The sequence below is a fragment of the Paenibacillus sp. SEL3 genome, assembly GCF_054602585.1.
Genome location: NZ_CM137725.1, coordinates 5662501 through 5720171 on the forward strand (window position 1 = coordinate 5662501; position 57671 = coordinate 5720171).

Consider the following 57671-nt stretch of genomic DNA (forward strand, 5'->3'; position numbering starts at 1 on the left):
GGGTTTCGCTTCGGAGAAGCGAATTGCACCTTGAAAACTGGATACCGAAACGAAATTGCGTTTTAGAATATTCCTTTAAGCTGATCTTGTGTAAACAAGTGAAACAAAGGTAGCTGCCTTGAATTTCATTCACACGTAAGTGTTGAACCGAAATTCAAAGCAAATCGTATTTACGATGTAAATACTAGGTTAAGCTACAAAGAGCACACGGAGGATGCCTAGGCGCCAGGAGCCGACGAAGGACGTGGCGAACAACGATAAAGCCTCGGGGAGCTGTAAGCAAGCTTTGATCCGGGGATGTCCGAATGGGGAAACCCGGCTGTCTTCATCGACAGTCACTTTCTGCTGAATACATAGGCAGAATAGAGGCAGACCAGGGGAACTGAAACATCTAAGTACCCTGAGGAAGAGAAAACAATAGTGATTCCGTCAGTAGCGGCGAGCGAACGCGGATTAGCCCAAACCAAGGAGCTTGCTCCTTGGGGTTGTGGGACGTCTCACATGGAGTTACAAAGGAACCGGTTAGATGAAGAGGTCTGGAAAGGCCCGCCAGAGAAGGTAAAAGCCCTGTAGTTCAAAACTGGTTCTCTCCGAGACGGATCCCGAGTAGTGCGGGGCACGTGAAACCCCGTATGAATCCGGCAGGACCATCTGCCAAGGCTAAATACTCCCTGGCGACCGATAGTGAAGCAGTACCGTGAGGGAAAGGTGAAAAGCACCCCGGAAGGGGAGTGAAATAGATCCTGAAACCGTGTGCTTACAAGAAGTCAGAGCCCGATCTAGGGGTGATGGCGTGCCTTTTGTAGAATGAACCGGCGAGTTACGTTCCCGTGCAAGGTTAAGGTGAAGAGCTGAAGCCGCAGCGAAAGCGAGTCTGAATAGGGCGATCTTTAGTACGTGGACGTAGACCCGAAACCGGGTGATCTACCCCTGTCCAGGGTGAAGGTGCGGTAACACGCACTGGAGGCCCGAACCCACGCATGTTGAAAAATGCGGGGATGAGGTGGGGGTAGCGGAGAAATTCCAATCGAACCCGGAGATAGCTGGTTCTCCCCGAAATAGCTTTAGGGCTAGCCTCGGAAAGAAGAATCGTGGAGGTAGAGCACTGATTGGGTGCGGGGCCCGCAAGGGTTACCAAGCTCAGTCAAACTCCGAATGCCATAGATTTAGTTCCGGGAGTCAGACAGTGAGTGCTAAGATCCATTGTCGAAAGGGAAACAGCCCAGACCATCAGCTAAGGTCCCCAAGTGTGTATTAAGTGGGAAAGGATGTGGAGTTGCACAGACAACCAGGATGTTGGCTTAGAAGCAGCCACCATTGAAAGAGTGCGTAATAGCTCACTGGTCGAGTGACTCTGCGCCGAAAATGTAACGGGGCTAAACACACCACCGAAGCTATGGCTTGATGCTTTACATCAGGGGTAGGGGAGCGTTGAATGCGGGTTGAAGGTGTACCGTAAGGAGCGCTGGACTGCATTCAAGTGAGAATGCCGGTATGAGTAACGAAAAGATCTGTGAGAATCAGATCCGCCGAAAGCCTAAGGGTTCCTGAGGAAGGTTCGTCCGCTCAGGGTAAGTCGGGACCTAAGGCGAGGCCGATAGGCGTAGTCGAAGGACAACAGGTCGAAATTCCTGTACCACCGTAATCCGTTATGAGCGATGGGGTGACGCAGTAGGGTAGTGACGCGGACGGATGGATGTCCGTCTAAGCAGTGAGGCTGATGTGTAGGCAAATCCGCATATCGTTAAGGCTGGGCTGTGATGGGGAGCGAAAATTGTAGTAGCGAAGGTCATGATCTCAGACTGCCAAGAAAAGCCTCTAGCCAGGAGAAGGTGCCCGTACCGCAAACCGACACAGGTAGGCGAGAAGAGAATTCTAAGGCGCGCGGAAGAACTCTCGTTAAGGAACTCGGCAAAATGACCCCGTAACTTCGGGAGAAGGGGTGCCTCGGTAGGGTGAATAGCCCGAGGGGGCCGCAGTGAAAAGGCCCAAGCGACTGTTTAGCAAAAACACAGGTCTGTGCGAAGCCGCAAGGCGAAGTATACGGGCTGACGCCTGCCCGGTGCTGGAAGGTTAAGGGGAGTGGTAAGCCTTCGGGCGAAGCTATGAACCGAAGCCCCAGTAAACGGCGGCCGTAACTATAACGGTCCTAAGGTAGCGAAATTCCTTGTCAGGTAAATTCTGACCCGCACGAATGGCGTAACGACTTGGGCGCTGTCTCAACGAGAGATCCGGTGAAATTTTAATACCTGTGAAGATGCAGGTTACCCGCGACAAGACGGAAAGACCCCATGGAGCTTTACTGCAGCTTGATATTGAATTTGGGTACGATCTGTACAGGATAGGTGGGAGCCGTAGAACTTTGAGCGCCAGCTTGAAGGGAGGCATCCTTGGGATACCACCCTGATCGTATCTAGGTTCTAACTTGGTACCGTGAACCGGTGCGAGGACAGTGTCAGGTGGGCAGTTTGACTGGGGCGGTCGCCTCCTAAAGAGTAACGGAGGCGCCCCAAGGTTCCCTCAGAATGGTTGGAAATCATTCGAAGAGTGCAAAGGCAGAAGGGAGCTTGACTGCGAGACCTACAAGTCGAGCAGGGACGAAAGTCGGGCTTAGTGATCCGGTGGTACCGCATGGAAGGGCCATCGCTCAACGGATAAAAGCTACCCTGGGGATAACAGGCTTATCTCCCCCAAGAGTCCACATCGACGGGGAGGTTTGGCACCTCGATGTCGGCTCATCGCATCCTGGGGCTGAAGTAGGTCCCAAGGGTTGGGCTGTTCGCCCATTAAAGCGGTACGCGAGCTGGGTTCAGAACGTCGTGAGACAGTTCGGTCCCTATCTGTCGTGGGCGTAGGAAATTTGAGAGGAGCTGTCCTTAGTACGAGAGGACCGGGATGGACGTACCGCTGGTGTACCAGTTGTTCCGCCAGGAGCACCGCTGGGTAGCTATGTACGGAAGGGATAAGCGCTGAAAGCATCTAAGCGTGAAGCCCCCCTCAAGATGAGATTTCCCAGTATGTAAGACCCCTTGAAGACGACGAGGTAGATAGGTTGGGGGTGGAAGTGCAGTAATGCATGGAGCTGACCAATACTAATCGGTCGAGGGCTTATCCTAAGAATAAAACGCAAATGAGTTTCGGATCCAGTTTTCAAGGTGTAACCTTGAAGGTATGTACAAGATACATACGAAATACGCATTGAAATTCATTCACACAGCTGTGATGAACCGAGTTTCAATACGGAAGAATTTGCGTAGCAAATTCATGTTTGGTGGCGATAGCGGAGGGGTTCCACACGTACCCATCCCGAACACGACCGTTAAGCCCTCCAGCGCCGATGGTACTTGGACCGCAGGGTCCTGGGAGAGTAGGACGTCGCCAAGCACGATAAAAAGAGCACAGCCTTAATGGGCTGTGCTCTCAGATTGTCGAGAAACCCCGTCATTTTGAGACGTGGGTTTCCTTTTTACATCATAATGCTCTGGTCTCTGGAGAAGCAGGGGGGGTTACCCCTGTTTCTCCAGGCGATCTAGGTGGATCGCCATCTTCTTCATGTTCTGCACGGCTGCCGTCATAAGGGCTTGTTCCCTGACGTTTGGAAGACCGCGCAAACGGCAATAGCGAAACCCATGGAGCTCTTTGGCATCCGCGAAGCTTCGCTCAATCGTCTCTTTTCGTTTGCGGTACAGCTTTTTACCAGATGGGCTCAGCCGGTTGCTCCGTACCCACTCTTTGCTGTCTTCCCAGACATGCCGAGTCACCACTTTGCGGTGGTTTCGAGACTGGGTACACTGACTTAGCAGTGGGCAATGCTGGCACTGAGCTGGGTCAGAGGCATACTGCCGGTATCCCTTACGGTCCGTCGTTCGGTAGGGCAGTTCCTGTTGGGCTGGGCATCTATACGCATTGCGTTTGGCATCGTATTCAAACTTCCATTTCGGAAACAGTCCTTGTCTGGGATGGAATCTTCGGTGAGCAATCACGGCAAAAATCTTTCGGTTCTGCAAACCTTGGCAAATCGGCGTTGTTAAATAACCTGAATCTAGTGCAACAGCTTCTACTTGAAAACCAAAACGTTCTCTTTGGCGATCCAAACGGGACAAATAGGGGACAGAATCATGTACATTCCCTGGTGTCACATGCACGTCCGTAATCAGATTGTACTTCATATCCACCGTGCGGTGGTCCAGATAGAAGAAGCCTTCGGGCTTGCCATCACGGATCATATAGCCGCTGTCCGGGTCTGTTTTGCTCACTTTCATTTCTTTTTCTTCGTTCACTTCCTCTCGGGATTTTAAGGCTTTTTTCCGTGGTTTCTCCGGTCATCCTTCACCGCTTCGTTCAGCTCGTCCATATAGTCTTTAGTATTCTGCAACACTTGTTCTTTGGTGTACTGGTGCCTGTTAGCATTGGCTTTGACGTGTGTGGAATCGGTGACGAGAACACGCCCACCCACCATTCGGTGAGAGATCGCCTGCAGCACAATTTCATCGAAGATATCTTGAAAGATCGTGGTGTCTTTAAAGCGAGTACGACGATTCCAGCTAATCGTCGTATGGTCCGGAACTTTATCCGTTAAGCCCAACCTCAGAAACCAACGATAAGCTAGGTTCGTCTGAATTTCTCGCTCGAGTTGCCGTTCTGAGCGAATGCCATAGAAATAACCGAGAAAGATCATTTTAAACAATACGGTAGGATCAATGGCAGGACGCCCGTTGTCTGCACAATACAGTGGTCGAACTTTATCATCGATAAACGAAAAATCGATATACTTATCTACTTTGCGGAGCAAGTGATCTTGAGGAACCAGATCTTCGATGGAAACAAATTCGTAGGATTGTTGTTTTTCGCGGTTGGAGCGTAGCATATCAACACCATCCGTTCTACAATAGTTACCTATATTATACAACATTAACGCGGTGTCGTCTTAAACAAAATTAACATAAAATAGGCTGTCGAGACTTTCTCGACAGCCTGAGAGCACAGCCTTAATGGGCTGTGCTCTTTTTGTATACCATAAGGCTTTCGCATTTTGGAAATTATATATACATGAACCCATACATATACTCCATTCCACTAAATTAATAAGATTGGGGGATAACTACAATAAAGCTTACAACACTCTGCATATCGACCGATAGTGAAGTCAAACATAATGAAATTTATAAAGCAGCAAGTCTCCAACAACGGGGAGCCTTGCTGTTTGCCGTTACTGTTTTTTGAGAGGGTGAAAGATTAAAAGTAAGGCTATAAATTTCTAGAGAACAGGTACTTTTGAAGCGAGATAGAAACGTTTTTATTAGAGTTTGAAAAGAAAATTCATAGATTTAGGAGAGAAAAATTCAATTCGAACTGGATTTTTTAGACGAAGAGTCAGAAAAAAATATGAAAAAAATGGTCCTTTATGACTATGGAATAACAATATTTATTACAAAAATAAAGAGTTATTAATTTTGTCTTATGTGAGCTTGATACAAATCCAATCCAATATTTAGGTGATTGAAGAGAGTTGCGGAAAAAGTCGGAATTTGTCGGATGATATCAGGTTGAATTTGTTACATTTATGTTAATGGCAAGTAAAGATAAAATTGTTGTAGGATAAGGGGTTGGACCTCAATGTAAATCAAAATGAGTTCAGTTTTACAAAATTCGTGAAAACCTGAAATCTTGTTTTAAACTAAATTAACAGATCATGATTGACAGATAACTCATACAAAAAGTGAAATTGTTGCTTTTGAAGTTTGGAAACAAATAACATAATATGGATTTTATTTTATTTTTATGAGCTCTATCAATTTAGCCCTTTTGTCCCATGCCAAGTGGTTTTAAAGTTTGTATATTTAAAAACAGTTAGAAAGTGTTGGAAGAAAAAAAGAGATATAAGGATTTACTGTAAAATTATGAACTGCATAGAGGATGGAGGAATTCTTATGACAACTCGATCACAATCTTGGTTCGCGAAAACAGAGGTCCAACCGACTACGAAGCTCCAACTATTTTGCTTTCCCTACGCCGGTGGTGGTGCTTATATATTTAACTCTTGGAAGTCCAGGTTTGCGCCTGACATTACCGTGTTGCCTATACAACTTCCAGGACGTGAAAGCCGCTCAACAGAAGCTCCAATGGATACTCTTCAAGACATCGTTCAATCGTTGGTTCCAGCTATGGCTCCATACATACATAAGCCGTTCGCTTTTTTTGGACACAGTATGGGGGCACTGATTGCATTTGAAACAGCACGGCAATTGTACAGCAAAACTGGAAAGCTACCTGAGCATATCATCATATCCGGTAAATCCGCACCACATATTCCATATTCCAAAAAACGACTCCATGATTTAGCAGACGATTCTTTCACCGAAGAGCTTCGTTTGATGCAGGGAACACCTGAAGAGGTGCTGCAAAATGCAGAATTGATGCAAATTATTATGCCTCGTCTGCGTGCAGATTTTAAGGTATGTGAAACTTATGTTTATCAGCCGGGAAATCCATTGATATGTCCGATGACTGTTTTAGGCGGAATGAAGGATTTTGAGGTTAGCACAGATTCACTGCATGCCTGGCAACAGCATACGACATCACCTATGGATGTTCGAATGTTCGAAGGTAATCACTTTTTCATCCATGAACAAGAACAAGAGGTTATGAGCACAGTCGAGAACATTCTTTCTACATCCTCGCCGATGGCCCACGCGGCGGGAGCTCATACAGCTTACAACACAAGCACCCTACAACCACGATTCAGACAGAGTTAAATGTCCCACACATCACGATACACTTCGTTATTACCATCTCAGCAACAATCAACAACCAACCCACACCAAGATGTAAATTCCAGCATAGTTCAAAATCGCATTTTATTCTGTACGGATACTCATGCATCCAAACCCAGAGTTTATCTCAACGACGTCCACAGCCAATATAAAAAGTTCGCACTGAAAAAGTGTGGGCAGCGAAAAGAGGGATGCCCTTGTTTCGATTAAATTCTGCTTTTCGGAGACTCGCACGTTATGTAAGGCCGTATAATCTATGGGTTTTCATAACGGTGATCACCTCCTTGTGTTTGGCAGCTATTGACATTATTTTGGGTAAGGCCATTGAGCAAATGGCACAGGGGACATTCTCCTCTACCCAGAACATGATCTATCTGGTTGTTGGTATGACGCTAATTGGAATGCCCTGTAAGTTTGTGATGAGGTACGCTTCAGCGCGATTTAGTGTTAGTGCTCTGCGCGACTTGAGAGGCGATCTCGTACATAAGTTTTGCGATTTACCGGTTTCCAGCGTGGAAAGGAAATTTACCGGAGATTTGGTATCCCGTCTAACCAATAATACGGCAGTATTACAGAACTTTTTTATCCAGCAGTTTGCCAATCTGTTCTATTTACCGCTCGTGTTTACGGCATCACTCATATTGCTTTTACTGACAAGCTGGAAACTGATATTGGCAAGTCTTGCGCTCATGCCAATAGGAATGATCATAACATCACTAATGAGCAAGCCAATTGAAAAATACTCCGCGGATCTTCAGGAGAAAATTGCTCATTTGAACGCTGTGGGGCAAGATGCAATCGGAGGAATCCCTATCGTCAAGGCATTCAATATGCAAGCTGTGCTGTTGAAGAAGTATATGGTGATTATGGAGGGGGTCGTCAAGCGCGGCTTACGGCTAGAAAAGCGCTATGCAGCCATTACTCCGGTAGGTGTGATGATGCTAGCAACACCGATTATTTTGGTCATTGTATACGGAGGATACCTGATACAACATGGAGAGTTGAATGCTGGAGGCATTGTACTTTTTTTATACCTGATTTCGTTCATATTGCAGCCGATTGCCATGCTGCCGACGATCATTTCGCAAATGAAGGAAGCGGGTGGAGCCGCAAAGCATTTGTTTGAGGTGCTGGATTGGCAGAATGAACGTCAGGACGGCGAAATGACCTTGGTAGATCAGAAGCGAGAGAATAGGGCGCCTCATTTGAAAGACGATGCAGATGGGGAAGCCAACCGAATGAGTGAAGGCGGAGCAGAAAGTGATGATGACGTTGATAGTGTTGCTGTAGTCAGCTTTGAGCATTTGACCTTTGGCTACGATGAAGGGAACACAGTGCTGAAGGATATCAGCTTCCAGGCAGGGCAAGGGGATATGGTCGCGATTGTCGGTGCCAGCGGTGGGGGTAAAAGCACGATTTTCAAGCTGCTTTGCGGATTTAATGAACCTGGAGAGCATGCTGGAACCATTCAACTATTTGGAAAGAGTTTGACAGATTGGAATTTAACAAGCCTGCGCAGTCATATTTCGATGGTATCTCAGGAGCCGTCGCTTTTTCCGGCCACCATTGCAGAAAATATCGGATATGGACGTTTGGAGGCGACTCGAGAAGAAATTGTCGAGGCGGCGAAAGCGGCACATGCGCATGATTTTATTGTTCAACTTCCCGAGGGCTATGAAACCCTGTTGAGCGAGCGGGGAGGCGGATTGTCTGGCGGTCAAAAACAGCGTATTTCCATAGCAAGAGCATTATTGAAAAATGCTCCGCTACTTCTATTGGACGAGCCGACTTCAGCACTCGATAGTCAGTCGGAGGCTCAGGTGCAGAATGCGATGAATGCGGTAATGCAAAACCGGACGGTACTGGTCATTGCTCATCGACTGTCAACCGTACGTCAGGCGAACCGCATTATTGTACTCGATCAGGGGAGCATTGTGGAATCGGGTTCTCATGAGGAATTACTGGGTCGTGATGGTGTGTACCGAAAGCTGTATTTGAAAAATTTTGAAGAAGAACAGCATACGACGGAAAACGGTAATTCGTTGCCTGAGGAAAGGGGTGAGCGTCGTGACCTTCAAGCAGGGGTTTTATGAATTTAAGCAGTTGATGTCCCTGATGAAGCCGCACCAAAAATGGTATTTTACCGGGCTGGTTGGCAATAGTCTGACCAATGCCAGCATCACGATTTTACTTTCTTTTGTGGTGCATTATTTGCTGAATTTCGCGGTTAATGGCAATGTACAGGAGCTATACCGAGCGGTCTATTTGGTCAGTGGTACATTTTTGGCATTAAGTCTTATCTCCCCCCTGTGCAGCTATATGTATAAACGGTGTGTAAAGCTGGCGATTGCTGATGTACGAATGAAACTATTTGGCCACATTGTCAAGCTATCGTACGAAAAAGCCGAAAAACACCATTCGGGTGATCTTGTATCCCGTATGACGAACGATGTACAGGCGCTAGAGCAGGCTTACACCGTTCATATTCGCTCGATTATACTGGAAATTTCGCTTTTCTTGGGCTCGTTGGTCATTTTGATGGCTTTGGATTGGCGATTTGGGATTATGGCGGTTGTACTTGGGCTGGCTTCAGCCTGGATAAATGCTCATTTCGCGAAGAAAATGCGAAAGACGAGTGAAGAGTTACAGGGACGGATGAGCAGGTTCACGGAACGATTGAGTGATTTGCTTTCCGGTTTGCAGACGGTGAAGTTGTTTGGGTTGAGGACAAAGGTAGGTGGACTATGTAACGATGCAAGCGAGGACATCAATCGCATCAGCATCCGGCAGGGACGTCATATGGGCTTGCAGGATATGTGCAATTTTGTCATAGAGTTCATTACGCTGGGCGGTGTGCTTGTCGCCGGATTGATTCTGGTATCGCAGAAGCAAATGGAACTGGGAGTATTGGGACAGATTGTACAACTGCAAACCGGTATTTCAACGGTATTTTTGGAGCTAGGGGCGGCTGTAACACTGTTACAAAACTCCTTGGCAGGCTTGGCGCGTATCCGCGAAATTCTGGATGAGTCGAAGGAAGAGGAACAGTTCCCCGCGGCTAAAAAGAAGGGACCGCTGACTAGGCTTAGCGATCCCGAGACGGCAGCTTTATCAGCCCGTGAATCTGGGGAATTCTATGGCGATGTTGAAACCTTACGTTCAGACCACGCCATTGAACAGACTCCGGCTGCGCTGGAGCTGCACGACATCACCTTTGGCTATCAGCCTGACCATCCAACGCTGCAAAGGTTAAACTTGGTCGTGCCGGAAGGGCAGGTCACTGCACTTGTCGGTCCGAGTGGTGGTGGCAAAAGCACAGTCATGAAGTTGTTGCTGGGATTTTACCCACCGGATGAAGGTGTGCTGCGGGTTCGTGGTCGTTTGGCAGAAGAATTTCCGTTGGATGAGGTCAGGGATTTGATGGCCTATGTACCACAGGAGGCTACGCTGTTCCACGGTACAGTAGCGGATAATATCCGTTTTGGCTCACCGACTGCCACGGATGAGGAAGTGGAGGCTGCAGCCAAAACAGCCTATGCCAGCGGCTTCATAGCCGAGTTGCCAGAGGGGTACGACACGATTGTCGGTGAACGCGGAGCCAATTTGTCCGGCGGTCAAAGACAGCGGATTGCAATTGCCCGTGCTTTGCTCAAAAATGCACCGATTTTGCTATTGGATGAAGCGACCTCAGCTTTGGATGCAGAATCGGAATATGAAGTCCAGCAGGGCTTAAATGAGTTGATGAAGGATCGTACGACATTAGTTATTGCCCATCGATTGTCTACGATTGAACGGGCGGATACGATCTGTGTCCTTGCCGATGGCGAACTGAAAGAGCAAGGTACCCATGATCAGCTCCTTGCCGAGGGCGGCCATTATGCAGAGCTGTATGAGCTTCAATTTCGAAAGCATCCCGAGGAACAAACCGCATGAATATGCGAATTTCCTTTTTACCAAATATCTATTTTGTGAGGAGAGAGACGGATGACACAGCAAGATGTTCAATTGTTTTCCTTAAGCCAGCCACAGCAACGTATTTGGTATACGGAGCTTTTGTATCCTCATCGGAACACTTCAACAATTATTGCTACTGTAAAGATCAGGGGAACTGTTCGCATAGATGCCTTGCAGCAAGCAATGAATCGGGTAATTGCCCAAAATGATTCTTTTCGTATCAAAATTACTGCTCAGGATGGGATTCCATATCAATATGTAGAGCCGTTTACGGCAGAAAGTATAGAAACGATCCAAGTTACCCCGGAAGAAGCGAATGTATGGTTAAAGCGTCATAATCCACAGCCGTTCTCATTGTTGGATTCGCAGCTGTACCGATTTGTTATCTTGCAGCTCGGAACAGAAGAAACATGGTTTAATTTTAAAATGCATCATATTATTTCAGACGGCGTGTCCATGAATCAGGCCATTAATGAAATCACAGGACATTATATGGATATTGTGCATGGTACAGGCCAAGATGCGCCGACCAAAAGCAATCCCTATCTGGATTTTATCCAGGTAGAGCAAAGTTATGAGCAATCAGACCGTTATCAAAAGGACAAAACGTACTGGACGGAAAAGTTTGCCGATTTGCCTGAGACTACAGGTTTGAAATCATATAACCCGCTGACACTGAGTACAGCTGCACGCCGGGAGAGCTTTATACTGGAACATGAGTTGTATCGTGGTGTTACGGCTTTTTGCGAAGAGCATAAAATTAGTATTTTCACGTTCTTCCTGGCGGCTCTGTATATTTATTTGCATAAAGTGACGGGGGAGCAGGACTTAACCGTGGGGACACTCTATGCCAACCGTACGTCTAAGAAGGAAAAGGATACCATCGGTATGTTCGTCAGCACCGTGGCTACGCGTCTGTTGGTCGAACCAGAATCCGAACTGCTGACCTTTCTGCAAGGTGTAGGGAAGGAGCAGGCGTCCATTTTGCGGCATCAGCGTTACCCGTACAACAAAATTATTCAGGATTTGCGTGAACAGCAAAGCAGCCTGGACATTCAGCGTCTGTTTGGTGCTTCCATTCAGTACCGTACCTTGAGTTTCTCCCGGTTTGATGAAGCGATTCAGCAGGTGGATAACGATTTCTGCGGAGATACGGTGAACGACTTCGATATTCACATGGTTGAAATGCTGGATGATGATAGACTCGTGCTGTATCTGGATTATCGTACCGAGCTGTTTAGTGAACAGGAAATTGCTCGAATTATTCGGCAATTTTTGAGTGTGGCGGAGCATATGGTGCAGGGCCCACACAAGCGGATACAGGAATTGTCGCTGATCAGTGAGGAAGAACGGGCGCAAATCGTCGACGTATTCAATGCTACAGCGGTGGAATATCCACACGAAGCAGGCATTCATGAGTTGTTTGAGGAACAGGCTGAACATACACCGAATCAGACAGCAGTTGTGTTTGGAAATGCCCGTTTAACTTATGGCGAACTGAATGTAAAAGCAAATCAACTGGCTCACACGTTGCGCGGACACGGTGTTACCGCCGAGCAAACTGTAGGTATCGTTGCTGAGCGTTCCACGGATATGATCGTCGGCATGTTGGCGATTCTCAAAGCGGGCGGTGCATATGTACCCATTGACCCTGATTATCCGGCTGAACGTGTACGTTACCTGTTGGAAGATTCGGGAGCGAAGTTGTTGCTGGTGCAGCGTGCAGAACAGCAACCGGAGGAATACACCGGAATCGTACTGGATCTGAGCGATGCTAAGGTGTACGCGGCAGAGGATGACCAAGGCTTGAATACCGTACATGGGGAGCAAAACGAGGCTTATCATGTGGATTATGCCGATTATAAAAATCCGAAAAATGAGATTTTAAATGAGATTTTAAAGGAATCGTCCTCGTCTGTCGTAGACAGCACTGCTGGGACACAAGAACGGAAATTTGGAAACCGACTAGCTTATTTGATGTATACTTCGGGCACGACCGGACAGCCCAAAGGGGTTATGGTAGAACATCGCAATGTCGTGCGCTTGGTAAAGCATACAAACTATGCGCAACTGGGTGCTGACACGCGCATTTTGCAAACTGGCGCCGTTGTCTTTGACGCGTCCACCTTCGAAATTTGGGGTGCACTATTGAATGGTGGACAGCTCGTGCTGGTGAGTCAGGATGTTATTTTGGACGCTCCCAAGCTCAAGGAAGCCGTGCGCAACCATGGTATCACGACAATGTGGCTGACTGCGCCGCTCTTTAACCAGCTATCTCAGCAGGACTTGGAGCTGTTCGAGGGGGTAGAAGAACTGCTGGTCGGTGGTGATGTGCTGTCCGTACCGCATATTAACCGGGTGCTGGAGGCTTATCCGTCTCTGCGGATTATTAACGGCTATGGTCCGACGGAAAATACAACTTTTTCTACAACTCATGCGATTGCTGGAGTGCAATCAGAAGCGGTGCGGATTGGGCGTCCGATCCACAACTCCACAGCGTATGTCGTAGACCGTTCCATGCAGCTTCAGCCTGTTGGAGCATGGGGTGAGCTGATCGTCGGCGGCGACGGGGTGGCACGTGGCTACCGGAACCGTCCTGATTTAACGGCTGAAAAATTCGTAGATAGTCCGTTCCGTAGCGGAGAGCGCTGCTACCGTACAGGCGATTTGGTTCGCTGGAATGAGGATGGAACGCTGGAATACAAAGGACGGATCGACGCACAGGTGAAAATCCGGGGCTACCGGATTGAGCTGGGCGAGGTGGAAGCGCAGCTCTTGAAGCTAGATGCGGTACAAGAAGCTGTCGTCATTGCACGTGAGGATGAGCAGGGACAGAAACAACTCTGCGCATATGTAGTCACCCTTGTGGATATCGCGGCTAGTGAGTTGCGAAGCACCTTGAGCCAAGAATTGCCGGGTTATATGGTGCCGTCGTATTTTGTGCAGATGGATCAATTGCCGTTAACACCAAATGGCAAAGTGGATCGTCGGGCGTTGCCGCAACCGGAGGGAAGCGTGGATTCCGGCGAGGATTATGTAGCAGCCCGTAATGAGGTAGAGCGGACATTGGTATCGGTATGGCAATCTGTACTGGGAATCGAACAGATTGGTGTTCTGGATAACTTTTTCCATTTGGGCGGCGACTCGATCAAGGCCATCCAAGTGTCTTCAAGACTGCTGCAAAATGGTTACAAGCTGGAAATGAGGGAGTTGTTCCAGTATCCGACGATTGCTGAGCTGAATGGACGGGTGCAGCGGGTGACCCGCGTTTCCGATCAAGGAGAAGTTAGTGGAACCGTGGCATTGACACCGATTCAACACTGGTTCATTGAACAGCAGCCATCCAATCCTGAGCACTATAACCAGGCTCTGATGCTGCATCGTGAGGATCGACTGGACGAAACGGCGCTTCGTCAGGCACTGCAAAGCATTGTCGAGCATCATGATGCTTTGCGCATCGTATTCCGCCAGAATGCAGACGGTGGGTATGAAGCATGGAACCGAGGCGTGCAAGAAGGAGAGCTGTATAGCCTCGAAGTGGTGGATTACACAAGGGAGTCTGACTTTGCTCATTTGCTGGAGAACAAAGCCAACGAAATCCAAAGCAGCATCCGTCTAGATGAAGGACCGCTGGTAAAGCTGGGTCTGTTCCGTTGCAACGATGGAGACCATTTGTTGGTAGCAATCCATCATTTGGTGGTTGACGGTGTGTCTTGGCGTATTTTGTTGGAGGATTTGGCAACCGGCTATGAACAGGCTTTACGGGGCGAGTCTGTCCGTTTGCCGAATAAAACGGATTCCTTCCGCCTTTGGGCTAATCAGCTGTCAGTTTATGCGAACAGCACAGCATTGGAGAAGGAGCGTGCGTATTGGGAGCAAATTGAGGAAGCAGGGAAAAGCCAGGCATCCTTGCCTAAGGATTACACTCGTAAATCTCAGGCCAAGCCACAGCTTCGCGATGATCGAACGCTGACCGTAGCGTGGACGGTAGAAGAAACAGAACAATTCTTGAAACAAGCTCATCGGGCCTACAATACGGAAGCGAACGACCTCTTACTGACAGCTCTGGGCACTGCAATTCAGGAGTGGGCGGGCATCCGTCAGGTGCTTGTAAATCTGGAGGGTCATGGACGGGAAGCCATTTTGCCGGATATGGATATTACGCGCACAGTCGGTTGGTTTACCAGTCAATTCCCGGTTGTACTCAATATGGGCGAGGATCGGAATGTAGGACGGCGTGTCAAGAACGTCAAAGAAGGGCTGCACCGTTTGCCGCATAAAGGGATTGGATACGGGATTTTGAGATATCTTGCTAGCGGTGAAGGAGAAGCAGCTTTTGTTGCCGAGCCAGAAATCAGCTTTAACTATCTCGGACAATTCGATCAGGATTTAAAGAATAATGCCTTCCGCATGTCTCCTTATTCCATCGGAGCTTCCATGAGTGACACGTTGACCAAGCGGTATGCTCTGGATATCAACGGCATGATCACGGACGGTGCACTGGAACTGACGATCAGCTACAGCAACAAAATGTTTATGAAAAAATCAATCAAAAAGCTGGCTGATCTGTTGCAGGAGGGCTTACGTGAGGTATTGGCTCACTGTGTGGGTAAAGAGTTGCCGGAGCTGACACCAAGCGACTTGTCCTTCCAAGGACTGACGGCTGGAGAGCTGGATCATATTGTAGAGCAGACGGCTAATGCGGGAGAACTGGAAAACATTTATTCGCTCACACCCATGCAAAAAGGCATTCTGTTCCACGGCTTAATGGAGCCGCAATCCGGGGCGTACTTTGAGCAGGCGACATTTGATCTGCAAGGCAGCTTTCAAGTGGAGGCTTTTGCCGAAAGCCTAAATCAGCTGGTGGATCGCCATCAAATATTCAGAACGAATTTTTATAGCGGATGGAATGAGCAGCCTTTACAGGTGGTGTACCGTCACAAGCACGCCGGGTTCCGTTTTGAAGATGTACGTTCGATGGAACAAGGTGAGCAGGACGCATACATTACTGATTTTGCTGAACGCGACAAAGCCGAAGGCTTTCATTTCAGCTCAGGCGAGCTGATGCGGGTGTCTATTTTACGTACAGGCGAGGAGTCGTATCGTTTTGTGTGGAGCTTCCATCATATTTTGATGGACGGTTGGTGCTTGTTCCTTGTTGTAGGGGAAGCATTTAATACGTACTTTGCCATACTCGAAGACCGCAAGCTGGAGCTCGCCCCGGTAACACCATACAGCGAATACATTGAATGGCTGGATCGGCAGGACAACGTGGAGGCTGAACGGTTCTGGAGTGATTATTTTGCTGGCTTTGAGCAGCAGACCGTATTACCGCAGGTAAAACAGCTGGACGGTCACGCCAAGGGATATGAAGGGGATAAGCTTTCGTTTACACTGGGCCACGAAGTGACGGAACGGATGAACAAGCTGGTTAAGCAGAAGCAAGTAACGGTCAATACCCTTCTGCAAGCAGCGTGGGGCGTTGTGCTGCAACGGTATAACAACAGTCGGGATGTTGTATTTGGCAGTGTCGTATCCGGCAGATCAGCGGATATTCCGGGCATCGATAAAATGATTGGTTTGTTCATTAATACGGTTCCTGTACGAGTTCACAGTGAGAAAGATATGACGTTTGCTGCGTTAATGAAGCAGATACAGGAGCAGGCACTGGCTTCCCGTGCCTATGAAACCTATCCGTTGTATGAAATTCAGGCCCTAACAGAGCAGAAACAGGACCTGGTGAACCATATTATGGTGTTTGAAAACTACCCGGTGGAACAGCGCATGGAGCAAATGGGCAGTCGTGGCACGAATGGCTTTACGATTGCAAATGCTTCCGTGTCGGAGCAAACGAACTATGATTTCAACATTACGGTTGTGCCGGGCGATGAAATTCATGTCCATTTGGAGTACAATGCGCGAGTATTGGAACGCACAGCTGTAGAGCAAATCCGCGAGCATTTGCTGCATATGATTGAAGAAGCGATTAACAGACCAGATGCGCTGGTAGATGAACTTGAGCTGGTGACTGCTGCGGAAAAAGCAAAAATCATCGACGGTTTTGGATCCGTGGGCGTATCTGCATGGAGTGATGAAAAGCAATCAGAAGGGTTGTTCCACGTCTATGTGGAAGAACAAGCGCAGCTTGTGCCGGATCATGTGGCAGTGGTATACGAGGAGCGGCAGCTTACGTACCGCGAGCTGAACGAGCGTGGGAATCAACTTGCTCGTAGATTGCGAAAGGAAGGCATTGGGCGTGAATCCATTGTTGGTATTTTGAGCGAGCGATCGGTGGACATGATGGTCGGCGTACTGGCGGTGTGGAAGGCCGGCGGTGCATACGTGCCACTGGATGCAGATTATCCTTCAGAACGTATCCGCTTTATGCTCGAGGACAGCGGCGCTACGGTGCTGCTTACGCAAACAGGTTTGCAGGAACGCGCGCAAGCATGGCTGGAGGAGAGCCGACAGGTCTTGGCCGGTGGGCAGTCTGAGGGCGAGTTGGAAATAGCGGCTGGCGCTGAAACGATGGAAAGAGGCAGCCTGAGTGAAGGCGTAAGTTTTAAATTAGATTCGAGTTCTGACAACGAAGAAGCATCCGAACCGGCAACAGGGCTGCGTCTGCGTACTGTATTGGCGCTGGACGATGAGTCGTTGTACACCGGAGATGCCACGGATGTGGAACATATCAACGAGCCGCAGGATCTGGCATATGTGATCTACACCTCCGGTACAACGGGACGTCCGAAGGGTGTCATGATCGAGCATCACAGTTTGGTAAACACAGCTGTGGCATACCGACGGGATTACCGTTTGAACCAGTTCCCGGTACGGCTGCTGCAACTGGCAAGCTTCTCCTTCGACGTGTTCGTCGGCGATATCGCGCGGGCGCTCTATAACGGTGGCACGATGGTCATCTGCCCGAAAGACGACCGCATTGATCCAAGCCGTCTGTATGGCTGGATTCACGATTATCAGATTACGGTGTTCGAATCCACACCGGCTTTAATCGTACCGTTTATGCAGCATGTGCATGAACAGGGCCTTTACATGAGCAGTCTGGAACTGCTGATCACCAGCTCGGATAGCTGCAGCGTGACGGATTATCGGGTGCTGCAAGAACGGTTTGGCGCAGATATTCGCATTATGAACAGCTATGGCGTCACGGAAGCGGCGATTGACTCCAGCTTCTACGACGAAGAACTGTCAAAACTGCCAAGTAGCGGCAGTGTGCCGATTGGTCAGGCATGGCTGAACGCACGCTTCTACATCGTGGACAGCCAGCTGAATCCGGTGCCGATCGGCGTACTGGGCGAGCTGTGCATTGGCGGTGCTGGAGTGGCACGTGGATACCTGAACCGCCCAGACCTGACGGCCGAGAAATTCGTGGCGAATCCGTATGTAGCCGGTGAACGATTGTACCGCACAGGTGACCTGGCGCGGTGGATGCCAGACGGCAATGTGGACTTTATCGGCCGGATGGACTACCAGGTCAAAATCCGGGGCTACCGGATTGAGCTGGGCGAGATTGAAACGGCGATCCAGCGGGTACCGGGTGTGCGTCAAGCCGTAGTCATCGACCGGACGGATGAGCGTGGACACAAGTACTTGTGCGGGTACATCACGGGAGAAGCTGAGCTGCGGATCGAGGAAGTACAAGCAGAACTGGAATCCGGGTTACCAGCGCATATGGTGCCAGCACGCTTGATGCGACTGGAGACGATTCCGCTGACCAGCAACGGCAAAATCGATCGCAAGGCCTTGCCGGAACCGGAGGGAAGCATCCATACGGGTGCAGCCTATGTGGCACCACGTACTACGGTGGAGCAAGTACTGGCTGCAGTGTGGGCCGGAGTACTCGGCGTGGAAGCGGTAGGCACGCAGGATAACTTCTTTGAACTGGGCGGCGATTCGATCAAAGCACTGCAAGTATCGTCCCGCTTGCTGCAAGCAGGCTATCGATTGAACATGAAGGATCTCTTCAGCAATCCGACGGTAGCGGCGCTCAGTCCTTTGCTTCGTACAGATGGTAAGATGGCCAGTCAGGAAGAAGCAGTAGGCAAGGTAGATCTGACACCCATTCAGCGATGGTTCTTCGAGCAGCAGCCTGCTGATCTGCACCACAGCAATCAGGCGATGATGCTGTACCGAGCTGGGCGCTTTGACGTCAACGCGCTACGCCGTACAATGGACCGTATGGTCCAGCATCATGACGCATTGCGCACGGTATTCCGTGAGACGGAGCAAGGCTATGCAGCTTGGAACCGCAGTGTAGAGGAAGGCGAGCTATACACGCTGGACATTGTAGATTTTAGTGGAGTTGAAGACGAATCCACCGCTGTAGAAGCTAAGGCGAGTGAAATTCAAGCGAGCATTCATTTGAGCGAGGGGCCGCTGGTGAAGCTCGGTCTGTTCCACTGCGCTGAGGGCGACCATTTGCTAATCGTCATTCATCATTTGGTTGTGGACGGTGTATCGTGGCGTATTTTGCTGGAGGATTTGGCATCCGGTTATGAGCAGGCTATTGCAGGCAAAACAGGCACAGCTATCCGACTACCGCATAAAACAGATTCGTTCCAGACTTGGGCCGAGCAGCTGTCGGCCTATGCGAATAGCGCGACGATGGAGCGGGAGCTTGCTTACTGGCAGCATATCGAACAAGCAGAAGCCAGTCTTGCGAAGCCTTTGCCAAAGGATTTTGCGAATGACAATGCACTGCTTGGGGACAGTGAGGTTGTGACGGTCCGCTGGACGAAGCAGGAAACCGAGCAGTTGCTCAAACAAGCTCATCGCGCATACAACACGGAAATGAATGACCTGCTGCTGGCTGCGCTCGGAAAAGCCGTATATGACTGGTCTGGTTCTGAACGGGTGCTGGTCAACCTGGAGGGCCATGGACGGGAAGCTATTGTACCGGATGTGGATATTACGCGGACAGTCGGTTGGTTTACGAGCCAGTTCCCGGTTGTACTGGATGGAAGTCTGGGACAAGGGGGGAATACGGCTCGTCTGATCAAACGGGTCAAGGAAGGGCTGCGTCATATTCCGCAGAAAGGCATCGGCTATGGTATTTTACGATACCTGTCGGATACGAATGTTCTGGAGAAAGCAGGCGTGCAGTTAAAGGCTCAGCCTGAGATCAGTTTTAACTATTTGGGACAATTCGATCAGGATTATAAAGGCAATGATCTGGAGCCTTCCTCCTATTCCATCGGTGTGCCTGTCAGCACGAATGCGGCTATGGATTTTGCACTGGATATCAATGGAGTCATCGAGGATGGAGAACTGATTTTCACGATTCGCTACGGTACAACGCAATTCCGTCATGAGACGATTGCACGACTTGGAGAGCTGCTGGCATCCGGCTTGCGTGAGGTGATTCATCATTGTGTCGCCCAAGAAAGAACGGTGTTGACCCCAAGTGATGTCCTGTTAAACCATGTAACGCTGGACGAGCTGGAGCAATTGGTGGAGGATACACAAGATCTGGGCGAACTGGAAAATGTGTATGCTTTGACACCGATGCAAAAGGGCATGCTCTTCTTCAGCCTGATGGATGAGAATTCGGCGGCGTATTTTGAGCAGGCCACCTTTGAATTGAACGGGCGTTTTGATGTGGTTACTTTCGGCAAGAGCTTGGATCTGCTCGTACAGCGTCATGAGGCATTGCGGACGAACTTTATCAGTTCATGGAAGGATGAGCCTGTACAGGTCGTTTTCCACAACCGCAGCGGAGAGTTGTACTATGAAGACCTGCGCGGACTGAAAAAAGAAGAACGTAAAGCGCGTGTGGAGGCATTTACCCTTGCTGATAAAGCGAAAGGATTCCGTCTGGCGGAGGACGCACTCCTTCGTATCTCGATTCTACAAACCGGGGATGAAACGTATCACTTTATTTGGAGCTTCCATCACATTTTGATGGATGGCTGGTGTTTGTCCTTTATGACACAGGAGGTATTTGGTAGCTATCTCGCACTGCGCGCGGGTCATGAGCCAGCACTGGAGCCTGTCACGCCGTTCAGTCGATTTATTGAATGGCTGGAACGTCAAGACCGTGAGGCAGCCTTGCAATACTGGCGTGGGTATCTGGCGGACTATGAGCAGCAAATTACGCTTCCCCAGCAAAAAACACAGCCTAAATCGATGCACACCGGGGAATATATCGCTGAAGATCTGGATTGCGAATTCCAACCAGAGCTGGTTGCCCAGATCGAACAAGTGGCGAAGCAAAATCAGGTGACGATCAATACGCTGATTCAAACCGTATGGGGCGTTCTGTTGCAAAAATATAACAACAGTACGGATGTCGTGTTCGGCAGCGTTGTGTCCGGTCGCCCGGGAGATATTCCAGGCGTGGAGCACATGATCGGGCTATTTATCAATACAATTCCAGTGCGTGTGCAGTCTGAACCAGGTGAAACCTTTGTCGAGCTGATGAAACGAACACAGCGGCAGGCGCTGGCTTCCAATGCCTACGATGCGTTCCCGCTGTATGAAATTCAAGCACTGACCGAACAGAAGCAGGATTTAATCAATCATATTATGATTTTTGAAAATTATCCGGTGGAGCAGCAGGTAGAGCAGTTGGGCAGTGATGGACAGGATAAATTTACGATTTCAAACGTGGTGTCTACAGAGGAAACCAACTACGATCTGAACGTCGTCGTGATGCCGGGTGAAGGCATCAAGATTCGTTTTATGTATAACACGCTCAGCTTTGATCAAGCAGGCATCGAGCGTTTGTATGGACATTTTGCACGTTTGCTGGAGCAAATTTCGCTCAACCCGCATGTTCGGGTGGAAGAGCTGGAACTACTCACAGCAGCAGAAAAACAACAGATTACAGCGGCCTTTAATGACACCGCTTGTGCATTTCCGTCCCATCAGACGATTCATCAGCTGTTCGAGGATCAGGTGGAGTGTACGCCGGATCAGGTAGCATTGGTGTTTGGACATCAGCGTCTGACATATCGGGAGCTGAATGAACGTGCCAATTCATTGGCTCGAATGCTTCAAGCCCAGGGAGTAGGACCTGACAAACTGGTCGGTCTGATGGTGCAGCGTTCCGTGGAAATGATCGTAGGTCTGCTGGCTGTGCTAAAAGCAGGCGGTGCTTATGTGCCGATTGATCCCGAATTTCCATCCTCTCGTATTGCATACATGCTGGAAGACAGCGAGGCCGCAGTGCTTCTGACCCGTCGTGAACTGGCAGAAGAACACCATTGCCATGCCAATACCCTGTTTCTTGAGGATGCCGCATTGTATCAGGGAGAAAGTAGCAACCTGGAGACGATTGCCCGCCCAGAGCATTTGGCTTATGTCATCTATACGTCGGGTTCGACTGGAAATCCGAAAGGAGTTATGCTCCAGCATCGCTCGGTCCTCAACTTTATTACTGGGATGCGCGAAGTCATTGATTTTGAAGCGAGCCAAACCATGTTGTCACTGACGACCATTTCATTCGATATTTTCGTATTGGAAACCATTCTCCCCCTGTTGGGTGGAATGACGGTTGTGCTTGGCGACAGCCAGCATCAGGTGAATCCTCAGGCGCTGGGTGAGTTGATTACTCAACATTCGATTGAGATGTTGCAAATGACCCCATCCCGGTTACAAATGCTGTTGGGTCATGAAGCAGGCTCGCGCGTGCTGCAAAGCGTGAAGGCAATTATGGTTGGGGGCGAAGCTCTTCCGTCCAAGCTGCTCGCAGCACTGCAAGAGATAGACGGTCCCCGTATTTATAACATGTACGGACCTACAGAAACGACGGTGTGGTCGGCCGTGCAGGAACTGACCCATGCTCAGCATATTAATATTGGACGTCCTATTGCGAATACCCAAATCTATATCATGAATGCGAGTGGAGAATTGCAGCCCGTCGGTGTGCCGGGCGAGTTATGTATTGCCGGGGAAGGATTGGCCCGTGGGTATTGGAAACGTGAAGAACTGACGGCCGAGAAATTTGTGATTAATCCGTTTGCTGGGGGTAAGGCAGGCCATGAGCGGATGTACCATACAGGCGATTTGGCGAGATGGACGCCGGACGGCAACATTGAATATTTGGGGCGGATGGACCATCAGGTGAAAATTCGGGGCTACCGAATCGAACTGGGCGAGATCGAATCGCAGCTGTTGCAGGTGGAGTCGGTACAAGAAGCGGTCATCATGGCTCGTGGGGACGAAACGGGTCAAACACAGCTCGTGGCGTACTATGTGGCGAGTCAAGAACTGGGAGCCGGTGAGCTGAGACATGAGCTGGGACAAGAACTGCCAAGCTATATGATGCCGTCGTATTTCATCTGGTTGGAGCAGATGCCGCTGACACCGAACGGTAAAATCGACCGCAAGTCCCTGCCAGCACCGGAAGGCAATCTGCACAGCGGTGCGGATTATGTAGCGCCACGCACTGCACCGGAACGAGCGCTTGTAGCGGTCTGGCAGTCCGTCCTGGGTGTGCCAACCGTCGGTATGTTGGACAATTTCTTTGATCTGGGTGGCGATTCGATCAAGGCGATTCAAATCGTATCGCGTGCATTCCAGGCCGGCTACAAGCTGGACATGAAGGATTTGTTCCGCTATCCCATCGTCGCAACCCTGGCATCGCATATGCATGAGGCCAGTCGTAGGGCAGATCAGGGAGAAGTAAGCGGAGAAACGGCGTTGCTTCCGATCCAGCACGAGTTCTTTGCGCAGGAGCAAGTAGACGTGCATCACTTTAATCAGGCGGTTATGCTGCACCGGGAGCAGGGGTTTGACGAGTCGGCTCTGCGTCAGGCGCTTGGCAAGCTGACAAAGCATCATGATGCTTTGCGAATGGTGTTCAGCAAGACCGCGCAAGGCCATAAAGCCTGGAATCGCGGAATACAGGAAGGCGAGCTGTATCAGCTGGACGTGCTGGACTTTAGGGATATAACGGATGAAGCCATGCTCAGCGTGGCAATGGAGGCGAAAGCTACCGAAATTCAAAGCAGTATCCAACTGCAAGAAGGGCCGCTGTTTAAAGCAGGTTTGTTCCACTGTGTAGATGGCGATCATTTGCTGATGGTGATTCACCATTTGGTGGTGGACGGGGTATCCTGGCGTATTTTGTTTGAGGATTTGGCTACTGCCTATGAACAGGCCGTTCATCAGAAAGTGCTTCAGCTGCCGGACAAAACGGATTCCTTCCGTTCCTGGTCACAAAAACTTTCCAAGTATGCGAATAGCACAGCCATGGACAGTGAGCACGCCTACTGGGAGCAATGGAACGCAGTCGCTTTGTCTGACCAAGTACGATTGCCTGAGGATCAAGCGCAGGCTGACTCATTTACTTTGGCTGACACCGATACAGTGGTCTTCCAGCTTACGGAAGAAGAGACAGAGAGACTATTGAAGCAAGCGCACCGCGCGTACAACACGGAAGTGAACGATCTGTTGCTGACGGCTTTGGGCATGATGCTGTACACATGGACCGGCCATGAACGCAGTCTGATTCATTTAGAGGGACACGGACGTGAGAACATTTTGCCGGATACGGACATTTCTCGTACCATAGGCTGGTTTACGAGTCCATATCCGATATGGCTGGACATCGGTCGTGATCAGGCTTTGTCGGAACGCATCAAACAGGTCAAAGAGAGTCTGCGTGATATTCCGAATCAAGGAATGGGCTACGGAATTTGGAGATATTTGAGTGAATCTGGCCAAGCCATGGCTCAGCAAGCAGATGCACTGCATCTCGCTCAACATCAAGCTTTTGCCGAGCCGCAAGTGAGCTTCAATTACCTCGGACAGCTGGATCAGGACTTGCAAAACAGCGATATCCGTATGTCTCCTTACTCGATGGGATCGGCCGTTAGTGACCGGACGAAAATGAAATATGCGCTCGATGTGAGCGGGATCGTAACGAACGGCATCCTGGAACTGGACATTCGGTATAACAGCAAAGCCTTCCGTAAGGACACCGTCCAAATGCTGGCTAATCTGTTGAAATCCAATCTGCTTGAGATTATCGAGCATTGTGTCACACGAGATCGGATCGAATTAACTCCAAGTGATGTACTGTTCAAAGGTCTGACCCTGGAGCAATTAGATACGATTAAGGAGCAGACCCAGACGGTTGGGGAATTGGAAAATGTATATCCGTTAACCCCCATGCAAAAGGGGATGCTGTTCCACAGTTTGATGAATGCAGAAACAGGCGTGTATTTTGAGCAGGCGACCTTTGATCTGGAGGGCCACTTGGAGCCATCTATATTCGAGGAAAGCTTGAAGCTGCTGGTTAGTCGACATGCGATATTACGGACGAATTTCTATAGTGGCTGGCATGGTCAACCGTTGCAGATTGTCTATCGTCATAAAAATCCGAGCTTCTTTTATGAGGATGTCAGAGGGTGTGAACAGGCTGTAGCTGAATTTGTGGCCCAGGACAAAGCTCGAGGCTTTGATTTAAGCAAGGATGCGCTCATGCGTGTAGCTGTCTTCCGCACGGGTGATCGCTCATACCGTTTTGTATGGAGCTTCCATCATATTGTGATGGACGGCTGGTGCCTGTCCCTGATGACGGACGAAGTGTTTGGTGCCTATGCTGCCTTGCTGGAGAATAAGCAGCCAGAGCTCGCACCTGTCAAGCCGTATAGTGACTATATCGAATGGTTGCAAGATCAGGATGCACAGGAAGCGACCCGTTATTGGAGTGAGTATTTGGCAGGCTTTGAGCAGCAAACCTTGTTGCCTGGTGAGAATGCGCAAGCTTCTGTAGCCGCACGGGATGAAGAACCAGACGGAAGTGGTGGAAGTTCAAATTCTGGCTATGTTTCGGAAAAGCTGCCATTTATGTTGGGTAAAGAACGGAGTGCCGCATTAAACCAAATGGCCAAGCAACAACATGTCACGATTAACACCTTGCTGCAAAGTGTGTGGGGCGTTATTTTACAGCAATACAATAATAATCAGGATGTTGTGTTTGGTGGTGTGGTATCCGGTCGTCCGGCAGACATTCCAGGTGTGGAGAACATGATTGGATTGTTTATCAATACGATTCCGGTACGCATATGCAGTGCACCGGATGCTACATTTGCTGAAGTATTGCAGCGCACACAGGAACAGGCTCTGACCTCCAGTGTCTATGACACGTTCCCGCTGTACGATATTCAGGCACGGACTGAACAAAAACAAGACCTGATTCATCACATCATGGTCTTTGAAAACTACCCGATTGGGCAGCAGATGAAGCAGATGGGCGGTTCCGGCGAGACAAAGGCACAAACAGGCTTCTCGATTGCCAATGTGGCACTTGCCGAGCAAACCAACTACGATTTTAACCTGATTGTTGTGCCTGACGAGGATATCTCTATCCTGCTTGAATACAATGCTCTGGTGTATAACCGGTCTGCTATGGAGCGTATCCAGGGCCATATCGACCATGTCATCAGGCAAATTGTGGACAATCCGAATATCCGTGTGAATGAGCTGGAATTGGTAACACCAGAAGAACAGGCACAGATCGTTCAGGTTTGGGGGGATACGGCGGTAGCCTATCCACAGGATCAGACGCTAAGTGCACTGTTCGAGCAGCAGGCCACGAACACGCCGGATCAGGTGGCAGTGCTGTGTGGAGCGGAATCGTTGACCTACGCGGAGTTGAATGAGCGAGCGAACCGTTTGGCTCGGACGCTGCGTGCGGAAGGTGTTGAACCGGATCAACCAGTCGGTATTCTGGTCCGCCGTTCGCTGGAGATGATCGTAGGCATCTACGCGATCCTCAAGGCAGGCGGAGCCTATGTGCCAATCGATCCGGAATATCCGGCCGACCGCATCCGCTTTATGCTGGAGGACTCGGGCGCGAAGCTGGTGCTGACGCAAGCGCATCTGGCGGAGCAAGCATCGCTGAGTTTCAACGGCCAGGTGCTGGTACTGGACCGCGAGAACATCTATCACGAAGATGGCTCGAATCTGGAGCCTCTGGCGGGGCCACATCATGTAGCCTATGTCATCTATACCTCCGGCTCCACAGGAAAACCGAAGGGCGTGATGGTGGAGCATCATTCCGTGCTGAACCGGATTTTGTGGATGCATGATCGTTACGGCTTGAGTGCGGAGGATACGATCCTGCAAAAGACCGCCTTCACGTTCGACGTGTCGGTGTGGGAGCTGTTCTGGTGGTCAATGGTCGGCTCGAAGGTAAGCCTGTTGTCCGTGGGCGGGGAAAAGAACCCGGAAGAGATCGTGGACACGATTGCCCGCGATGGCGTAACCACGATGCACTTTGTACCCGCTATGCTGCATGCGTTTCTGGAGTACGTGGAGCAGCAGCCTCGGGAAGTGATGCAAGCGAAGCTGGGCACGCTGCGCCATGTCTTTGTCAGTGGTGAAGCTTTACCGCCACAGCATGTGGCCCGGTTCCAACGACACGTGTCGAGCCTGACCGGAGCGAAGCTGATCAACCTGTATGGACCAACCGAAGCGACGGTGGACGTATCGTACTTCGATTGCGAGCCGGATGAGGAATATGCGGTGATTCCCATCGGGAAACCGATTCAGAATATTCGTCTATACATTGTGAAGGAAGGCACGGAACAAATGCAGCCGATTGGGGTTGCGGGTGAGCTGTGTATCGGCGGTGTCGGCGTAGCCCGAGGTTATCTGAACCGTCCAGAGCTGACGGCCGAGAAATTTGTGAAAGACCCGTTTGCCGGAGGGGAAGCCGGGTATGAACGGATGTATCGCACCGGCGATTTGGCGAGATGGATGCCGGACGGCAACATTGAATATCTGGGCCGGATCGACCATCAGGTGAAAATCCGGGGCTACCGGATTGAGCTGGGCGAGGTGGAATCGCAGCTGCTCCAAGTGGAATCGGTACGCGAAGCCGTCGTCATGGCTCGTGCGGATGAAACGGGACAAAAACAAATGGTGGCCTACTATGTCGCTGGGCAAGAGATCGGTGCCAGCGAGCTGAGAAGTGAGCTAGGCCGGGAGCTGCCAAGCTACATGGTGCCATCGTACTTTGTACAGCTGGAGCAGATGCCGCTGAGTCCAAATGGCAAAATTGACCGCAAGGCCTTGCCGGCACCGGAAGGCAGCCTGCAAACTGGAGCTGATTATGCAGAGCCGCGTACGGCGCAAGAACGCGCACTGGTAGCGGTCTGGCAGTCGGTACTGGGGCTGCAGACAGTCGGTATTTTGGACAATTTCTTTGATCTAGGCGGCGATTCCATCAAAGCCATCCAAATCGCATCGCGTACGTTCCAGGCCGGTTATAAGCTGGACATGAAGGATTTGTTCCAGTATCCAACGGTTGCAACACTGGCACCGCATATGCATGAGGTCAGCCGTATGGCAGATCAAGGAGAAGTGAGCGGGGAAACCGCGTTGCTACCGATCCAGCATTGGTTCTTTGCGCAGGAGCGCGAGCGTCCGCAGCACTTTAATCAAGCGGTCATGCTCTATCGCGCTGAGGGCTTTAACGAGGCAGTGGTTCGGCAAGTCATGGATCACCTTGTGAAGCATCATGATGCGCTTCGTACGGTTTTCCATCAGGCTCCCGCAGGTTATACGGCTTGGACACGCCCTGTAGAGGAAGGCACGCTGTATACGCTGGAAACGGTGGATTACCGTGAACAGGAAACTTATGCAGAAGCGCTGGAAGCGAAGGTAACGGAAATTCAAAGCAGCATGGACCTGTCCGCAGGACCTTTAGTCAAACTCGGATGGTTCCGCACAGCCGAAGGCGACCATCTGCTAATCGCCATTCACCACTTGGTGGTGGACGGAGTGTCGTGGCGGATTCTGTTCGAAGATTTCTCGACAGGCTACGAGCAAGCGATCAAAGGCGAGCCTGTACGATTGCCCTATAAAACGGATTCCTTCCAAGCATGGGCACGGGAGTTGTCGTCTTACGCCAACCGCCCTGAGGCTGCCTCGGATGAAGTTTATTGGAAGCAGCTGGAACATGCCAAAGCCGAAGCGGCGCCGCTGCCTAAGGATTTTGCCTATGAGGGCTCTTTGAATGCAGACAGCGAAGTGCTGACGGTAGAGTGGACCGAAGCTGAAACGCAGCAGCTGTTAAAGCAGGTCCATCGCGCCTACAACACCGAGGTCAATGATTTGCTGCTGACCGCGCTGGGACTAGCGGTGCACAATTGGACAGGCGCCGGACAGGTACTGGTGAACCTGGAGGGCCATGGCCGGGAAGCGATCCTGCAAGAGATGGATATTACACGTACCGTAGGTTGGTTTACGAGCTTGTATCCAGTGCTGCTGGAGACCGGCAAGGAAATGACACTGGCTCAGCGGATTAAAGAAACGAAGGAAGGTCTGCGCCGGATTCCACATAAAGGGCTGACCTATGGAACTTGGCGCTACTTATCTCCTGCGTCTGCATCGGATGAAGCGCATACGATTGCAGCAGAACCGGAAATCAGCTTTAACTATTTGGGTCAAGTCGATCAGGATCTACAAAACAGTGGAATCGCATTGTCACCCTATAGTGCAGGGGAGACAGAGGATGCACATTCACCGCTGCAATATACGCTAGATTTAAACGCGATGATCTCGGAAGGCACGCTGCGCTTGACGATTGCTTACAGCCGTAAGCAGTATCGTAAAGAAACGCTGGAACGTGTGGCAGGACTGCTTCAATCCGCTTTGCAAGAGGTGATTACGCATTGCGTCGCTCAGGAACAGCCGGAACTGACCCCGAGTGATGTATCCTTCAAAGGTCTGACGACTAGAGAACTGGAACAAATTGCGAAACAGGCGGCACATACCGGTGATTTGGAAAATGTATACGCACTGACGCCGATGCAAAAGGGGATGCTCTTTTATAATCTGATGGATTCGCAATCAGGAGCTTATTTTGAACAGGCCTCCTTTGATCTGCGAGGACATTTTAATATCGCTGCATTTGCGGCCAGTTTGGATGTTTTAATGCAGCGGCATACGGTACTGCGCACGAACTTCTACAGCGGCTGGCAGGATGAACCGCTTCAGGTTGTGTACCGCAATAAGCGCAGTGAACTGTATGTGGAAGATTTAAGGGACATGGAGGACGAGCAGCAAAACGAATACATGCTCGAATTTACGCGTAAAGACAAGCAAAGAGGCTTTGACCTAGCACAAGACGCCTTGATGCGTGTCGCTGTGTTGCGCACAGGTGAGGAGACGTACCGTTTTGTATGGAGTTTCCATCATATCGTGATGGATGGCTGGTGCTTGTCGCTGGTGACAAACGAAGTGTTTGCGAGCTATTTTGCGATCCTGGCCCATAAACAACCGGAACTGGCCCCTGTAACGCCGTACAGTCAATATATCGAATGGCTGGAGCAGCAGGATCGTCAGGCCGCATCAAGCTACTGGAGCAAGGTTCTGGAAGGATATGAGGAGCAGTCTCGTTTGCCACAGGCTAAAATTCAGGGCAAAACGGGGTATCAGTCGGAGCGTTTAGATTTTGATTTGGGCGCGGATCTCACAGCTGGTATTCAGCGTATAGCCAAGCGTTATCAGGTGACGATCAATACGTTGATGCAGACCGTTTGGGGTATTTTGCTGCAAAAATATAATGGCACCGATGATGTCGTGTTTGGCAGCGTGGTATCTGGACGTCCGGCAGACATTCCGAATGTGGAGCACATCATTGGTCTGTTTATCAATACGATTCCGGTGCGTATCCGCAGTCAAGTGGACAGTTTATTCTCCGATGTGATGAAGCAAACCCAGGAGCAATCGATTGCTTCCCATACCTATGATACGTATCCGTTGTATGAAATTCAGGGACTGTCGGAGCTTAAGCAGGATTTGATCAATCATATTCTTATTTTTGAGAACTATCCGGTCGAGGAACAAATCGAGCAATTAGGCAGCGGTGATGAGTCCAGCTTCACGATCACCGGAGCCGAGTCTGTCGAGCAGACCAACTATGACTTTAACCTGGTGGTACTGCCCGGGAACACCATTCACATGAGCTTTGGCTATAATGCCCTGGCCTTTGAACGGGAAAGTGTAGAGCAAGTCCGAGGCCATCTGGTGCAACTGCTGGAGCAGGTGACAGCGAATCCGGACATCCGTGTACATGAGCTGGATATGTTAAGCGAGCAGGAGCGCGAGCAAATTCTCAGCGCATGGGGAGATACGGCTACCGAGTATCCAAGCGAGCAAACGATTCATGGTTTGTTCGAGGTGCAAACCGCGCAGACACCGGAGCAGACAGCCTTGTTCTTTGAAGGAGAAGCGCTGACTTATCGCGAGTTGAATGAACGCGCCAATCGATTAGCTCGTACCTTGCGCAGTCAAGGCGTGACGAAAGATCGTTTGGTGGGTCTGATGACCGAGCGGTCGGTGGATATGATCGTGGGCATCTTCGGGATTTTAAAAGCCGGAGGCGCATATGTCCCCATCGATCCAACCTATCCGGAGGAACGTATCCGCTATATGCTGGACGACTCGGGTGCGAAGCTACTGTTGACACAAAGTCATCTGGTGGACAAAGCAGTTATCGATGGCCAAGTGCTGGTGCTGGATGGAACGCAAACAGTGTATCACGAGGATGGTTCCAACCTGGAGCCGTGGTCCGGTCCAAATGATTTGGCGTATGTGATTTATACATCGGGTACAACAGGGCAGCCGAAGGGCGTTATGCTGGAGCATCACGGGCTGTGCAATCTGAAAACGTATTTTGATCAGACGCTTCGAATCCGCACGTCGGATCATGCGTTGCTGTTCGCTAGCTATTCGTTTGATGCGGCTTGCTGGGAAATCTTCCAAGCGCTGTTCTGCGGAGCCACGTTATATGTGCCAACGACAGAGACGATTTTGAACTACGAGCGGTTTGAGCAATATATGGCGAATCACCGGATTACGGTGGCCGCTTTGCCGCCGACCTATGCGGTGTATCTGGAGCCAGAGCGGATGCCACACCTGCGTATTCTGTTCACTGCGGGTTCAGCATCTTCCACCGAACTGGTATACAAGTGGAAGGATCAAGTGGCGTACTACAACGGCTACGGTCCAACTGAAAACTCAGTTGCAACGTCCATCTGGCCGGTGTCCGAGGATGAGAGAGCTGGACAACTCATTTCCATTGGACGTCCTGTGCCGAATCATCGGGTATACATGGTGGATGGGCATGGACATTTGGCTCCGGTCGGCGTAGCAGGTGAGCTGTGCGTGTCTGGTCCAGGTCTGGCGCGTGGATATCTGGATCGTCCAGAGCTGACGGCGGAGAAATTTGTAGCGAACCCGTTTGCGGTTGGTGAAGCAGGCTATGAACGAATGTACCGTACGGGTGACTTGGCGAGATGGATGCCAGATGGCAACATCGAATATTTGGGCCGGATTGACCATCAGGTGAAAATCCGGGGCTACCGGATCGAGCTGGGTGAGGTCGAGGCACAAATCTTGAAAGTGGAAGACGTGCAAGAGGTCATCGTACTGGCCCAAGCGGACGAACAGGGGCAAAACCAACTGGTGGCGTACTATGTCGCTGAAAGAGACGTAAGCGCTGGGGAGCTGCGTAGCTTACTGGGTGAGGATCTGCCCAACTATATGGTGCCTTCGTATTTCATCCAGCTGGAGCAGATGCCACTGACACCGAACGGTAAAATCGACCGCAAGGCACTGCCAGCACCGGAGGGCAGCTTGCAAAGCGGAGCGGATTATGTAGAGCCGCGCACAGCACTGGAGCAGACGTTAGTGTCCATTTGGCAGTCTGTATTAGGAGCAAAGAGAGTCGGCATTTTGGATAATTTCTTTGATCTGGGCGGCGATTCGATCAAAGCGATCCAGGTATCGTCCCGCTTGCTGCAAGCGGGCTACAAGCTGGAGATGAAGGATTTGTTCCAATATCCGTCCATTTCACTGCTGAGCAGTCATGTACACAAAGTTAGCCGCACAGCCGATCAGCGGGTGGTCTCGGGAGCAGTTAAATTGAGCCCAATACAGCAATGGTTCTTTGGACAATCCTCAGCAGAGCCACATTATTTCAACCAATCGGTGATGCTGTATAGAGCACAAGGATTCGATGAAGCCGCATTGCATCAAACGGTGGCCAAGGTAACTGAGCATCATGATGCGCTACGTATGGTCTTTCGTCAGACGGAACAGGGCTATGAAGCGTGGAATCGCGGTGTGAACGAAGGCGAGCTGTACAGTCTGGACGTTGTTGATTTGACAGGCGTCGAAGACACGGCAGAGGTGGCGATGGCGATTGAAACGAAAGCCAATGCCATCCAAAGCTCTATTCGTCTAGATGAAGGACCGCTGGTGAAGCTGGGACTTTTCCGCTGCATGGATGGAGATCATTTACTGATTGCGATCCACCATTTGGTCGTAGACGGGATTTCATGGCGGATTGTGTTTGAGGATTTTGCCACTGGGTATGAGCAGGCCGTGCGGGGAGAAGCGATTCGCTTGCCATATAAAACGGACTCTTTCTCTGCTTGGGCAGAGCAGTTGTCTCAATATGCGAACAGTCCGGCGATCGACAACGAACGCGAATATTGGCAGCATCTTGCCCAAATGGAAGTTGCATCGTTGCCTAAGGATCAAGAGAGAGCGGAGGGACAACATTCTCTAATCAGAGACACTGCGACGGTGAGCGTAGCTTGGAGCGAACAGGAAACCCGGCTACTGCTTCAGGAATCGCATCGTGCGTACAACACCGAGGTCAATGATCTGCTGTTAACTGCACTCGGCACCGCGTTATATAACTGGAGCGGTCAGGAGCGCGTACTGGTCAATCTGGAGGGCCATGGCCGGGAAGCCATTGTTCCAGATATCGACATCACACGTACCGTGGGCTGGTTTACGAGCCAATATCCGGTGCTGCTTGATGTGGATGGGAAGGCAGAAGTAGGGCAGCGAATCAAGCGGGTGAAGGAAGACCTGCGCCATGTGCCGCATAAGGGCATTGGCTACGGCATTTTGAAATATATGTCTCAGCATGATGTCCATCCTTCCTTGACCTTGCAGCCTGAAATTAGCTTTAACTATTTGGGACAGTTTGATCAGGACTTGGAAAATGGGGATATTACGCTGTCTTCGCATCCAGGTGGAGAGCCGATGAGTGATCATACCGTTCTGGAGCAGCCGCTGAATGTGAACGGCATGATTACAGCAGGCGGGCTGACACTGGACATTCGCTATGACAGTAAGGTATATCAACAGCAAAATGTAGAGAACTTTGCGCAGTTGCTGCAGGAAAGCTTGCAGGAAGTGATCGCGCATTGTGCCTCCCAAGAGCGGAGCGAACTAACCCCAAGCGATGTCTTGTTCAAAGGCTTGTCGTTGGAACAACTGGAGCAATTGACGGAGCAAACGGCTTCTGTGGGCGAACTGGAAAATGTGTATGCTCTTTCGCCGATGCAGAAGGGGATGCTGTTCCATAGTCTGATGGAGCCGGACTCAGGTGCATACTTCCAGCAAGCGTCGTTTGATCAAAAAGGCAGCTTTGATGTTGAAATTTTCCGCAAGAGTCTAGATGTACTGACACAGCGTCATGAAGCACTGCGGACGAATTTCCATCGATTTGAAACAGGACATGGTCCGGAGCCATTGCAAATCGTGTTCCGTCACAAAGATAGCGATCTGTCCTTCAAGGATATACGCGAAATGCAGGAAGCGGAGCAACAGGCGTATATCCAGACGTTTAAGCAGGAAGACCAGGCTAGAGGCTTTGATCTCGGTACGGATGCACTTATGCGCGTACAGGTATTGCAAACCGATGAAGAAACGTATCATTTGGTCTGGAGCTTCCATCACATTGTCATGGATGGCTGGTGCTTATCGCTCGTTACAGGCGAAGTGTTTGGTACGTACTTTGCGCTGCTGGAGCAGAAGCAGCCGGAGCTTGCTCATATCACACCGTACGGCCAATATATCGAATGGCTAGAGCGTCAGGATGAACGTGCGGCAAAAGAGTATTGGAGCAGCTATTTGGCAGGCTTTGAACAGCAAACCTTGTTACCTGGATTGGATACTTCATCGAAAGACCACGTGGCGGACAGCAGGGATCATACGGTGTCCAATACAGCAAGCGAAACCAGCGAATATGTTTCTGAAAAAATAACGGTAGATCTGGATCCAACGTGGAGCGAAGCCATGTACCGGATTGCAAAGCAGCAGCAGGTCACGATTAATACGCTGATGCAGAGCGTGTGGGGCCTTATTTTGCAGCAATATAACAACAATGAGGATGTTGTATTCGGCAGTGTCGTATCTGGACGTCCGACGGATATTGCGGGTGTAGAGCATATGATCGGTCTGTTCATTAATACGATCCCGGTTCGGATTCAAAGTGAACGGAATGCCACGTTTGTGGACATCATGCGGAAAACGCAGGAGCAAGCGTTGGCTTCGGGGGTATATGACAGCTTCCCGCTATATGAAATTCAGGCGCTGACCGAGCAGAAGCAAAATCTGATTAACCACATTATGGTATTTGAGAACTATCCGGTTGAGGAGCAAGTCGAGCAGTTGGGTGAAGTTCGTCCATCCGCTTTTGAAATTACGAATGTAGAGGTTGTTGAGCAAACGAATTATGATCTGGACTTGATTGTGATGCCAGATGAAACCTTCCGTATCATGTTTAGATATAACGCCAATGTATACGATCGGTCTACGATCGAGCGGATGCAGGGACATGTACTGCATGTCATCGAGCAAATAATTGACAATCCGCATATCCGTGTGAATGAGCTGGAATTGGTGACACCGGAAGAGCGGGCACAGACCGTTCAGGTCTGGGGGGATACGGCGGCAACCTATCCGCAGGATCAAACGCTAAGCGCACTGTTCGAGCAGCAGGCCGCGAACACGCCGGAGCAAGTGGCGGTGTTGTGTGGAGCGGTATCGTTGACCTACGCGGAGCTGAACGAGCGAGCCAACCGTCTCGCACGCACCTTGCGTGCGCAAGGGGTTAAACCGGATCAGCCTGTGGGCATTCTGGTTCACCGTTCATTGGACATGATTGTAGGCATCTATGCGATTCTCAAGGCCGGCGGAGCCTATGTGCCGATTGATCCGGAATATCCGGCTGATCGTATCCGCTTTATGCTGGAGGACTCGGGAGCGAAGCTGGTGCTGACGCAATCGCATCTGGCGGAGCAAGCATCGCTGAGTTTCGACGGCCAGGTGCTGGTGCTGGATCGTCAGGAGCAGGCTGGCCAAGACATTTACCACGAAGACGGTTCGAATCTGGAGCCACTGGCCGGACCGCACCATGTCGCCTATGTCATTTATACGTCCGGCTCCACGGGAAAACCGAAGGGCGTTATGGTTGAGCACCATTCCGTTCTGAACCGGATTTTGTGGATGCATGATCGGTACGGCTTGAGTGCGGAAGATACGATCCTGCAAAAGACGGCCTTCACCTTCGACGTGTCGGTGTGGGAGCTGTTCTGGTGGTCGCTGGTCGGCTCGAAGGTGAGCCTGTTGTCCGTGGGCGGGGAAAAGAACCCGGAAGAGATCGTGGACACGATTGCCCGCGACGGAGTGAGCACGATGCACTTTGTACCTGCCATGCTGCATGCGTTCCTGGAGTATGTGGAGCAGCAGCCACGGGAAGTAATGCAAGCGAAACTGGCAACGCTGCGTCATGTCTTTGCCAGTGGTGAAGCCTTGCCGCCACAGCATGTGGCTCGCTTCCAACGGCTCGTGTCGAGCCTGACCGGAGCGAAGCTGATCAACCTGTACGGTCCAACCGAAGCGACGGTGGACGTATCGTACTTTGATTGCGAGCCGACGGAAGAATATGCAGTCATTCCGATCGGAAAACCGATTCAAAACATTCGCCTGTACATCGTGAAGGAAGGCACGGAGCAATTGCAGCCGATTGGGGTTGCAGGGGAGTTGTGCATCGGTGGTGTCGGTGTGGCACGTGGGTATCTGAACCGTCCGGAGCTGACGGCCGAGAAATTTGTGAAAGATCCGTTTGCCGGCGGGGAAGCCGGGTATGAGCGGATGTACCGCACCGGCGATTTGGCGAGATGGATGCCGGACGGCAACATTGAATATTTGGGCCGGATCGACCATCAGGTGAAAATCCGGGGGTACCGGATTGAGCTCGGCGAGGTCGAAACGCAGCTGCTCCAAGTAGCGTCCGTGCGAGAAGCGGTTGTCATGGCTCGTGCAGACGAAACGGGACAAAAACAAATGGTGGCCTACTATGTTGCTGGACAAGAGATCGGTGCCAGCGAGCTGAGAAGTGAGCTGGGCCGGGAACTGCCAAGCTACATGGTGCCGTCCTACTTTGTACAACTGGAACAAATGCCGCTGAGTCCAAATGGAAAAATTGACCGCAAGGCCCTACCAGCACCGGAAGGCAGCCTGCAAAGCGGAGCCGATTATGTCGCACCGCGGACGTGGGTGGAAGTGAAGCTGGCGCAAATTTGGCAGGATGTGCTGGGCCTGGCGCAGGTCGGCGTGAAGGAAAATTTCTTTGAGATTGGTGGACACTCGCTGCGGGCGACGACACTGGCCTCGAAGATTCACAAGGAGTTGAACAAGCCGCTTCCCCTGCGCAGTATTTTTGAAGCACCCACGATTGAACAACTGGCAGCCGTTCTGGAAGGTCTGGATCAAGTGGTGTACGCGTCCATTCCGGTAACAGAAGAACGCAGCTTCTACCCGTTATCTTCAGCACAAAAACGACTGTATGTACTGCATCAGTTTGATCCAAGTGATGTGAACTACAACATGCCGTCAGTGCTGCAAGTGAGCGGTCCGCTGGATGTGAAACGAGTAGAAGACGTGTTCCGTCAACTAATCGATCGTCATGCAACCTTGCGTACCCGCTTTGAGCTGGTAGACAATGAGCCGATGCAATGGATTGAGGATACCGTGCCATTCGAGGTGGAATATACGAAGGTACAGGTAGAGAGTGTGATTACGGATACGGATCAGGACACAGCTACAGGAATGGATACAACTACAGCTACGTACACGAGGATTAGCCAGGAAGCACAAGAACGGGTACGGCAGTTTATCCGTCCGTTTGATCTAAAAGCTGCACCGCTGCTGCGGGTAGGCTTGGTGGATCTGGGTGTCCAAGGAGTAGAGCAAGAATCCCAGCATTTACTCATGCTCGACATGCACCATATCGTTTCGGATGGCGTGTCGATGGAGGTACTGACCGATGAGTTTGTCCGCTTGTATGGCGGTGAAGAACTGTCGCCATTGCGGATTCAGTACAAGGATTATGCCGTATGGCAGCAAAGCGAAACCCATCAGGAGTGGATGCAGCGTCAGGAAGCGTACTGGCTGGGCACCTTCCGGGGCGGAGTGCCTGTACTGGATCTGTCAACCGACTTTGCCCGTCCGGCGGTGCAGAGTACGGCAGGGGATACGATCGAGTTTGCACTGGGGCGTGAGGTTAGTGAACGCCTGAAAGAACTGGCTTCGCAAACAGGCGCTACCCTGTATATGGTGCTGCTGGCGGCGTACACTACGCTCTTGCACAAATATACAGGCCAAGAGGACATTGTTGTCGGCACGCCGATTGCAGGACGACCGCATGCGGAGCTCAGTAATCTGGTGGGTATCTTCATTAACACGCTGGCGATTCGCAATTATCCGTCCAGCGACAAAACGTTCCTGGATTATCTGCAAGAGGTGAAGGAGCATGCGCTCAGTGCTTATGAGCATCAGGACTATCCTTTTGAAGAACTGGTTGAACAGCTGAATTTGACAAGAGATACGAGCCGAAATGCGCTGTTTGACACGATGTTTGAGTTGAAAACCTTGGAGCAACAGGAGTTACTGCTGGAAGGTTTGACCTTGAGCTCCTATCCACTGGAAAATCATACGGCCAAGTTTGATCTGACTTTAGATGCAGTGGAGCAGCCAGAAGGCATTCTGTGCAGTCTGGAATACAGCACGGCGTTGTACAAGCCTGAGACCATTGCGCGATTGGCACAGCATTTTGCGGAAATCGTTCGAGCTATTGCATACCATCCACAACAGCCCCTGGCAACTTTGAATATGGTAACCGTTGAGGAAAAGGAGCAACTCATCTACGGTTTTGGAGAAGTGGGAGTAACGGATGGTGCCGCAGTTGAAGCAGGAGCCCTGTTCCATACCTATGTGGAAGAACAGGCACAGCTTGTACCAGATCACGTGGCGGTGGTGTACGAGGAGGAGCAGCTCACTTACCGGAAACTGAACGAGCGCGCGAACCAATTGGCGCGGAGATTGCGGAATGAAGGCGTTGGACGCGAGTCGATTGTCGGCATTTTGAGTGAACGCTCGGTAGACATGCTGGTCGGCGTACTGGCGGTGTGGAAGGCGGGAGGCGCCTATGTGCCGCTGGATGCAGACTATCCGTCTGAACGGATTCGTTTCATGCTGGAGGACAGTGGTGCGACGGTATTGTTGACCCAAATCGGCTTACAGGAGCAAGCACAGATATGGCTTGGGGAAAGCCGACAGGCCTTGGCCGGAGGGCAGACTGAGGGTGAGTTGGAAACAGCGGCTGGTGCTGAAACGATGGAAAGAGATAGCCTAAATGAAAACTTAGGCTTGAAATCAGATTCGAAGTCTGACAGCGAAGCAGCATCCGAACCGGCAACAGGGCTGCGTCTGCATACCGTACTGGCATTGGACGATGAGTCACTGTACACCGGAGATACGACAGACGTCGATCACATCAACGAACCGCACGATTTGGCGTATGTGATCTATACATCCGGGACAACCGGACGGCCGAAGGGCGTCATGATCGAGCATCGCAGCCTGGTGAATACGGCTGCGGCGTATCGCAGGGATTATCGCCTGAACCAATTCCCAGTCCGACTGCTGCAACTGGCGAGCTTCTCGTTCGACGTATTCGTCGGGGATATCGCGCGGACGCTCTATAACGGCGGCACGATGGTCATTTGTCCGAAAGACGACCGGATTGATTTCAGCCGTCTGCACGGATGGATTCGCGATGTCCAGATTACCGTGTTCGAATCGACTCCGGCCCTGATCGTACCGTTTATGCAGCATGTGCATGAACAGGGCCTGGACATGAGTAGTCTGGAGCTTCTAATCACCAGCTCAGACAGCTGCAGTGTGACGGACTACCGGGTGCTGCAAGAGCGGTTTGGTGCGGATATCCGCATTATGAACAGCTACGGCGTCACCGAAGCGGCGATTGACTCCAGCTTCTACGACGAAGATCTGTCGAAGCTGCCAAGCAGCGGCCATGTGCCGATTGGTCAGGCGTGGCTGAACGCACGCTTCTACATTGTGGACAGCCAGCTGAATCCGGTGCCGATCGGCGTACTGGGTGAGCTGTGCATTGGCGGAGCCGGGGTGGCACGAGGCTACCTGAATCGTGCAGACCTGACAGCCGAGAAATTCGTAGCGAATCCGTATGTACCAGGTGAACGGTTGTACCGTACAGGCGATTTGGCGCGATGGATGCCGGACGGCAATGTAGACTTTATCGGCCGGATGGATGATCAAGTCAAAATCCGGGGCTTCCGGATTGAACTGGGCGAGGTGGAAGCGCAGCTGCTGACCGTGGACGGCATTCAGAAAGCCATCGTCACCGCCTGGGAAAACGAAGACGGAGACAAGGATCTGTGTGCGTATGTCGTAGCCTCGGAGGCGCTGAATTTGCCGGATCTGCGCAGCACACTCCAGCCCAAACTGCCGGGCTATATGATCCCGACCTATGTCGTACAACTGGATCGTTTCCCGCTGACACCGAACGGAAAAATTGACCGCAAAGCGTTGCCTGCGCCAGAAGCGCGCCTCGAAGGAGGCACGGCGTACGTGGCACCGCGCACACCGCTGGAAGAGCAGTTGGTACGTATTTGGCAAAGTGTTCTGAATCATCCGCAGATCGGTATTAAGGACCATTTCTTTGAAGTCGGAGGACATTCTTTGCGCGCGACAACACTGATGGCGAAAATCCATCAGGAGCTGAATTACAAGCTGGCTCTGCGAGATATTTTCCAATATCCGACGATTGAACAATTGGTGCAGGTGATGGGTGAAGATCAGACCCAGCAAACGTATGTATCTATTCCTGTGGTGGAGGAGCGTGAATATTATCCTGTTTCCTCAGCGCAAAAACGGATGTACGTGCTGAGTCACCTGGAAGGTGGAGAGGTTAGCTACAATATGCCGGGCGCTTTGATTATCGAAGGTTCCTTGGATAAAAAACGACTGGAACAAGCCTTCCGCCAGCTGATTGCCCGTCATGAAGCCCTGCGAACCCGATTCGAGATGGTGGATGGTGAGGTGATTCAACGGATTGAATCGGGCGTCGCATTCAGCGTGGAGTATGTGCAGGCAAGCGAAGAAGAGACCCAGCAGTATGCACTAGACTTTGTACGCGCATTTGATCTCGCACAAGCACCATTGCTGCGGGTTCAGCTGGTGGAAACCGGACCGGAGCGACACGTCATGCTCTATGACATGCACCATATTATTTCGGATGGCGTCACGGAAGGAATTATTGTGCAGGAGTTCTCTCAATTGTATGAAGGCAAGGAACTGCCGCCACTGAGCATCCAGTACAAGGATTACGCGGTTTGGCAGCATGCCGATATGCAAAGTGAACGTCTTCGTGAGCAGGAAAGCTACTGGCTGAACACGATGGCTGGTGACATTCCGGTGCTGGATATGCCTACGGATTTTGCAAGACCCGCCGTACAGCGTCTGGAAGGAGCGCGATTGGAATTTGCGATCAGCCTGGAGGACAGCGAACAGTTGAAACAGCTGGCCGCGCAAACCGGCTCCACCTTGTACATGGTATTGCTGGCCGCGTATAGCACGCTTTTGCATAAATATTCGGGACAGGAAGACATTATCGTCGGCACGCCGATTGCCGGAAGACCACATGCGGAACTGGAGGGCTTGGTAGGCGTATTCCTGAACACGCTGGCGATCCGCAATTATCCGGCTGGCGACAAAACGTTCCTGGATTACTTGCAAGAGGTCAAAGAGCATGCGCTCAGTGCGTATGAGCATCAGGAATATCCTTTTGAAGAGCTGGTTGAAAAGCTGAATTTAACGCGGGATACGAGCCGGAATGCGCTGTTTGACACCATGTTTGAATTGAAAACATTTGAACAGCAGGAGTTCGAGCTGGAGGGACTGACCTTTAAGACGTATCCGACGGACAATCATACGGCCAAATTTGATCTGACCTTGGATGCCGTGGAGCAGCCGGAAGGCATTCTGTGCAGTCTGGAATACAGCACGGCGCTGTACAAGCCTGAGACCATCGCGCGATTGGCACAGCATTTTACCGAGCTCGTACGTGCCATTACTCTTCATCCGCAGCAATCACTGGCAGCTTTGGAAATGGTAACTGTCGAGGAAAAAGCACAAATCATCTACGGTTTTGGAGATGTGGGAGTATCGGATGTTACTGCTGAAGCAGGAGCCTTATTCCATACCTATGTGGAAGAACAGGCGCAGCTTGTACCAGATCACGTGGCGGTGGTGTACGAGGAACAACAACTGACGTACCGCACACTGAACGAGCGTGCGAACCAATTAGCCCGTAGACTGCGAAATGAAGGCATTGGACGCGAGTCGATTGTTGGCATTTTGAGTGAACGTTCGGTCGACATGCTGGTTGGCGTACTGGCGGTGTGGAAGGCAGGAGGCGCCTATGTGCCGCTGGATGCAGATTATCCGTCCGAACGTATTCGTTTCATGCTGGAGGACAGTGGTGCGACGGTACTGTTGACCCAAATCGGCTTGCAGGAGCGTGCACAGGCATGGCTCGAGGAAAGCCAACCTACATCCGAACCCGCAACAGGGCTGCGTCTGCACACCGTACTGGCACTGGACGATGAGTCGCTGTACACCGGAGATACCACAGACGTCAATCACATCAACGAACCGCAGGATCTGGCGTATGTGATCTACACGTCCGGTACTACAGGACGCCCGAAAGGGGTCATGATCGAGCATCGCAGCTTGGTGAATACCGCCGCGGCGTATCGTCGGGATTATCGCCTGAACCAGTTCCCGGTACGTTTGCTGCAGCTGGCAAGCTTCTCCTTCGACGTGTTCGTCGGTGATATTGCCCGGACGCTCTATAACGGTGGAACGATGGTCATCTGTCCGAAAGACGACCGGATTGACCCAAGCCGTCTGTATGGCTGGATTCACGACTATCAGATTACGGTGTTCGAATCGACACCGGCCTTGATCGTACCGTTTATGCAGCATGTATATGAGCAGGGACTGGACATGAGCAGTCTGGAATTGCTGATTACCAGCTCGGATAGCTGCAGCGTGACGGATTACCGGGTGCTGCAAGAACGATTTGGCGCAGATATTCGCGTTATGAACAGCTACGGCGTTACGGAAGCGGCGATCGACTCTAGCTTCTACGACGAAGAACTGTTGAAGCTGCCGGACAGTGGCAGTGTACCGATTGGTCAGGCGTGGCTGAATGCACGGTTTTACATCTTGGACAGCCAGCTGAATCCGGTGCCGATCGGCGTACTGGGCGAGTTGTGCATCGGTGGAATTGGGGTAGCACGGGGATACCTGAACCTTGCGGACCTGACGGCCGAGAAATTCGTAGCCAATCCGTTCGTGCCAGGTGAACGATTATACCGCACAGGTGACTTGGCGCGATGGATGCCGGACGGCAATGTGGACTTTATCGGCCGGATGGACTATCAAGTGAAAATCCGGGGCTATCGGATCGAGCTGGGCGAGATCGAAACGGCGATCCAGCGGGTGCCGGGTGTACGTCAAGCGGTAGTCATCGACCGGACGGATGAGCGTGGACACAAGTACTTGTGCGGATACATCACAGGAGAAGCTGAGCTGCGGATCGAGGAGGTACAGGCCGAACTGGAAGCCGGACTGCCAGCGCACATGGTGCCTGCACGTTTGATGCGACTGGAGACGATCCCGCTGACCAGCAACGGTAAAATCGACCGTAAGGCCTTGCCGGAACCGGAAGGAAGCATCCATACGGGTGCAGCCTATGTGGCACCGCGTACCACGGTGGAGCAAGTACTGGCTGCGGTATGGGCCGGGGTGCTCGGCGTGGAAGCGGTAGGCACGCAGGATAACTTCTTTGAACTGGGTGGCGATTCGATCAAGGCCTTGCAAGTATCCTCCCGATTGCTGCAAGCAGGTTATCGACTGGAGATGAAAGACCTGTTCAGTCATCCAACCGTGTCTGCCTTGGCACTGAAAGTTCAATCGGTGACCCGATTGGCGGATCAGAGCGAAGTGGTGGGCGCTGTGAAGCTGACACCTGTTCAACACTGGTTCTTTGAGCAAAACCTGACGGATGCTCATCATCATAACCAGTCCATCATGCTGCATAGCAAGGACGGTTTTGATGAACCGGCCCTGCGCACGGCGATGGATCAAATCGTTAGCCATCACGACGCACTGCGGATCGTTTTCCGTCCTACGGAGCACGGATATGAAGCCTGGAACCGCGCAATTGGGGAGGGCGAGCTGTATACGCTGGAACGTATAGACCTCAGCCATGAGACTGAGGTGTCTGCGGCGATCGAGGCTAAAGTGAATGAAATTCAGGCGGGTATTCAGTTAAGCGAAGGACCGCTGGTGAAACTGGGGCTGTTCCATTGCCCAGATGGTGATCATTTGCTGATGGCGATTCATCACTTGGTGGTGGATACCGTATCTTGGCGCATTTTGTTCGAGGATATTACAACCGCCTACGAGCAGGCATTGAACGGACAAACGGCTCGCCTTCCGCACAAAACGGATTCGTTCCGCACCTGGGCGGATGGGCAGTCTCAATATGCGAATAGTCCGGCCATGGCGGCAGAACTCGCATTCTGGCAGGAAATGGAACAGGGCGTATATCAGCCGCTTCCAAAAGACGAGTCCCCTTCTCATTCCTTGAATAGGGACAGCGAGAACATGACAGTTACGTGGACAGCTCAGGAAACGGAGCAGCTGTTAAAACAGGTGCATCGTGCCTACAACACGGAGATGAATGATTTACTGCTTACCGCCTTAGGACTGACTATTCATCGCTGGGCGGGCCTGGAACGAGTGCTCGTGAGCCTGGAAGGCCATGGACGGGAATCCATTTTGCCAGAACTGGATATTACGCGCACCGTGGGCTGGTTTACGACCCAATTCCCGGTGGTGCTGGATATGAGCGTGGGGCAAGACCTTTCACAGCGCATCAAACAGGTGAAAGAAGGACTCCGCCGCATTCCGCAAAAGGGCATTGGCTACGGGATGTTGAGATACCTGTCCGCAGCACGTGAGCCAGAGCGTTTTGTGACCGAACCTGAAATCAGTTTTAACTATTTGGGACAATTTGATCAAGATATGCAAAGCCAGTCCATGGATGTATCTCCTTACTCTTCTTACTCTAGCGGTGTAGAGCTTAGCGCCCATGCAGCCAGATCGCACACGCTGGATATGAACGGACTGATTTCGGAAGGCAAGCTGCAATTGACAATCAGCTACAGCAAGCAGGAATATCGCCATGAAACGATGGAGCAGTTAGCTGAACAATTCAGAACCAGCTTGCAGGAAATCATTACGCATTGCGTAGGCCGCAAACAGCAAGAACTGACGCCAAGCGATGTCATGCTTAAACATGTAACGATGGCCGAGCTGGATCAATTGGTAGAACGGACTCGTGACATCGGGGAACTGGAAAATGTCTATGCGTTGACGCCGATGCAAAAAGGCATGTTGTTCCATAGTCTGATGGATGCAGCATCCGGGGCTTATTTTGAACAAACGACCTTTGATTTGCACGGACGTTTCCAAGCGGATATTTTCCAGGATAGCTTGAATCATTTGGCGCAGCGGCATGAGATCTTTAGAGCTAATTTCATCAGCGGTTGGCAGGATGAGCCTGTGCAGGTGATTTTCCGCCGCAAGGAGGTTGGTTTCAGATGTGAAGATTTGCGTCATCTGAATGAGCAGGAACGTGACGCGTATGTGCAGGAATTTATTCGCAAGGACAAGGCAGCCGGATTCGATTTGTCCCGGGATGCGTTGATGCGCGTGGCGATTTTACGAACAGGTGATGAGGATTATTATTTTGTGTGGAGCTCTCATCACATCTTGATGGATGGCTGGTGTGTGGCTTTAGTCACGGATGAGGTGTTTGAGGCTTATTTTGCAGCCGTGGAGCATAGACAGCCGAAGCTTGCCCCCGTGACTCCATACAGTCAGTATATTGAGTGGCTTGAAGCACAGGATGAAGAAGCAGCAGCTTCCTACTGGAAGGATTATTTGCTCGGCTATGATCAGCAAACTTCGATTCCGACCGGAAAAGTAGGCGTGAAAGCGGGCGATGCACAATTTGAGCATATCCTGTGCGATCTGGGCAAGGACTTGACCGGACGTATGGAAATGGTGGCCAAGCAGCACCACGTGACCCCGAATACATTGCTGCAAACCGCCTGGGGCTTACTGCTTCAAAAGTACAACGGTAGTGACGACGCTGTTTTTGGCGGTGTAGTGTCGGGTCGTCCAGCGGATATTTCGGGGATTGAAAATATGGTGGGCTTGTTCATTAACACCATTCCAATACGTATCCGCAGTGGGGCTGAGGACACCTTTGCCGACCTGATCAGAACGAATCAGAAACAGGCGCTGACTTCTCAAGATTATGAAACGTATCCGCTGTATGAAATTCAAGCCTTGACCGAGCAAAAGCAAGACCTGATCAACCACATTATCGTGTTTGAAAACTATCCGGTGGAGGAGCAGGTCGAGCAACTTGGGGAAGGTGCAGCGTCGGATTTTGAAATTCGCAATGCCGGCATGATTGAACAAACCAACTATGATTTCAATCTGGTCGTTATGCCGCAGGAAGCGATGAAAATCCGATTTGAATACAATGCGAAGTTATATGATCGGGAAGCCGTTGAACGGACTCAGGGCCATCTGATACAGCTGTTGGAGCAGGTGGTAGCGAAGCCGGACATTCGGGTGCAGGAGCTGGATATGGTAAGTGAGCAGGAGCGTGAGCAAATTCTCACCGTATGGGGCAATACAGCTGCTGAGTATCCAAGCGAGCAAACGATTCATGGCTTGTTCGAGACACAAACGGCGCAGACACCGGAACAGCCAGCGTTGTTCTTTGAAGGAGAGCAGCTGACCTATCGCGAGCTGAATGAACGTGCGAATCGTCTGGCGCGCACCTTGCGTAGTCAAGGCGTGACGAAGGATCGTTTGGTGGGTCTGATGACCGAGCGGTCGGTGGATATGATCGTGGGCATCTTCGGGATTTTAAAAGCCGGGGGCGCATATGTGCCCATCGATCCGACCTATCCAGAGGAGCGTATCCGCTACATGCTGGACGACTCGGGTGCGAAGCTGTTGTTAACGCAAAACCATCTGGTTGATAAAGTGGCTTTCGACGGTAGCGTGCTGGTGCTGAATGGGGCACAGGGTGTGTATCACGAGGATGGTTCCAATCTGGAGCCGTTGTCTGGTCCGAACGATCTGGCCTATGTCATTTATACGTCAGGTACGACGGGGCAGCCGAAGGGTGTTATGTTGGAGCATCGCGGTCTATGCAATCTGAAAACGTATTTTGATCAGACGCTCAAGATCCGCACGTCGGATCATACGTTGCTGTTTGCTAGCTATTCGTTTGATGCGGCTTGCTGGGAAATCTTCCAGGCGCTGTTCTGCGGAGCCACGTTGTATGTACCAACGTCAGAGACGATTTTGGACTATGAGAGATTCGAACATTATATGACAGAACATCAGATTACGGTGGCGACGTTACCACCGACCTATGCGGTGTATCTGGAGCCGGAGCGGATGCCATACCTGCGTGTTCTGTTCACTGCGGGTTCAGCATCCTCAACAGAATTGGTATACAAGTGGAAGGATCAGGTGGCGTACTACAACGGCTACGGTCCAACCGAAAACTCGGTGGCGACGTCCGTCTGGCCGGTATCCGAGGACGAGAGAGCAGGACAACTCATTTCCATCGGACGCCCTATACCGAATCATCGGGTGTACATGGTGGATGTGCATGGACATTTGGCTCCGGTAGGCGTAGCGGGTGAACTGTGCGTGTCCGGTCCGGGTCTGGCCCGTGGTTATCTGGATCGCCCAGAGCTGACGGCTGAGAAATTTATACCAAATCCGTTTGCAGCTGGTGAAGCCGGCTACGAACGAATGTACCGTACGGGTGACTTGGCCAGATGGATGCCAGACGGCAACATTGAATATTTGGGCCGGATCGACCATCAGGTGAAAATCCGGGGTTACCGGATCGAGCTGGGCGAAGTCGAGGCACAAATTTTGAAAGTGGAGGATGTACAAGAGGTCATCGTACTGGCCCAGGCGGACGAACAGGGGCAAAACCAATTGGTGGCGTACTATGTTGCTGAAAGGGAAGTGAGCGCTGGTGAGCTGCGCAGCTTACTGGGCGAGGAGCTTCCAAACTACATGGTGCCTTCGTATTTGGTACAGCTGGAGCAGATGCCGTTGACACCGAACGGTAAAATCGACCGCAAGGCACTGCCAACACCGGAAGGCAACCTGCAAAGCGGAGCTGATTATGTCGCACCGCGGACGTGGGTAGAAGTGAAGCTGGCGCAAATTTGGCAGGATGTGCTGGGTCTGGCGCAGGTCGGTGTGAAGGAAAACTTCTTCGAGATTGGCGGACACTCGCTGCGGGCGACGACGCTGGCCTCGAAAATTCACAAGGAGCTGAACAAGCCGCTTCCACTGCGCAGTATTTTTGAAGCGCCAACGATTGAACAACTGGCAACGGTCATGGAAGGTCTGGATCAAGTGGCGTATGCGTCCATTCCGGTAACGGAAGAACGCAGCTTCTACCCGCTTTCCTCGGCGCAAAAACGACTGTTTGTGCTGCATCAGTTCGACCCGAATGATGTGAACTACAACATGCCGTCAGTGCTGCAAGTGAGTGGTCCGCTGGACGTGAAGCGAGTGGAGGACGTGTTCCGTCAACTGGTCGCCCGCCATGCGACCTTGCGCACTCGCTTTGAGCTGGTGGACGGTGAGCCGATGCAGTGGATCGAGGATACTGTACCATTTGTGGTGGAATATACGAAGGTACAGGCCGAAGATAGGACTGCGCATACAGACATGGCCGCAGATATGGTAGTCAGCCCAGAAACGCAGGCATTGGTACGCCGCTTTGTCCGTCCGTTCGATCTGCAAGCTGCTCCGCTGCTGCGGGTAGGCTTGGTAGATTTGGGCGTACAAGGAACCGAGCAGGAATCGCAGCATTTACTCATGCTCGATATGCACCACATCGTCTCGGATGGCGTGTCCATGGGAGTACTGACCGATGAATTTGTCCGCTTATACGACGGTGAAGAGCTTTCGCCATTGCGGATACAATACAAGGATTATGCGGTATGGCAGCAAAGCGAAGCCCATCAAGAGTGGATGCAACGTCAGGAAGCGTACTGGCTGGGCACCTTCCGGGGTGAACTGCCTGTATTGGATCTACCGACAGACTTTGCCCGTCCGTCGGTACGAAGTACGGCAGGCGATACGGTGGTGTTCGGGCTGGAGCGCGAAGCTAGCGAACGCCTGAAGGAACTGGCGGCGTACACAGGCTCTACGCTGTATATGGTGCTGCTGGCGGCGTACACCGCGCTCTTACACCAATACAGCGGGCAAGAAGATATTGTAGTCGGCACACCGATTGCCGGACGACCACATGCCGATCTGGAGCCGATGATCGGGATGTTCGTCGGTACGTTGGCATTGCGAAACTATCCGACAGCGGAACATACCTTCCGCAGTTACGTGGAAGAAGTGAAAGTTTGTGCACTGCAAGCCTATGAACATCAGGACTACCCATTTGAGGAGCTGGTGGAAAAGCTGAATGTGAAGCGGGATATGAGCCGCCATCCGCTGTTCGATACGATGTTTACCCTGCAAACCACTGAGGAAGGCGAACTGCAACTGGCAGATCTGAGCTTCCGTCCATACGGCTTGGAACAAACGCCAGCGAAGTTTGATTTGACGCTGGAAGCCAGAGAGGACGAGGCAGGTATCCAGCTCGGATTGCAGTATGCAACTGCGTTGTACGAGCGCGAAACGGTAGAACGGATGACGCGTCACTTTGTTCGCTTGGTCGAAGCCGTGGCGGTGAACCCGGATGCGAAGCTGGGTGAGCTGGAGTTGATTACAACAGAAGAAACCGAGCAGATTCTGAAGGTATTCAATGATCCGAATGCGCATAGCGTGCTTGGAGCATTACAAGGCCGTTCGCTCAGCGAACGCTTTGAAGAGCAAGCTGAGCGCAACCCTGAGCGGATAGCCGTTGTGTCTGGGGCCACCGCGCTGACCTACACTGAGCTGAATGAGCGTGCGAACCAATTGGCTCGTGTGTTACGAGCGGAAGGGGTCGAAGCAGATCAACCGGTTGGCGTATTGCTGGAACGTTCTGCGGATATTCTGGTGAGCATTCTGGGGGTACTGAAGGCCGGAGGCGCGTATGTGCCGATGGATACGATGTATCCACAGGAGCGCATCGACTACATGCTCCAAGACAGTGGGGCCAAGGTCGTGATTACAAGCAGAGTTGCCCATCTGTCACTCAGCTTGCCATCCACAGTTCGAGCTGTAGTCTTGGATGACGAGGACATTCAAGCTCAATTGGGAGCACAGGATGCGAGCAACCTGATCCCTATCGCCGGCCCGCATAACCTGGCCTATATGATTTACACGTCAGGCACCACCGGTCAGCCGAAAGGGGTCATGATCGAGCAGGGCAGTGTTAGCAATCTGGTAGATGCTTTATGGAAACGAGTATACAGCCGTTACGAACAGCCGCTTCATGTCGCATGGCTGTCAGCATTTGTATTTGATGCTTCGGTGAAGCAAATCTTTGCCAGCTTGCTGTTAGGCCACACTCTGCATGTGGTGTCCCGTGACGTCAGTCTGAGCGGAGAGCATTTGATCGCCTACTACCGCACGCACCGGATTGATCTGTCGGACGGCACACCTGCGCATCTGCATATTTTGAACGAAAGCGTCAGTGTGACGGAAGCGCCGGAAGTGAAGCATTACCTGATCGGTGGCGAAGCATTATCCGTGCAGCTGGTACAAGTGTTCCTGCACAAGTGGTCCGGGTATCGTCCGGTGATTACGAACGTGTACGGTCCGACCGAAACGACGGTAGATGCGACCGCTTATACGATTGAAGATGTGGAGTCCCTGAACGCACTACTGGAAAAAGGGGAGCATACGGTATCTATCGGAACGCCGATCGCGAACCAGTCTGTGTACATCCTGAACAGCCAGCAACAGCTGGTGCCGATCGGTATCGCAGGTGAACTCTATATCGGGGGTGCAGGTGTGGGACGAGGATACCTGAACCTGCCGGAGCTGACGGCAGAGAAGTTCGTCCTGAATCCGTTCGCTGATGCGGCAGCAACCGATCCAGCGGACAGCACTCACGCAAACCGGATGTACCGCACGGGCGACTTGGCACGGTGGATGCCAGACGGCAGTATTGAGTATTTGGGCCGGATCGACCATCAGGTGAAAATCCGGGGTTACCGGATCGAGCTGGGTGAGGTGGAAGCGCAGCTGCTGACCGTGGATGGCATTCAGAAAGCCGTGGTCACAGCATGGGAAAACGAAGACGGACATAAGGACCTGTGTGCCTACATCATAGCTTCAGCGTCCCTGAGTTTGCCGGAGCTACGGAATGCGCTGCAGCCGAAGCTGCCCGATTACATGATCCCGACGTATGTGGTACAACTGGATCGTTTCCCGCTGACACCGAACGGGAAAATCGACCGCAAGGCGCTGCCGGCGCCGGAAGCACGCCTCGAAGGAGGCCTGGAGTACGTTGCACCGCGGACGCCGCTGGAAGCCAAGCTAGCCCAAATCTGGCAGGATGTTTTGAAGCTGTCCAGCGTAGGAGTCACCGACTCATTCTTTGACGTGGGTGGGCACTCCCTGCGGGCAACGACGCTGGTGGCCAAAATCCATCAGGAACTGGACAGCCGGATTACGCTGCGTGAGGTGTTCCAACACTTTACGATTGAGCAGCAAGCCCAGCTCATCGCAACGCACGGCACAGACACCTATACGGTGATTCCTGCGGCGGCGAAACAGGCATACTACCCGGTTTCCTCGGCTCAAAAAAGACTGTACATTTTGAGCCATCTGGAAGGTGGGGATCTCAGCTACAATATGCCGGGTGTACTAACCGTGGAGGGACCGCTTCAGGCCGATCGGCTGGAGGATGCGTTCCGTCAGTTAATAGCTCGTCATGAAACGCTGCGGACTTCCTTTGAAATGCTGGAAGGCGAGGTCGTACAGCGGGTGTACGATCAAGTGGAGTTTGCAGTAGAGCACCTGCAAGCCAGGGAGTCCGAAGCCGATGCCTATATCGAGTCCTTTGTACGCAGCTTTGACCTTCGCCAGGCACCACTGCTGCGTGTCCGTCTTATTCAAACCGGACCAGAGCGCCATCTCCTGATGTACGACATGCACCATATTATTTCAGACGGTGTATCGTCGAACAATATCGTGCAGGAGTTGGTACAACTGTACGAAGGACAGGCATTGGAGCCGCTGCAAATTCAGTACAAAGACTACGCCGTGTGGCAGCAGCAGGAGATGCAGCGTGAATCATACCAACGCCGGGAACACTTCTGGCTGGAGCATTTAGCTGGAGAGTTGCCGGTACTGAATTTGCCAATTGCTTATCCTAGACCTGCTGTTCGCAGCTTCGAAGGTGCGATGTATGAATTTACAGTGGACGCGAATGTATCCGAGCAACTGCACCGAATTGCGACACAAACCGGAAGTACACTGTACATGGTGCTGTTGAGCGCCTACACCGTTCTGCTGTCCAAATACAGCGGTCAGGACGATTTGATCATCGGTACGCCAGTAGCAGGCCGCTTGTTGCCTGAGCTGGAGCCACTGATCGGAATGTTCGTCAATACGCTAGCCATCCGGCATCAGCCGAAGGGCAACCAAACGTTCCACAGCTACTTGCAGGAAGCCAGAGATCGTACGCTGCAAGCCTTTGAGCATCAGGATTATCCACTGGAAGAGTTGGTGGAAAAGCTGGATGTAGCACGGGATGCAAGCCGTAACCCGTTGTTTGACACCATGTTTGTACTGCAAAATACAGAGTCGCAGGAAACGAAGCTAGAAACGCTGTCCTTCAGTCCATATGTTCAGGAGCACAGCATCTCCAAATTCGATTTGACCTTGTCTATGAGTGATGAAGACGGGGAAATCAAGGGTTCGTTTGAATATTGCACGAAGCTGTTTGGGGCCGACGCTATTGAGAGATTAACCAGAGATTTGATAGCGATCCTGTCCCAGATTGGAATCGATCCAGATTTGCTGTTAGGCGATATCCAGGTGAACTCGGACGAGCGGCCGGAAGGCTTCTCACCGGATTCCATCGACTTTGTTTTTTAAATCCGTTTTCTAAAATGCAATGAGTTCACTTTGCGTGTGCAGAGGGCGGCGGCTTGTCCGACTGCCCTTGCCTGCAAAGTATTCTTTTTCTGACACAACGCTCATGTACGTAACAAAGCACCATCCAACCGGGGAACAGGCCCCGAGAAGCAGGAGGGATGTCATTGAAAGCCTTATTTGAGAAGGAAAAAAATTACTGGAGTCATAAACTGGAATCTGAGGATCATACCATCTGCCTACCATACACTAACCATGTGTCCAGAAGTACAACTGTAACGAGTTTAAATTCCCATACGTACACGCTCACATTTCCAACTGAAATTTCCCAAAGAATATCATCTATAACAGGTGGCGCTCCATGGGCCGTGTTTATGGTCCTGCTTGCTGGAGTAGAGAGCTTATTGCATAAATACACAGGTGAGGAACGTGTGCTGCTGGGCATTCCGGTAGCCAAGTCTAGCAACGGTGCTACAAAGCCGATCAACCATCTACTTTTATTGAAAAATACGCTGGATTCCAGCACAACCTTCAAAGCCTTGCTGTCTCAAATCAAAACCTCTGTCGGCGAAGCTATTGAACATCAAAACATTCCTTTTTGGAACTATTCTGAATTACTTGACATTCAACGTGATGAGGATGGAAAGCCTCTTATTCACACCACAGTATCCTTGCGAAATATTCATATTTCTGATTTTTTGGATCACGTACAATCTGAACTGGATTTCCAGTTTCAATGGGAACATGAAGCGGTTTCCCTAAACGTAAAGTATAGTAGCGACCGTTATAGCGAGACGACGATTGAGCACTTTGTTGAGCAGCTTCTGCGGCTGTACACTATTGTTTTGCAGCAGCCAGAGTTGGCGATTTCCACAGCACAAGTGCTGTCAGAGCAAGAAATAGAGCAGCTGCTCCATACCTTCAACGATACAAATGTGGATTATCCACGTCATGCGTCTATTCATGAATTGTTCGAGAAACAGGCGAAGCAGACACCACAGCAGGTGGCGGTAGTGTATGGGCAAGATAGCCTAACCTATGCAGAATTGAATGAAAAGGCCAACCGACTGGCTCATTCTTTACGTAAGCAGGGAATCCGCACCGAGCAGACGGTCGGCATTGTAGCTGAACGCTCGATTGAGATGATTGTCGGTATGCTCGGAATTCTCAAAGCAGGTGGAGCGTATGTACCCATTGATTCTGATTACCCGGATGAGCGTGTACGCTATTTGCTGAAGGATTCCGGTGCGGACATACTGCTCGTGCAGCGAATGGAACATCGGCCCACTGATTTTAAGGGAATGGTGCTTGACCTTAGCGATGCCGCAATTTATGGAACGGATGATGCTGATCGTTACGATCCCATTTTGTCGAATGAGCACGGGACGAATACTGATTCGGGATACGTGGACTGCCTAGATCCGTTCTACTCCATTTCCGCCAGTCCCGAACTTGCTTCTACGACAACCATACAACCAGAAATCATGCAACCAAAAGCTACGCAATCAGAACAAGCAGAACCAGAACAAATACAGCAGACTTATGCAGCTAAAGAACAACCACAGGCGAGCGCAGCTGGTCGCTTGGCCTATATTATGTACACCTCAGGGACTACAGGCCAGCCCAAAGGGGTTATGGTGGAGCACCGTAATGTCGTGCGTTTGGTGACAAACACAAACTATGCACGCTTGAATGCCGACACACGCATTTTGCAGACCGGGTCTGTTGTCTTTGACGCGTCCACCTTCGAAGTTTGGGGGGCGCTATTGAACGGTGGACAGCTGGTGCTGGTGAGTCAGGATGTTATTTTGGACGCGCCCAAGCTCAAGGAAGTTGTCCGCAATCACGGCATTACCACGATGTGGCTGACCGCACCACTCTTTAATCAGCTATCCCAGCAGGACTTGGAACTATTTGAGGGGATGCGGGAGCTATTGGTCGGTGGTGATGTGCTGTCCGTACCGCATATTAATCGGGTATTGGAGGCCCATCCGAATCTACATATTATTAACGGCTACGGTCCGACGGAAAATACGACTTTTTCTACCACACAAGCCATTACTGGCGTTCAATCGGGATCTGTGCCCATTGGTAGCCCGATCTATAACTCGACGGCATATGTCGTGGACGGTTCGATGCAGCTCCAGCCTGTTGGAGCGTGGGGGGAACTGATTGTCGGCGGTGACGGGGTGGCTCGCGGATACCGCAACCGCCCAGAACTGACGACCGAAAAGTTCATTGACAGCCCGTTCCGTGGTGGCGAACGCTGCTATCGAACAGGGGACCTGGTGCGTTGGAATGCGGACGGGACGCTGGAATATAAGGGACGGATCGACGCGCAGGTAAAAATCCGGGGCTACCGGATCGAGCTGGGCGAGGTGGAAGCACAGCTGTTGAAGCTGGAGGCAGTCCGAGAAGCTGTTGTAATTGCACATGAAGATGAACAGGGGCAAAAGCTGCTCTGCGCATATGTGGTCACCCATGCGGAAGTAGCGACAAGTGAGCTGCGTAGCGCTTTGAGTCAGGAGCTGCCGGGCTACATGGTACCGTCGTATTTTGTACAGCTAGAGCAATTGCCACTGACGCCCAACGGCAAGGTGGATCGCCGAGCGTTGCCACAGCCAGAGGGAGGTGTAGGCTCAGGCGCAGAATATGTACCTCCTCAAAATCAATTACAAGCACAACTGGCTAGCATCTGGAAAGATGTGCTTGAGCTTGAGCGCATTGGCATTAAGGATAACTTTTTTGAGGCAGGAGGACATTCCCTGCGGGCGACACATGTCATATCACTCATCTATAAAGAATTGCATAGAAATGTGCAGCTAAAGGATCTGTTCCAGCATCCGACCATTGAACAGCTGGCGCAAGTTATTGAAGCACTGGAGCAAACCACTTATGAATCCATCCCTGTTACGGAGAATAAGCCATTTTATGCGGTCTCTTCGGCTCAAAAACGGATGTATATCCTCAATCAGCTTGATGGAGCGGGAATTAGCTATAACATACCTGGTGTCCTGACTCTGACCGGTTCACTTAATCACAAGGCACTGGATAGCGCGTTCCGTCAGCTTATTGACCGTCATGAAACATTGCGCACAAGTTTTGAGACCATGAACGGTGAACCTGTCCAGCGAGTACATGACGAGGTTCCTTTTTGCATGGAATTGACTAATGCTCACGGAGCTACCCCAAAGGAAACGGATGAGCTGGTACGTAACTTTGTCCAACCATTCGATCTGGGGCAGGCTCCGTTATTCCGAGTTGGTTTGGTTGAAACAGACCCAGAGCATCATATTTTGCTCATGGATATGCATCATATCATTTCGGACGGCACCTCTATAAATGTACTAATTCAGGACTTCATTCATTTATATGCAGGCGACACGCTGCCCTCGTTACGCATTCAGTATAAAGACTACGCCGCTTGGCAACAGAAGCAGCAGCAAAGTGAACGCTACCGGGAACAGGAAAACTACTGGCTCAATACCTTCGCAGGAGAGCTACCAGTGCTTGATCTACCGACTGATTATCCACGGCCAGCGGTGAGAAGCTTTGAAGGAGATGTGCTGGAATTTACGCTTGACCAACGACAAAGCGCAGGCTTAAAAAGCATTGCGGTGCAGACGGAATCGACATTATATATGGTGCTGTTGGCAGCCTATTCGGCTTTGCTTAGCCACTATAGCGGGCAGGAGGATATTATTGTCGGTTCGCCAATTGCAGGGCGGCCCCATGCGGATCTTGGCAGTCTGATCGGGATGTTCGTGAATACACTGGCAATCCGTAATTATCCAGAAGGCGGGAAAACGTTCCGCGATTATGTGTTGGAGGTCAAGGAAAACGCGTTAAAGGCTTTTGAACATCAGGATTATCCGTTTGAAGAGCTAGTGGAGAAGCTGGGCGTGGATCGAGATTTAAGCCGTAATCCGTTATTTGATACCATGTTTGCACTACAAAACATAGAGCAAAAAGAGCAGCAGCTGGCGGGGCTGCAATTGGCATCTTATCCAAGTGAGCAAACGACGGCCAAATTTGATTTGAGTCTGTTCGCAGTGGAGGATGGAGAACAAATTTCCTGTGCTCTTCAATACGGAACTCGGCTGTACAAACGAGAAACCATTGAACGACTGACTGAACATTTGCAGCAGCTTATCAATGCGGTTACTCAACAGCCGGATATAGCTCTTTCGGCTATAGAAATGGTTTCGGCCCAAGAAAAAGAGCTGCTTGTGCAGAGATTCAATGATACGGTAGCAGACTATCCGTATCCACGAGATCAAGCACTGCATGTGCTGTTCGAGGAACAGGTAGCACAATCACCTGATCGGCTGGCCATCACCTTTGCGGACATGCAGCTTACCTACCGTGAGCTGAATGAACGTGCCGACCGTCTGGCACGCATTCTCGCTTCCCATGGGATACGGCGCGGGTCCGAGCCAGAGACACAGCGAGTAGCAATTATGGCTGAACGCTCCATTGAAATGGTCGTCGGTATGCTGGCGATTTTGAAGGTCGGAGGGGCTTACGTTCCCATTGATCCTGATTATCCTGAAGAGCGTATCCGTTATTTACTGGAGGATTCCGGTGCGGGGCTGTTAC

At 51.2% G+C, this 57671-nt stretch carries 6 protein-coding genes and 2 rRNA genes (1 of these 8 running past the window's edge); 7 read left to right on the plus strand and 1 reads right to left on the minus strand.

The window, feature by feature from the left end; genetic code table 11:
* Window positions 1-187: 187 nt before the first annotated feature.
* Together ACYCS5_RS26230 and rrf are read left to right on the plus strand one after the other, a co-directional pair.
* Window positions 188-3116, plus strand: a 23S ribosomal RNA gene (locus ACYCS5_RS26230).
* Window positions 3117-3267: 151 nt separating this feature from the next.
* A 5S ribosomal RNA gene (gene rrf / locus ACYCS5_RS26235) occupies window positions 3268-3384 on the plus strand.
* 122 nt (window positions 3385-3506) lie between these two features.
* Here the strand turns inward: rrf and ACYCS5_RS26240 are convergent.
* Window positions 3507-4867, minus strand: a protein-coding gene (locus tag ACYCS5_RS26240) for an IS1182 family transposase (protein WP_459760337.1) whose coding sequence is annotated in 2 segments (ribosomal slippage) — window positions 3507-4300 and window positions 4300-4867 — 1362 coding nt in all. Because the reading frame shifts where the segments join, the coding sequence is not laid out codon by codon here.
* A gap of 1063 nt (window positions 4868-5930) precedes the next feature.
* Here ACYCS5_RS26240 and ACYCS5_RS26245 point away from each other — a divergent pair.
* The 5 genes from ACYCS5_RS26245 to ACYCS5_RS26265 form a co-directional block, all read left to right on the plus strand.
* Window positions 5931-6755, plus strand: a complete 825-nt coding sequence (locus tag ACYCS5_RS26245; protein WP_029517088.1) for a thioesterase II family protein — start codon at window positions 5931-5933, stop codon at window positions 6753-6755.
* Between the two features lie 215 nt (window positions 6756-6970).
* Complete coding sequence (locus tag ACYCS5_RS26250) at window positions 6971-8866, plus strand: ABC transporter ATP-binding protein (RefSeq protein WP_459760338.1); 1896 nt, start codon at window positions 6971-6973, stop codon at window positions 8864-8866.
* On the plus strand, window positions 8841-10706 hold the full coding sequence (locus ACYCS5_RS26255) for an ABC transporter ATP-binding protein (RefSeq protein ID WP_340955368.1): 1866 nt from the start codon (window positions 8841-8843) through the stop codon (window positions 10704-10706). Before ACYCS5_RS26250 ends, ACYCS5_RS26255 begins: the two co-directional genes overlap by 26 nt.
* 51 nt (window positions 10707-10757) lie before the next feature.
* On the plus strand, window positions 10758-53075 hold the full coding sequence (locus ACYCS5_RS26260) for a non-ribosomal peptide synthase/polyketide synthase (RefSeq protein WP_459760339.1): 42318 nt from the start codon (window positions 10758-10760) through the stop codon (window positions 53073-53075).
* Between the two features lie 164 nt (window positions 53076-53239).
* Window positions 53240-57671 carry the start of an amino acid adenylation domain-containing protein gene (locus ACYCS5_RS26265; RefSeq protein WP_459760340.1) on the plus strand. It continues 6788 nt past the right edge of the window, so the window shows 4432 of its 11220 coding nt (coding positions 1-4432); it begins with the start codon at window positions 53240-53242; its stop codon lies beyond the right edge, outside the window.

Bases quoted from the DNA above. Each gene is read 5' to 3' on its own strand.
- ACYCS5_RS26245 (WP_029517088.1), top strand. From the start codon at position 5,931: ATGACAACTCGATCACAATCTTGGTTCGCGAAAACAGAGGTCCAACCG.
- ACYCS5_RS26260 (WP_459760339.1), top strand. From the start codon at position 10,758: ATGACACAGCAAGATGTTCAATTGTTTTCCTTAAGCCAGCCACAGCAA.